The sequence below is a fragment of the Pseudomonas sp. A39 genome (assembly GCF_058145955.1).
Genome location: NZ_JBYVMD010000040.1, coordinates 1 through 57,671, shown reverse-complemented (window position 1 = coordinate 57,671; position 57,671 = coordinate 1). Strand labels below are relative to the sequence as shown.

Below are 57,671 nucleotides of genomic sequence, written 5' to 3'. Positions count from 1 at the left end.
TGCCTGGTGATCGCCGCCCAGACCGTGGCACAGAAAGGCCTGTAACCGGTGACCGAGTATTACCAGCTGTTGCGCCGCGACCTCACCGGCAGCCTGCCCGCCCCCCAGTGGCCGGCCGGTACGCAGTTGGATCATTACCGCGACGACCTGGCCCCGGCGATTCATGCCGTGTTGCGCCTCGCTCAGGACCAGGGCGGCGGTCGTGTGCCCAACCTGGAAACCTGGCAGCAGCGGTTCACCACCGATGCCGAGTTCGACCCCACACTGTGCCTGGTAGCGAGCAACGACGAAGGCGTTCTCGCCGTGGCGCAGTGCTGGACCAGCGCCTTCATCAAGCACCTCTGCGTTCACCCCTGCGCCCAGGGCCAGGGATTGGGCCGCGCGTTGCTGCTGCACAGCTTCCAGGCGTTCAAGCAGCGCGGCGAGCCCTATGTGGACCTTAAGGTGCGGGAGAGCAACCTGCGTGCCCGGCAGTTGTATGAAAGCGCGGGCATGCGATTTGTCCTGCGCGATGCAGTGCCCGAGGGCTGACAGGCACTGGCGTATAACTTGCTTCCAGAGAGCTGAAACGGTGAACAGAGGTAAAAACCCGTCACTGTTCCTGCGTGCCCTCTGACCTAGCCTGGTGACAGATCCGCCATGAATACTCGATTTTCCTGCGTCGGTTGCGGCAAATGCTGCACCGACCATCACGTGCCCCTGACCCTCGACGAGGCCCGCCAGTGGGCGGCGGACGGCGGCAATGTCATCGTTCTGGCGGAGGGTTTCCTGGGCAATGGCCTGGGCCTGCCCGAGCAGCAACGCGAACATGCCGAACGCCGTTCGGTGGTCGTGCCCAGTGGCACTACCGAAGCGTTTGTGGCAATCACCTTTGCCGCCTACAACGCCGGACGCTGCCGGAATCTTGACGAAGACAACCTGTGCCGCATCTATGAGCGTCGGCCGTTGGTGTGCCGCATCTACCCGATGGAGATCAACCCGCATATCCCGCTGAACCCCGCCGCCAAGGATTGCCCGCCGGAATCCTGGGAGCAGGGCCCGGCGCTGATCGTCGGCGGTGAGTTGATGGACCAGGAATTGGCGCAGTTGATCCAACGCTCACGCCAGGCCGACCGCGATGACGTGCAGACCAAAGAGGCGGTGTGCGCCCTGCTGGGCATTCGCACCACGGCGCTCAAGGGTGATGGGTTTACCGCTTACCTGCCGGACATGGGCCTGTTTGCCCAGGCGATTGAGCTGGCGCTGGCTCAACCGTCCGTGGCCAATGAGTGGGTGTTCCATGTATCGGGGATGGACATTGCCGAACAGGTGCTGGATGCCGGGGCGCAGATTGCGACCGAGGTGCCGGCCAACTATGCGTTTATCCCTCTGCGGGCGGCGTAGGGCTGACTGGCCGCTTCGCGAGCACATCGAGCCATCACGGCACCTCCAGACGATAAGGCGCAAGGATCCGCTGGTACTCACCATTGTGTTTAAGCTGTTCGAGGGCGCGGTTAAGTTCGGCACGCAACGCCGTATCGGTGGTGCGCAGCCCGATTGCCACGCCGTGGCCCAGCAACTCGGCGGAAACGGCGGGGCCGAGGAAGTCGAAATCCTGGCCCGCCGGGGTGTCGAGCAACGCGTCGCGGATTTCCACGGTGCCCTGCAGGGTCGCATCGATGTCGCCTGCCACCAGGCTGCGGACCAGTTCGTCGTTGAGCCAGAAGCGCTTGATGATCACGCCCTTGGGCGCCCATTGCGACCGGGCAAAGGCTTCGCGATTACTCCCCAGCAATACGCCGACGCGCTTGCCCTTGAGCGACGCTGGCGTCGGCATCAGCCCGGAGGATCGGCGCGCGACCAGGCGCGTGGTGAAGGGATAGAGGTTATCGGTGAAGCTCACCCAGCGCTGACGCTGAGGCGTGGGGGCAATGCCGATGATTGCATCGAATTGCAGGGCATCAAGGTCTTTGAAGTTTTCGACCAGCACCTGGTCGACCCAGGTACAGCGCACATTCAGTTGCTGGCAAAGGGCGTTGCCCAGCTCGATATTCAGACCGACCAACTGCCCTTGCGGGTTGCGGCTCTGGAAGGGGGGAAAGTGCGCGGCAACGGCAAAGCGGATTTCGCGCCGAGGTTGATCAATGCCAGCAACGGCATCGACCGCGAGCAACAGGACAAGCGCTACACAGAGGTGTATCGGGGCCACAGGAAACGTCCTTTTCCGGAAAGAGCGCCCTTGACTCCGCCCCGGTAAAAAATCGGAGCAGAGCGCAAGCTGTGCAAGCTTTCAAGAAACGATCGCAGGCCCACAAGCAGAAATATCAACGGACGCTGTAGGCAACATCCTGCAAATATTACAGCCGATTATTCTTAACGTTTACCCATGGAACGGCGAGTTCCCGGTGGCGCCATGCCCGGGCTCTTGGTATGGCCGTTCTTGGCGCCGTTCTTGTACCAGGGCTGGGCGGCATTTTTGGCCCCGGCCAGTTCACCCGGCTTGAAGGGAAACTTGAACGCCGGGATCTCGGTTTTTTCAACGCCGTCGGCGCTGGCCGGATCGACGAGGTCGGTCGCTTCAACAGGGGGTTGTGTCGGGGAAGTCATGAAAGCTCCGGAGCGTGCAAAAAATGACGCGGGACCGGCTTGCGGGCCTCGCTGGCGCGCAGTATACCTGCCCGCCTTGGATCTTTAACCACCGCCTGTACGAATGGTCGACCTTTACTGACAGCGCTGTCAGTTAGCAGTCACTTTGCTGACCGGGTTGACGGGCTATAAAGGCTCCACTTTCCTCCAATCCTTTGCCCTGGCGCCTCACCCCATGCAAATTCAACGAAAAACCGCCCTGATCGTGGGTGTCCTCGTGGTGTTGGCGATTGCAGCCTGGGCATTGACCCGCCCGGCCAAGAGCAAACTGGCGGCGCCCACTGCGATTCCGGTGCGGGTGGTGAGCGTGGCGCAGCAGGATGTTCCGCGTTTTGTCAGTGGGATCGGCACCGTGTTGTCCTTGCACAGCGTGGTCATACGCCCGCAAGTGGACGGCATTCTCACCCAATTGCTGGTCAAGGAAGGCCAACGGGTCAAGGCCGGCGACCTGCTGGCGAGCATCGATGACCGTTCGATCCGTGCCAGCCTCGACCAGGCCAAGGCGCAACTGGGCGAGAGCCAGGCCCAGTTGCAGGTGGCGCTGGTCAACCTCAAGCGCTACAAGGCGTTGAGCGTCGACGATGGCGTGTCCAAGCAGACCTATGACCAGCAACAAGCCCTGGTCAACCAGCTCAAGGCCACCGTCCAAGGCAACCAGGCCGCGATCGATTCGGCTCAAGTGCAACTGTCCTACACCCAGATTCGCTCGCCGGTCAGCGGTCGCGTGGGTATTCGCACCGTGGACGAAGGTAACTTCCTGCGCACCAGCGATACCCAGGGCCTGTTCTCGGTCACCCAGATCGACCCGATTGCCGTCGAGTTCTCCCTGCCGCAGCAGATGCTGCCCACCCTGCAAGGCCTGATCGCGGCGCCCACAAAGGCCAGCGTCGATGCCTATATGGGCGCCGACACCGACGGCCAGACCGGCGACCTGCTCGGCGAAGGCCACTTGAGCCTGATCGACAACCAGATCAGTTCCACCACCGGCACCCTGCGTGCCAAGGCTGAATTCAGCAACGCCTCGCAACGCCTGTGGCCGGGGCAATTGGTGACCATCAAGATTCAGACCGCCCTCGACAAAAACGCGCTGGTGGTGCCGTCGACGGTGGTGCAACGCGGCCTGGATTCGCACTTTGTGTACCGGGTCAACGGTGACAAGGTCGACGTGGTGCCGGTGCAGGTCACCTACCAAGACAGCGACGTGAACATCATCAAGGGTGTGCAGGCCGGCGATGTGCTGGTCAGTGACGGCCAGTCGCGGCTCAAGGCCGGGGCCCAGGTGGAGGTGCTCAAGGAGCCGCCGCAGGTGATCCAGACCGTCGACGCCAAGGTGCAGCCATGAGCGGCAGCCGCTCGCCGTCGGCCTGGTGCGTCGACCACCCGGTCGCCACCCTGCTGCTGACCTTCGCCCTGGTGCTGCTCGGGATGATTGCCTTCCCGCGCCTGGCCATCGCCCCACTGCCGGAAGCGGAATTTCCGACGATCCAGGTCAGCGCCACCCTGCCCGGCGCCAGCCCGGACACCATGGCCTCATCCGTGGCCACGCCGTTGGAGGTGCAATTCAGCGCCATCCCCGGCATGACCCAGATGACCTCCAGCAGCGCCTTGGGCTCCAGCCTCCTGACCCTGCAATTTACCCTCAACAAGAGCATCGACACCGCCGCGCAAGAAGTGCAGGCGGCGATCAATACTGCGTCCGGCAAGCTGCCCAGCGATATGCCGAGCCTGCCGACCTGGAAGAAGGTCAACCCGGCGGACAGCCCGGTGCTGATCCTCAGCGTCAGTTCCGACAGCATGCCCAGTACCGAGCTGAGCGACTACGTGGAAACCCTGCTGGCCCGGCAGATCAGCCAGATCGACGGCGTCGGCCAGATCAACATCACCGGCCAACAACGCCCGGCGATCCGCGTACAGGCCTCCCCCGACAAACTGGCTGCCATCGGCTTGACCCTGGCCGATATCCGCCTGGCCATCCAGCAATCGAGCCTCAACCTGGCCAAGGGCGCGATCTACGGCGAAAACAGCGTGTCGACCCTGTCGACCAACGACCAGTTGTTCCTCCCCGAGGATTACGCGCAGTTGATTGTGTCCTACAAGGATGGCGCGCCGGTTCAACTGCGCGATATCGCCAAGGTCATCAACGGTTCGGAAAACGCCTACGTGCAGGCCTGGTCCGGCGACACGCCGGGGGTCAACCTGGTGATCTCGCGCCAGCCCGGCGCGAATATCGTCGAGACCGTGGACCGTATTCAAGCCGAGCTGCCGCGCCTGCAAGGCATGCTGCCGGCCTCGGTGCAGGTCAGCGTGTTGACCGACCGCACCAAGACCATTCGCGCATCGCTGCATGAAGTCGAAGTGACCCTGCTGATCGCGATCCTGCTGGTGGTGGCGGTGATGGCGCTGTTCCTGCGCCAGTTGTCGGCGACGCTGATTGTGTCCAGCGTGCTCGGTGTGTCACTGGCGGCCAGCTTTGCCCTGATGTACCTGATGGGTTTCAGCCTGAACAACCTGACCCTGGTGGCGATCGTGATCTCCGTAGGGTTTGTGGTGGACGATGCGATCGTTGTGGTGGAGAACATTCACCGTCACTTGGAAGCCGGGCTGGGCCAACGCGAAGCGGCGATCAAGGGCGCCGGCGAGATTGGTTTTACCGTGGTGTCCATCAGCTTCTCGCTGGTGGCGGCGTTTATCCCGCTGCTGTTCATGGGGGGTGTGGTCGGGCGCTTGTTCAAGGAATTTGCGCTGACCGCCACCTCGACCATCCTGATTTCGGTGGTGGTCTCGCTGACGCTGGCACCGACATTGGCCGCGCTCTTCATGCGTGCGCCGACCCACACCGCCCACGACAAACCCGGCTTCAGCGAGCGCCTGCTGGCCGGTTACGCGCGCAACCTGCGCCGTGCCCTGGCCCATCAACGCAGCATGGCGGCGATCTTCCTGGTGACCCTGGCCCTGGCCGTGGTTGGCTACGTGTTCATCCCCAAGGGTTTCTTCCCGGTGCAAGACACCGGTTTTGTGCTCGGCACCAGCGAAGCGGCGGCCGATGTGTCGTACCCCGACATGGTCGCCAAGCACAAGGCGCTGGCCGAGATCGTCAAGGACGACCCGGCGGTGCAAGCGTTTTCTCACTCGGTGGGCGTGACCGGCAGCAACCAGACCATCGCCAACGGCCGCTTCTGGATCGCGCTGAAGGATCGCGGTGATCGCGATGTGTCCGCCAGCCAGTTTATCGACCGCATCCGGCCGAAACTGGCCAAGGTGCCGGGCATCGTGCTGTACCTGCGCGCCGGCCAGGACATCAACTTGAGTTCCGGCCCCAGCCGCGCCCAGTACCAATACGTGCTCAAGAGCAACGACGGCCCGACGCTGAACACCTGGACCCAGCGCCTCACCGAAAAACTGCGCGCCAACCCGGCGTTTCGCGACCTGTCCAACGACCTGCAACTGGGCGGCAGCATCACCCACATCAGCATCGACCGTCAGGCCGCCGCACGTTTCGGCCTGACCGCCACCGATGTCGACCAGGCGCTGTACGACGCCTTCGGCCAACGGCAGATCAACGAATTCCAGACCGAGATCAACCAGTACCAGGTGGTGCTGGAACTGGACACTCAACAACGCGGCAAAGCCGAAAGCCTGAATTACTTCTACCTGCGTTCGCCGCTGACCAACGAGATGGTGCCGCTGTCGGCACTGGCCAAGGTCGATCCACCGACGGTAGGGCCCTTGTCCATCAGCCATGACGGCATGTTCCCGGCGGCCAACCTGTCGTTCAACCTGGCGCCCGGCGTGGCGCTGGGCGATGCGGTGATCATGCTCAACCAGGCCAAGAACGAAATCGGCATGCCCACCACCATCATCGGCAACTTCCAGGGCGCGGCCCAGGCGTTCCAGAGTTCGTTGGCCAGCCAGCCGTGGCTGATCTTGGCGGCGCTGGTGGCGGTCTACATCATCCTCGGTGTGCTGTATGAGAGTTTTGTGCACCCGCTGACGATCATTTCCACCTTGCCATCTGCTGGGTTGGGCGCACTGATCATGCTGTCGCTGATGGGCCAGGACTTTTCAATCATGGCGCTGATCGGCCTGGTGCTGCTGATCGGGATCGTCAAGAAGAACGGCATCCTGATGATCGACTTTGCCCTGGACGCCCAGCGCGTCAGGGGCCTGTCGCCGGAGGATGCGATCTATGAAGCCTGCGTCACGCGGTTCCGGCCGATCATCATGACCACCCTCGCCGCCCTGCTCGGCGCCGTGCCGCTGATGCTCGGCGCCGGCCCCGGCGCGGAAATGCGCCAGCCGCTGGGTATCGCGGTCGTCGGCGGACTGCTGGTGAGCCAGGCGCTGACGCTGTTCACTACGCCGGTCATATACTTGTACCTGGAGAAGTTTTTCCACCGGCCCACACCGACGCCTGCGTTGGCAACCACAGATTGAGGCCCGGCCCTGGAGCAAAAAGGCTCATGCGCGTCCTGATTATTGAAGATGAAGAAAAAACCGCAGACTACCTGCATCGCGGCCTGACGGAGCAAGGCTATACGGTCGATGTGGCCCGTGAAGGCGTCGAAGGCCTGCACCTGGCCCTGGAAAACGATTACGCGGTGATCGTGCTCGACGTGATGCTGCCCGGCCTCGATGGCTTTGGCGTACTGCGCGCCTTGCGTGCGCGCAAGCAGACGCCGGTGATCATGCTCACCGCCCGCGAGCGCGTCGAAGACCGTATCCGTGGTTTGCGCGAAGGCGCCGACGATTACCTGGGCAAGCCGTTTTCCTTCCTGGAGCTGGTGGCACGCCTGCAGGCCCTGACCCGCCGCAGCGGCGGTCATGAGCCGGTGCAGGTGACGGTCGCCGATTTGTGGATCGACCTGATCAGCCGCAAGGCCAGCCGTAATGGCGTGCGCCTGGACCTCACCGCCAAGGAGTTCTCGCTGCTCAGCGTGTTGGCGCGGCGCCAGGGCGAGATCCTGTCCAAGACCGCGATTGCGGAAATGGTCTGGGACATCAACTTCGACAGCGACGCCAACGTGGTGGAAGTCGCGATCAAGCGCCTGCGCGCCAAGCTCGACGGGCCATTCGAACAGAAACTGCTGCACACCATCCGTGGCATGGGGTATGTGCTGGAGAGTCGCCTGGTGGAGACTCCAAGTGGTGGCTAACTCAATTGCCCTGCGCCTGAGCGGCATGTTCACCCTGGTGGCGCTGCTGATCTTCCTGTTGATCGGCGGCGTGTTGTATCAGCAGGTGGACCGGGGCCTGGGCTTGTTGCCGGGGGCCGAGTTGGATGCCCGTTACAGCGTGCTCGAATCCTCGGTGAATCGCTTCGGCACACCGGACCATTGGCAGAAGATCAAGGCCAAGCTCAAGCTGTTAGGTGAGGAAGACAAGCGCATTCGTTTCTGGGTGGTGAGCAGCGACCCGACCTACGAATACGGAGAGCCCGATGCGCAGATCCGCGCCTTCGCCGAAGGACAAACCGGCAAGCGCGACTTGCATCTGCCGGGCTACAAACATCCGTTCAAGGCACTGGTGAGCCAGTTCCCGGCCAAGGATCAACGCCCGCCGCTGCGCTTTATGATCGCCATCGACACTGAGAACTTCCGCGCCACCCAGCACCATCTGTTGGTGGCGTTGATCAGCCTGGCACTGGTGGGCGTGGTGCTGGCCTCGCTGCTGGGGTTCTGGGTGGCGCGCATCGGTCTCAAGCCGCTGATCAAGCTGTCGGAGGAAGCCCGCAAACTCGCCCCGCCGAAACTCTCCGGGCGCCTGCAGCTGTCGCCGCTGCCACCGGAGTTGAACCAGTTCGTCAACTCGTTCAACGCCACCCTCGACCGCGTGGAGCAGGCCTATTCGCGCCTGGAATCCTTCAACGCCGACGTGGCCCACGAACTGCGTTCGCCGCTGACCAATCTCATCGGCCAGACCCAGGTCGCGCTGACCCGCGGGCGCTCGGCCGAGCATTACTTCGAGGTGCTGCAATCGAACCTCGAAGAGCTGGAGCGCCTGCGTTCGATCATCAACGATATGCTGTTCCTCGCCAGCGCCGACCAGGGCAGCAAGGCCACCAAACTGATCGAAAGCTCCCTGGCCGACGAAGTGGCGACCACCCTCGACTACCTGGACTTCATCCTCGAAGACGCCCAGGTGCAGGTACAGGTGCATGGCGATGCCCAGGTGCAGATCGAAAAGGCCCACCTGCGCCGTGCGCTGATCAACCTGCTGAGCAACGCGGTGCAGCACACCGAGCCGGGGCAAGTCATCGTGGTGAACATCGAAGTGCAGGAACATCAGGTGGCAGTCGGTGTGACCAACCCCGGCGATGTGATTGCCAGCGAACACCTGCCGCGCCTGTTCGAGCGCTTTTATCGGGTGGACGCGTCGCGCAGCAACAGCGGCGCCAACCATGGCCTGGGGCTGGCCATCGTCAAGGCAATTGCCTTGATGCACGGCGGTGATGTGTTCGTGCGCAGCGACAGTCGTGGCAATACCTTTGGCATCACCCTGCCAACCTAATTCCTGAAACCACCACGACCCACTGTGGGAGGTGGCTTGCTCCCGATAGCGATAGATCAGCCAGAACATCGGTGACTGACACACCGTCATCGGGAGCAAGCCCCCGCCCACACTGGGATCGCAGTGCACCCGTCATCGAGGCCGCCGTCCCAACTGTTGCGGTTTGGGCAACAGTCATTATCTTGTTACACTCTGTACCGTACCGCTCGCCTGCGTTAAGTTGACGCATCGATGAGCGCGACGGCAAAGGCAGCCTCCCGCTTACCCGAATTTCCCTCGACTTATTTCCAGGGCTCTACACTGGGAATCTGTCTTAAAGCCGCTGACTTCAGCGGCTTTTTTTTGCCGTAAAAAAGGCCAGGCATCCCCCCACGACATTGGCCGTTTCCGTTTGACCAAAGGAGCTACACCGGTGAAGAACTCGCTGACGTTCACCCCGTTATTCCTCGCGATTGCAGCAACGATCGTCCCTCTTGCCCACGCGGCAGACACCACCCCCGCCGACGGTTTCGTCGAAGGCGCCCACCTCAAGATCAACACCCGTAACTACTACATGAACCGCGACCGTCGCGACATCCACACCGATGACAGCAAGGAATGGGGCCAGGGTTTCATCGGCCTCTTCGAATCCGGCTACACCCAGGGCACCGTCGGTTTCGGCCTGGACGCCCATGCCATGCTCGGCCTCAAGCTCGATGGCGGTGGCGGCACAGACGGTTCCAGCATCCTTCCGTACGGCAGCGGCAACGGTAAGGCGCCCGGCTCGTTCTCGACGGCGGGCGGCACCTTGAAAATGCGCGCGTTCGATACCGAGTTGAGGGCCGGCGACCTGTTCCTCAATAACCCGGTGATCGCCGGCGGCGCGACCCGCATGTTGCCGCAGACCTTCCGTGGCGTGAGCCTGACCAACCACAGCCTCGACGGCTGGATGTTCGAAGGCGGCCAAGCCAGCTTCACCAAGCTCTACAACCAGAGCGGCCACCGTCGTATCGGCACCAGCTACGGCGCGCTGCCCAACACAGCTGACAGCCAGCATATGAACTGGGCCGGTGTGTCGTTCAGCGGTATCGACGGGTTGACCAGCAACCTCTATGCCTCCGAGCTCAAGGACGTGTGGAACCAGTACTACTACGACCTGGACTACACCTATGTGGTCAACGAGATGATCAGTCTCAACCCCGGTCTGCACTACTACCACACCCAGGACACCGGGCAGTCGCTGCTGGGTGATATCGACAACAACACCTACAGCCTGCACTTCACCGTGGACGTCGGCCACCACAGCGTCACCGCCGCGTACCAGCGGGTCAACGGCAACACGCCGTTCGACTACATCGCGCAAGGTGACAGCGTGTACCTGGACAACTCCCAGCAATATTCGGACTTCAACGGCCCCAATGAGCGTTCGTGGAAACTCAAGTACGCCTATAACTTCGGCGGTTTAGGCCTGCCCGGCCTGACCTCGGCGGTGTCCTATATCAGCGGCAAGACCGACCTGACCAAGGTCGACCCGCAAAGCCGTGGCTACAGCGCCTGGTACAGCGCCGAAGGCAAGGACGCCAAGCATTGGGAGCGGGATATCGACCTGAAATACGTGGTACAGGGGGGCAAGGCCAAAGACCTGGCGGTGCGCCTGCAATGGGCGGTCAACCGCGGCAGCAACGGCTACTCGGCGGTGGATCGGGACGTGGATGAGTACCGGGTGATCGTCGACTATCCGATCAACGTGTTTTAAGGCGTAATCTTTCTTTTTAACCACCCATTTAATTTTCATCGGGTAGAACTAAACTGCCAGCATCCACACCGCTGAAGTCTGCCCGATGAGTCAACGCCGTGTTCGTACCGCACCTGCACACCCCGAGCTCCTGTTGATTCTGGGCAGTGGCCTCACTGTTGTTCTGATTGTGATCATTGTCGCGGCGTTACTGATCCGCGAACACGCCAGCACCCTGCAGGCCGCTACCCGCTCAACCACCAACATTGCCCAACTGATCAATGCCGATGTGCTGCGTAACGTCGAGCTGTACGACTTGGCGCTCAATGGATTGATTGCAGCCACCCAGCGCGAGGACTTATCGCAAGTCGCCGCCAATATCCAGCACTTGGTCCAGTTTGACTTATCCACAGCGGCGCCCTTCAAGGGCGAAGTCCTGTTGCTGGACGCCAATGGCAATGTGATCGCGGACTCCTCCACGCTGCGGCCTTCAGCCCGTAATTTTTCCAATCGCGATTATTTCCAGGCGCATACCCAGGACGCGAACGTCGGCCTGTTTATCAGCCGCCCGTTCAAGATCCATTGCGACTGCGACCAGGTCTGGCGCATGGCATTCAGTCGCCGGGTGTCGGGACCCAATGGCGAATTCGCCGGGGTCGCGGTCGCGACGATGCGCCTGGCGTATTTCGACCAGCTCTTCAACACCCTCACGATCGGCAACGGCAGCAGCGTTAACCTGCTGAACAAAAAAGGCATTCTGCTGGCGCAGCAGCCACTGCTTGAACGCGACATGATCGACAAGGACCTGAGCACGCGGCCCAATTTCAAGAGAATGCTGCATGAGGGCATCGGCAGCTTCCAGGCCATCTCAGCCATCAGCGGCAAGGAGCGCTTGTACACCTTCACGACTGTCGGAGAACTGCCGCTGATCGTGGTAGTGGCACTGTCCAGCGAGGACGTGTTCGCTCCCTGGAAACGCGCCGCACTGCTGACCAGTGGCGCCACCGGTTTTCTGTGTATGGGTTTGTTGTGGTTGACCTGGATGCTGCGCCGGGAACTGCGGCGTCGTTTTCGCGCTGAACGCGTCCTGTCAGAACTGGCAGCCACCGACGCGCTGACCGGCCTGGCCAACCGGCGCGTGCTGGATGAACGCCTACGCCTGGAGTGGGACCGCGCTCAGCGCTCAACTGACCCCCTGACGGTGTTGATGATCGACGTGGACCACTTCAAGGCCTTCAACGACCGCCATGGCCATCAGGGCGGTGATGAGGCGCTGCGTACGGTGGCGCAGGTCATCGGCGCCAACATCCGCCGCCCTGCCGACCTGGCGGCACGCTATGGCGGTGAGGAGTTTGCGGTGGTGCTTCCCTTGACCGATACCCGGGGCGCATGGGTGATTGCCGAACATATCCGCAGCGCTGTCGAACACTTGCCGCGGGTAACGGGGAGCGAGCGGCCGATTACGGTGAGCATCGGCATGAGCACCTGGGATAAACGCAGTCGCCTATCGCTGGAGGCGTTACTGTTGAGTGCGGACCAAGCGTTGTACGAGGCCAAGCACACAGGGCGTAATCGGATTGTGGATGCCAGCACCCTGTAACACCTGCGCCTGCCAGGTAAGTGCATCGCATCACGAACGCCGCGCCCCGCACGCCGTCAACTGTTGGCCTATGTCTTGTCATCCTTTCTGACGGCCGCCTCCATATAGTTGTCCGAGAAAAAATGCCTGGCGACTTTTATCTCTGGACGATAGAAGCCATTAACAAGCTTATTCATTTCCACTTCTCCCGTAGATTCAAGCATACGATGGTTTGATGCCGGTGAAAGCTTCCGAAAATCCTGAACAAGCGATAAGCCAATACCCGCGCTCATGTCCCCCCTTGAAAAAACAGTCTCAAATGGATTAATTTTTCGCTTTGAGATCCGGGCGTATTCGTCACCGCTCAAGCCGTCTATATGTCGATCCAAATTTGGCGTCTGTGCAAAACGCATTTCAACCAAACTTAACCACGCTGAATCCTTGAACGCAGACGCGTCAAATCCGAAACGAAACGTGGTACCACCAAAACGGCTACTTGGCTTCTTGGGTTCGACGCCTGCCTCCAAGGCAAAAAATACAAAGTCATCATTACCCAATAGCTTTATATCTTCCTGAGGTGAATTATCAGTATTAAAAATAATACTTCGATCAATCAGCTTTTGACGCGAAAACAATGCAATGTTGCCATCCTCACGTTTTACCGGAGCGGCCGTACTATGGGTCGCATACAGAGGCACATTAAAAAACTCGGTGAGAAATTTACTTTCCTGTGCGGACAGCACCCCCAGTTCGTTATAAAGTGTTTTGAGGTTATTCCTTGAAAGTTTATCAATGTGGTCTTTCTCAGCGCTGGCCGGCGCGCCCCTCCATAGCGAACCGTTGTGAATCATCCGCTCATGAGACTTTCCACTGATGAATCCCCGAATCGCCTTCACAATCTGTCGAGCAGCAACATCCTTGTCTACCGTGGAACCGCTACCTGATGAACCAGGTAGTGAACCACCCAATCGGCCAGTGGCATCATCAATAGTTACTCGGCGCTTTACACCATTACTTTCCAAAACACCGACTGCCGATGCGTCAGGGAAGGTGGGAAAGGTGTCATGGGAATTGGTCGGGCTGATACTAGGCATAATGACCTCTGCTCAGGCTCTTCGCACACTGATAAGCGGGAGGCGACAGGCCGATAAGCACCTGACGTGATCGGGTGGCAAACCGGTGGGAACACTCCAGCACCCATTCAATCAGCTCATTTAGTTTCGCAATGAGCTGTGAGAGAGACAGATCGTGATCGGCGATATGACTCATCGCGACCATTGCACCTGACAGATAATTTAGCCCGACGACAGCCGTATCCTTATTCAAGTATTCAAATTGGGATTCAAACAGAAACTTATGCCAATCCAGAACCTCCGTGTCACTCATCGAGTGATCCGAGAGTTCACAAAGAATTGTCATGCTCTTTCTGACTCGATTATCATAAATTGCCAGCTTGAGCCCCTCAACTCTCAACTGGCAAGCGCGGGAAGCATCAAACTTCAGCCCGGGCAGACCGAGCTTCAGACCGAACGAGTGCAAGATAGCGTCTTCTTTACTCATGTTCGAACACTCCCGGCATAACCGACGAAGTTCATATCGAACAATCTGCCAAGCTCTAAAATCATAAACATAAACATCACTCCGAAATTCGTGGAAACCACAATTCAGAGCATCCATGCTTCACATCGAAAAACAGTACGACAGCACTACATTACTCAGACAGCTTGAATAAAGAAAACCAGCTAACTATTGCAAAAAAATTCAACACCTGGCGACCGGAACATAAACCCCTACCCGACCACAAATACATTTCCACCTCGACGCTCCATCGCCGCCCGGATAAATACAAGGCACTGAAATTCAAGCAAAAAAAAAGGCCACCCGAAGGTGGCCTTTCAAAACTAAAGAAAGAGAGTTGTTACTTACACCGCCGCAACGGGACGCATGTAAGAGATCGGTGCGGTGCTGGCATCTTCGAAGGTCACGACTTCCCAAGCGTCTGTCTGCTCAATCAACTTGCGCAGCAGCTGGTTGTTAAGGGCGTGGCCCGACTTGAAGCCTTTGAACTCGCCTATCAGGCTATTGCCCAGCAGGTAGAGGTCACCGATTGCATCGAGGATCTTGTGCTTCACGAACTCGTCTTCGTAGCGAAGGCCGTCTTCGTTCAGTACACCATCCGCGTCGACCACAATGGCGTTTTCAACGCTGCCGCCGAGTGCGAGGTTGTGCTTGCGCAGGTACTCGATGTCACTCATGAAACCAAAGGTACGGGCGCGGCTGACTTCTTTTACGAACGAAGTGCTGGAAAAATCCACGCTTGCACTTTGGGTGCGGTCACGGAATACCGGGTGATCGAAATCGATCTCAAAGCTCACTTTAAAGCCTTCGAACGGGACGAAGGTGGCGCGCTTGTCGCCGTCTTCTACTGTCACTTCCCGCAGAATGCGAATGAACTTCTTGGCTGCGTCCTGTTCTTCCAGGCCGGCAGATTGAATCAAGAATACGAAGGGTCCAGCGCTGCCATCCATGATCGGGACTTCGGACGCGGAGAGCTCGACGTAGGCGTTATCGATGCCCAAACCGGCCATGGCCGAGAGCAAGTGCTCCACCGTGTCCACCTTGACGTCACCGTTGACCAATGTGGTCGACATCGTGGTTTCGCCAACGTTTTCCGCGCGAGCAGGTATCTGCACCACAGGGTCCAGGTCGGCACGCACAAACACGATGCCGGTGTCGACAGGTGCAGGCTTGAGGGTCAGGTATACCTTCTCCCCGGAGTGCAGACCTACACCTGTGGCACGAATAATATTCTTCAGAGTGCGTTGTTTAATCATGGCTTGGACCGCTTCAGCGCAAATTGCGAACTGGTATCAACAAAGGCTGGCGATAATAGCAGACCAGACCTTTGCTGAACACCAATCACCTTCATAGCCCTGATACATTCCATTAATCGGCCTGACGACGCAGGAATGCCGGGATGTCCAGGTAGTCCAGATCATCTTGCGGATTCGGGCTACGGGACGCCGCAGCACCGGCCTGAGCCTGGTTGCGCATCACGGTCGGACGGTCCAGGTCACGGTAGTTCACCGACGGCAGTTCCTGGCGCGAAGGCGCTGGAGCGGCAGCCGATTGGCTGGCGTGGCTGGCTTGGCTGTTATGCAGGGTGTTGTCGATAACCTTCACAGGCTTCTCGATTTTGGCACCCAGGCCGGTCGCAACCACAGTCACGTGCAGTTCATCGCGCATGTCCGGATCGATCACGGTACCGACTTTGACCATCGCGTGCTCGGAAGCGAAGGCTTCGATGATGCTACCCACGTCGGAGTACTCACCCAGGGACAGGTCAGGACCGGCGGTGATATTCACCAGGATGCCGCGTGCACCTTGCAGGTTCACGTCTTCCAGCAACGGGTTGCGGATAGCCGCTTCAGTGGCTTCACGTGCACGGTTCGGACCGCTGGCGCAGCCAGTGCCCATCATCGCCATGCCCATTTCGCTCATCACGGTACGTACGTCGGCAAAGTCGACGTTGATCATGCCTGGGCGCTTGATGATGTCGGAGATACCGCGAACGGCACCGGCCAGTACATCGTCAGCCTTGGCGAACGCGGACAGCAGGCTTGCGTCCTTGCCCAGGATAGTCAGCAGCTTCTCGTTAGGAATGGTGATCAACGAGTCGACGCTTTCAGACAGCAGACGGATGCCTTCGTCGGCGATCTGCATGCGCTTGCGACCTTCGAACGGGAACGGACGAGTCACCACAGCGACCGTCAGGATGCCCATTTCCTTGGCCACTTCGGCAATGATCGGCGCCGCACCGGTACCGGTACCGCCGCCCATGCCCGTGGTGATGAACACCATGTTGGTGCCTTGCAGCACTTCCGCAATACGCTCACGGTCTTCCAGGGCGGCTTGACGGCCGACTTCCGGATTGGCGCCAGCGCCGAGGCCCTTGGTCACGGCTGTGCCCAATTGCAGGATGGTCCGCGCGCCGATGCTTTTCAGCGCCTGGGCATCAGTGTTGGCGCAGATGAATTCAACGCCTTCAATGTTGCTCTTGACCATATGGTTGACAGCGTTGCCGCCGCCACCACCAACACCAATCACTTTGATGACCGGGCTGGCGGGGATGTTGTCTACGAGTTCGAACATGTTCCCTCTCCTTTCGTTTTCTCTAGTTTTTTCGCCTACTGCTTACTGCGGTGTTGCGGTAAATCGTTAGAAATTGCCCTTGACCCAAGCCTGCAGCCGCTCGAACAACGGCGCTTTCGCCTCGTCGTCGCTGCGGTAGCTGTCACGGTTGCTCGGGCCCGACAGGGAAATGCCGTCGGTCTGCTTTTGCAGCCCGTACAACAGCAAGCCCACACCGGTGGAATAAATCGGGTTGCGCACCACGTCGCCCAGGCCTTTGACGCCATGGGGTACGCCCAGGCGAACCGGCATGTGGAAGATTTCCTCGGCCAGTTCGACCGCGCCTTCCATCTTCGAGGTACCACCGGTCAGCACGATGCCGGCCGGGATCAAATCTTCGTAGCCGCTGCGGCGCAGTTCAGCCTGGATCAGGGTGAACAGCTCGTCGTAACGCGGCTCGACCACTTCAGCCAGAGCCTGGCGCGACAGTTCGCGCGGTGGACGGTCGCCCACGCTTGGCACCTTGATGGTCTCGCCGGCACCGGCCAGCTTGGCCAGGGCGCAGGCGTAGCGGATCTTGATTTCTTCGGCGTACTGGGTCGGCGTACGCAGCGCCATGGCGATGTCGTTGGTGACCTGGTCGCCGGCAATCGGGATCACGGCGGTGTGACGGATCGCACCCTCGGTGAAGATCGCGATGTCGGTGGTGCCGCCGCCGATGTCGACCAGGCAGACGCCCAGCTCTTTTTCGTCGTCGGTCAGTACCGAGTAAGCCGAGGCCAACTGCTCAAGAATGATGTCGTCGATTTCCAGGCCGCAGCGGCGCACGCATTTTTCAATGTTCTGTGCAGCGTTGACGGCGCAGGTCACCACGTGAACCTTGGCTTCCAGACGTACGCCCGACATGCCCAGGGGCTCGCGAACGCCTTCCTGGTTATCGATCACGTAGTCCTGCGGCAGGGTGTGCAGCACGCGCTGGTCAGCCGGGATCGCCACGGCCTGGGCAGCGTCGAGGACGCGCTCAAGGTCGGCCGAGCTGACTTCGCGGTCGCGGATCGCCACGATGCCGTGGGAGTTCAGGCTACGGATATGATTGCCGGCCACGCCGACGAACGCCGAGTGAATCCGGCAACCCGCCATCAGCTGCGCTTCTTCGATGGCGCGCTGGATCGATTGCACGGTGGACTCGATGTTCACCACCACGCCCTTCTTCAGGCCCCGGGACGGATGCGTGCCAATACCGACGATTTCGATGACGCCGTCTTCCCCGACCTCGCCCACCAGCGCCACCACCTTGGAGGTGCCGATATCGAGACCGACGATCATTTTGCCGCTTTGCACGTTTGCCATGGGTCCTGCCTCTTCTTAATTCTTCGCGACAGCGGGTTGCGCTGCCGTGGGCGCAGCCGGTTCACGCCAGCCGACGGCAAGGCCGTTGGCGTAACGCAGGTCGACGCTCGCAATGTTCGTAATCTGTTCTTTCAAGGTCTTGTCATAGATGGCAATGAAGCGGCGCATCTTTTCCACCAAGCGGTCGCGTCCCAGCAACAACTGGATGCCCGGGCCGGAACTGCCTGCCCCGGTCGTCAAAAACCAGCTGCCCCGTTCACGCAGTTCCAGGCGTGCAATGGAGAAGCCCAGTGGCCGCAGCATCTGGCTCAAGGCCTGGTACTGCTGCATCACTTGCTGCTGCGCCCGCTGCGGCCCGAACAGCTGCGGCAGGTGCTCGTAATTGGCCAGCTCACGCGGGGTGAATGCCTGGCCCTGGTTGTTCAACAACGCCTCGTCACCCCAACGGGCCACGGGCAGTTGTTCTTCCAGGCGGATCGTCACCTGGTCCGGCCACACGCGGCGGACCTCGGCATGGGCGATCCACGGCATCTGTTCCAACTCGGCGCGCATACCCGCCAGGTCGATGGTAAAGAAGCTCGCCGCCAGGTACGGGCCGATGCGCTGCTGTACCGCTTGCTGACTGATGTAACTCAGGTCGCCCTGTACGCTGATCTTGGTGATCGGCCGGTCGGCGTACGGCAATAGACGCTGTGCGCCCTCGTAAGTGCCGAAGCCCAACACCACCAGCAGCACCGGCCAGAACAGCGCCTTGAGGAAACCAAAATTGGCTTTCGGCAGGCGCGCCGACATCGGCTCTTTAGCCACCATTCGGCTGGCACCCCGTGGCACCGGCTTGCGGCTCGGTGCTTGTGGGGGCTGATGACGAAGCGATGCGCCTTTCATGTCTTAGCCTCTGGGCTCAATGCTTGCGGCCAGGATCGCCAGCACCAACTGCTGGAAGTCCAGACCGGCGGCACGGGCGGCCATAGGTACCAGGCTGTGATCGGTCATGCCCGGTGCAGTGTTGACTTCCAGGAACCAGAAATTCCCTTGGCCATCCTGCATCACGTCTGCCCGCGCCCAACCGGCGATACCCAGCGCCTCACAGGCTTTCGCCGTGAGGTCCATCAATTCCTGTTCCTTGGTTGCGTCGAGGCCGCACGGGATCCGGTACTGGGTATCGGAAGCCACGTACTTGGCGTCGTAGTCGTAAAAGGTGTGGGGCGTGCCCAATGCGATAGGCGGCAATACCTGGCCACGCAGGGTGGCGATGGTGTACTCGGGACCTTGGATCCACTGTTCCACCAACACTTGCGAATCGTAGGTACTTGCCGCTTTCCATGCGTCGATCAATTCGGCGGCCGAGTTCACTTTAGCCATGCCGATACTGGAGCCTTCATGGGCTGGTTTGACGATCAAAGGCAGGCCCAGTTCCTTGGCTGCAGAAATACAATCGTCTTCGCTGCACAGCACACTGTGACGCGGTGTTGGAATACCCAGGCTGTGCCACACCTGCTTGGTGCGCAGCTTGTCCATGGCCAGCGCCGAGGCGAGGATGCCGCTGCCGGTATAAGGAATGCCAGCGCACTCCAGCAGGCCTTGCATGCTGCCGTCTTCACCGCCACGGCCGTGCAGGATGATGAAGGCACGGTCGATCTTCTCGGCCTGCAGGCGAGCGAGGAAATCATCGCCCACATCGATGCCGAACGCGTTCACACCGGCGCTTTGCAGGGCTTCGAGCACGGCGTTGCCGGACTTGAGCGACACTTCGCGCTCGGCGCTCTTGCCGCCGAACAACACCGCCACGCGGCCGAAGTCGGCAGGCGTGATGGTCGAGAACAGGGAGCCGTAGTCAGTGGTCATTTCGACTTCCCCTGAGCGGCTGCAAACAGCGGACTGGCGAGCAACTTAGGTGCTAGACCACCGATATCACCAGCGCCCTGGCACAGCAGGATGTCGCCGGCACGCAGCAGCGGCTTGACGATCGGCGCCAGGTCCACACCGCGCTCGATGTAGATCGGGTCCAACTGGCCACGCTGGCGGATGCTGTTGCACAGCTTGCGGCTGTCGGCGCCCGGGATCGGCTCTTCACCGGCCGGGTAGACTTCCATCAGCAGCAGCACGTTGGCATCGGCCAGTACATTGACGAAGTCGTCATACAGGTCGCGGGTACGGCTGTAGCGGTGCGGCTGGTACACCATCACCAGGCGGCGCTCCGGCCAGCCACCCCGCACAGCCTTGATCACGGCGGCGACTTCGGTCGGGTGGTGACCGTAATCGTCCACCAGCATCACATCGCCGCCTTCTACCGGCAGTTGGCCGTAGACCTGGAAGCGACGGCCAACACCGGCAAAGCGCGACAGGCCTTCGACGATGGCTTCATCGCTGACGCCTTCATCGGTGGCGATGCAAATGGTCGCGAGGGAATTCAACACGTTGTGGTTGCCCGGCATGTTCACCGAGACGTCCAGCGGCTCACGGTCGGGACGCAGCACGGTGAAGTAGGTTTGCATGCCTTCCTGGCGCACATTGATCGCGCGCACGTCGGCGTCTTCGCTGAAGCCGTAGGTCACGGTCGGGCGCTTGACCTGCGGCAGGATTTCACGCACCACCGGATCATCCAGGCACACCACGGCCAGACCGTAGAACGGCAGGTTGTGCAGGAACTCGACGAAGGTTTTCTTCAACTTGTTGAAGTCACCGTCGTAGGTCGCCATGTGGTCGGCGTCGATGTTGGTGACCACGGCCACCAGCGGTTGCAGGTGCAGGAAGCTGGCATCACTTTCGTCGGCTTCGGCGATCAGGTAACGGCTGGTGCCGAGCTGGGCATTGGTACCGGCTGCATTCAGGCGGCCACCGATGACAAACGTCGGGTCCAGGCCACCGGCGGCGAACACCGAGGCGATCAGGCTGGTGGTGGTGGTCTTGCCATGGGTACCGGCGACGGCAATGCCGTGGCGGTAGCGCATCAGCTCGGCCAGCATCTCGGCGCGTGGCACCACGGGAATGCGGCGCTCAAGGGCCGTCGCCACTTCCGGGTTGGAGGTGTTCACGGCGCTGGAAACCACCAGCACGTCGGCCTCAGCGGCATTCTCGGCACGGTGGCCGATAAAGATCTGTGCGCCAAAGGATTTCAGGCGATCGGTGACCGGCGACTCTTTCAAGTCAGAGCCGGATACCTGATAACCCAGGTTCAGCAGCACTTCGGCAATGCCGCACATACCCACGCCGCCGATACCAACGAAGTGGATGCGACGGATGCGGCGCATCTCAGGTTGTGGCATGGCTTTCTGATTCTCAACCATGGGCCACCTCCAGGCAGATATCGACCACGGTGCGGGTTGCGTCAGGTTTGGCCAGGCGGCTTGCGGTGCTCGCCATGCTGTTGAGTCGTTCCGGTTGCATCAAAACCTCGGTCAGGCGTGCGGCCAAATCGGCGGCGCCAGTCGTTCTTTGCGGCAGCAGGAAGGCAGCGCCCTCCCCGGCCAAATATTCGGCGTTGCGGGTCTGATGATCGTCAATCGCATGGGGCAAAGGCACCAGCAAGGACGGCAGACCGGCGGCGGCCAGTTCACTGACGGTCAGCGCACCAGCGCGACAGACCACCAGGTCGGCCCAGCCATAGGCATGGGCCATGTCTTTGATGAAAGGCTGTACGTTCGCCTCCACACCGGCTTCGCGGTAACGCGTGGCGGTGACTTCATCGTGGTTCTTGCCGGCCTGGTGGAAGATCTCCGGGCGCAATTCTGCAGGGAGTTGCGCCACCGCTTCCGGCAGCAATTTGTTCAGCGGCTCGGCGCCCAGGCTTCCGCCCAGGATCAGCAGGTGCGCCTTGCGCCCGGCCAACGCCTGGCGGGCGATGTCCATGAACAGTTCGGTGCGCACCGGGTTGCCGGTGGTGCGGCGCTTGTCCGACGCACTGAACGTATTCGGGAACGCTTCACACACCCGTGCGGCCAAGGGCACCAGCAAGCGGTTGGCGGTGCCGGCGACGGCGTTCTGTTCGTGCACAATCACCGGCACGCCGGCGAGCTTCGCCGCCACACCACCAGGACCGGTCACATAACCGCCAAACCCGAGCACACACACCGGCTGCACGTCGCGAATCACTTTGCGCGCCTGCCACACCGCCTTGAGCAACACGAACGGCGCCTTGAGCAGGGACAGTTTGCCCTTGCCGCGCAGGCCGGTGACGTTGATCAGGTGCAGCGGCAAGCCAGCATTGGGCACCAGTTCATTTTCGATGCCGCGCGGTGTACCCAACCAGTGCACGGTGTAGCCACGGTTCTGGAATTCCCGCGCGCAGGCCAGTGCCGGGAACACATGGCCCCCGGTGCCGCCGGCCATGATCAGCACGTTAGCGCCCATGGGTCGGCTCCTCGGCGAAGTCGCTTTCGCTGAACTCCATCTCTTCGCTGCCCAGGTGGGTACGACTCTCCCACTCGATGCGCAGCAACAAGCCAAGACAGGCACAGCAGATCACCAACGAACTGCCGCCGTAGCTGAGGAACGGCAACGTCAGGCCCTTGGTCGGCAGCAGGCCGACGTTCACGCCGATATTGATCAGGAACTGGCCGATCCACAGGAAAGACAAGCCGTACGCCACGTAAGCAGCGAAATACTGTTTGGCCTTCTCGGCCCACATGCCGATGTACATGCCGCGCACACACACGAACACGAACAACGCGACGGTGCACAGCGAACCCACCACGCCCAATTCTTCGGCCAACACCGAGAACACGAAGTCGGTGTGCGCTTCCGGCAGGTAGAACTGTTTTTGCACGCTGTTGCCCAGGCCGACGCCCAGCCACTCGCCACGACCAAAGGCGATCAACGCCTGGGTCAATTGGTAACCGGAGCCGAACTGATCGGACCAGGGGTCGGTAAACGTGATCAGACGCGCCATCCGGTAGGGTTGCGCTTGCACGAGCACCGTCACCGCCGCCACCGCCAGCACCACCATCAAGGTGAAGCGGAACAGGCCCACGCCGCCGAGGAACAACATCGCCGCCGCCGCCCCCATCATCACGACGGTGGCCCCGAAGTCGGGCTCCATCAGCAGCAGGCCAGCCATGGGCAACAGCACGATGAACGGTTTGAAAAAGCCCATCCAGCTTTCGCGCACTTCTTTCTGGCGACGTACCAGGTAACCGGCGAGGTAAATCACCACGAACACCTTGGCGATTTCCGACGGCTGCACGTTGAACGCGCCGAAGCCGATCCAACGCATCGAACCGTTCACCTCCCGGCCGATGCCGGGCAGGATCACCATGATCAGCAAGCCGAACGCCCCGATCAGCATCAGCCAGCCCAGGCGTTGCCAGGTAGCGATGGGAATCATCATGGTAACGATGCAGGCACCGAGGCCGATCACCAGGTAAACCAAGTGCCGGATCATCATGTAGAGCGTGTTGCCCGACTGTACGGCAGCCACTTCAGAGGACGCCGAAGTGATCATCACCAACCCCAGGCCCAGCAACGCCAGGCAACCGGCGAGCATCGGGAAATCCAGGTCGATACCGCGCCCGGTAATGATCGGCGACGGGTACGGCTTGATGATGTTTCTGAAGTCGATACTCATGCCAAGGCCTCCACGGCGCGGGCGAACAGCTGACCGCGCTCTTCGTAGTTCTTGAACATGTCGAAGCTGGCGCACGCCGGTGACAGCAACACCGCATCGCCCGGCTGGGCCAGGGCTTTGCAGTGGGCGATGGCGTCGTCCAGCGACGTGGCGCGGACTTGCGGCACGGCATCGCCCAGGGCGGCGGCGATCAAGTCAGAATCGCGCCCGATCAGCACCACGGCACGGCAATGCGTGGCCACCGGGCCTTTAAGGTCCTTGAAGTCGGCGCCCTTGCCGTCGCCACCGGCGATCAGCACCAGCTTGCCTTCAATATCGGCGCCAAGGCCTTCGATGGCAGCCAGGGCCGCACCGACGTTGGTGGCCTTGGAATCGTTGTAATAGCTGACGCCGTGGAGGTCACGCACCCACTGGCAGCGATGCTCGAGGCCGCCGAAGGTGCGCAGGCTCGAGAGCATGGCGTCGAAGGGCAAGCCCACGGCATGCCCGAGCGCCAAGGCCGCAAGGGCGTTGGACTGGTTATGCGCGCCACGGATTTTCAGCTCGCGCACCGGCATCAGGTTCTGGAATTCGAAGGCCAGGTACTTCTCGCCGTGCTCTTCGCGGATGCCGAAGGCTTTGAAATCGGGTTTGCTCAGGCCGAAGGTCCAGCACGGCAGGCCCTCGCCCATCAGCGGACGGCTCAGCGCATCCTGGCGGTTGACCACCACTTGCTTGGCGCCGCGGAAGATTCGGTGCTTGGCCAGGTGATAGGCCGGCAGGCCGCTGTAGCGGTCCATGTGATCTTCGCTGACGTTCAAGACGGTGGCAACTTCGGCACCAAGGTCGTGAGTCGTTTCCAACTGGAAGCTCGACAGCTCCATCACGTACAACTCGATGTCGTCGCTGAGCAGGTCCAGCGCCGGCGTACCGAGGTTGCCGCCCACGGCGACACGCTTACCGGCCGCCACAGCCATCTCGCCGACCAGGGTGGTGACGGTGCTTTTTGCGTTGGAACCGCTGATCGCCACGATCGGCGCCTTCGCGTGACGCGCGAACAGGTCGATATCGCCGGACAGTTTCACGCCACGCGCCGCTGCGGCTTGCAGGGCCGGTGTCGCCAACGCCAGGCCGGGGCTCACGTAGAGCTCATCGGCGCGGCACAGAAACTCGACATCCAGCTCGCCACAACGCACTTCCACGTGCGGGTAGTCACGGCGCAGCGTGACCAGCTCCGGTGGATTTTCCCGCGTATCGGCCACAGCAAACGGCTTGCCCCGGTTCGCCAGGAAGCGAACCAGGGACATGCCGCTCTTGCCGAGGCCGACAACGATGCGGAAGTGGTCTGAAGCGATCAGGGACACTCGTTTCTACCTCAGTTTCAGGGTGGCAAGGCCGACCAGTACCAGAATCACGGTGATGATCCAGAAACGGACAATCACGCGTGGCTCAGGCCAGCCCTTGAGTTCAAAGTGGTGGTGAATCGGCGCCATGCGGAACACGCGGCGCCCGGTCAACTTGAAGGACGCCACCTGGATGACCACCGACAGGGTTTCCATCACGAACACACCGCCCATGATGAACAGCACGATTTCCTGGCGCACGATCACTGCAATGGTGCCGAGGGCTGCGCCCAGCGCCAGCGCGCCGACGTCGCCCATGAAGACTTGTGCGGGGTAGGTGTTGAACCACAGGAACCCCAGGCCGGCACCGATCAGCGCGCCGCAGAACACGATCAATTCACCTGCGCCCGGTACATAAGGGATCAGCAGGTATTCAGCGAATTTCACGTTACCCGACAGGTAGCAGAAGATGCCGAGCGCGCCGCCCACCATCACCGTCGGCATGATCGCCAGGCCGTCGAGGCCGTCGGTCAGGTTCACCGCGTTGCTGGAGCCGACGATCACGAAGTAGGTCAGCACCACGAAGCCGATGCCCAGTGGAATGCTGGCGTCCTTGAGCATCGGGATGATCAAGGTGGTTTCGACCGCGCTCGGCGCTGTCGTGTAGAGGAAAATCGCGGCGCCGAGGCCAAACACCGACTGCCAGAAATACTTCCAGCGGCTAGGCAGCCCCTTGGAGTTTTTCTCGATCACTTTGCGGTAGTCATCCACCCAACCGATGGCACCGAACAGCAAGGTCACCAACAGCACCACCCACACGTAGCGGTTATGCAGGTCGGCCCACAGCAGGGTGCTGATACCGATGGACGACAGGATCAGTGCGCCGCCCATGGTCGGGGTACCGGATTTGGACAGGTGCGACTGCGGGCCGTCATTACGGACCGATTGACCAATTTGCAGGTTCTGCAGGGTGCGGATCATCCACGGCCCCAGGAACAGCGACAAACACAGCGCAGTCAGCACACCCAGAATCCCGCGCAGGGTCAGGTACTGAAAGACCGCGAAGCCTTTGTGGAACTGTTGCAGATACTCAGCCAGCAGCAGCAGCATTAATGTTTCTCCGTACTTGAGCCACACAAGGCCGCGACGACGTTTTCCATCACCGCGCTGCGCGATCCCTTGATCAAAATGGTTGTGTGCGTGTCGTGTTCAGCCGCCGTCAGCGCCTGGATCAGCTCGGCCTGGGTCGCGAAATGCCGCGCACCGGGCCCGAACGCGTTGACGGCATGCGCCATGTTCGGGCCGACGGCGTAGAGCGCATCGACTTTGCCGCTGGCGTAAGCGCCGACTTCGCGGTGGGACTGCTCGGCCCAGTCGCCCAGTTCGGCGATATCGCCCAGTACCAGCACCTTGCGAGTGTCGAAGCCTTTGAGCAGGTCGATAGCGGCGCAGACCGAGGACTGGTTCGCGTTGTAGGTGTCGTCGATCACGCGCATGCCGTTAGTTGCCAGTTGCGCGACGGTGCGGCCCTTGACCGGCTGCACTGCGCCCAGGCCAGTGGCGATACCAAACAACGACACGCCCAAGGCATAGGCCGCAGCGGCAGCGGCCAAGGCATTGGCGACGTTATGGTTGCCCAGCAGGTTCAACTGCACGTGTTCGTTGCCTTGCGGGGAGTGCAAGGTAAAGGACGGGCAGCCACGGGCATCGACGGTGATAGCGGATGCGTGAAAATCGGCGGCGGCGTTGAGCACGGCAAACGTCAGGACCTTGCGACCGGCGGCGCGTACACGCCAGGTTTCGAAGGCCTTGTCGTCCAGATTCAATACCGCTGTGCCCGAAGCGTCGAGACCTTCGAGGATTTCACCCTTGGCTTCGACGATTTTTTCCGGGCCACCGAACTCACCGACATGGGCGGTACCGGCGTTGTTGATAATCGCGACGTGGGGCTTGGTCAGCGCCACGGTGTAGGCGATTTCGCCGACGCGCGAAGCCCCCAGTTCGATCACCGCCGCCGTGTGTTCCGGGGCCAGTTCGAGCAGGGTCAGGGGTGCGCCGAAATCATTGTTGAGGTTGCCACGGGTAGCGAGCACCGGGCCGCGCGTGCGCAGCACACCGGCGAGCAGTTCCTTGACCGTGGTCTTGCCGCTGGAGCCGGTGATGGCCGCAACGGGATTAGTGAATGCGGCACGGTTCAACGCCCCCAGTTGGCCGAGGGCCAGGCGCGTGTCGGCGACCAGCAGTTGCGGCAATGCAGCGTCCGCCACTTCACGCTGCACCAAGGCACCTACAGCCCCTTTGGCGGCGACGTCGTTCAGGTAGTCGTGACCATCGAAGCGCGGGCCGGCGAGCGCGACAAACAGTTGCCCCGGCTTGATGTTGCGACTGTCGATACTGACGCCGTCGAAGCTGCAATCGCTCGACAGCACTCGGGCCGACAGGGCCTGGGCCAGCTCGTTGAATGTCATCGCTTTAAGCATGGGCGACCTCCCAGGCCGTCAAGGCGTGATCGGCCTCGACCAGATCGGAGAAGGCATGGCGTTCGCCGTTGATTTCCTGATAGTCCTCGTGACCTTTACCGGCCAGTACCACCACGTCGTCAGCGCTGGCGCTGGCGATCAATTGGGCAATGGCCGCACCGCGACCGGCGACGAAAGCAGCCTTGGACACGTCGTTGAAGCCCGCGCGGATGTCGTCGAAAATCTGGCTCGGGTCTTCGCTGCGCGGGTTGTCGTCGGTGACGAGCACGCCATCGGCCAAGCGCTCGACGATCTCGGCCATCAACGGACGCTTGCCGCGATCGCGATCACCGCCACAACCGAACAGGCACAGCAATTTGCCCTTGGCGTGTGGGCGCAGGGCTTCCAGGACTTTTTCCAGGGCGTCGGGGGTGTGGGCGTAATCGACCACCACCAGCGGCTGCTTGCCGCCACCAAGGCGCTGCATGCGACCGGCCGGGCCCTCAAGCTTGGGCAGCACGCGCAGGATTTCATCCAGGGCGTAATCCAGGCCGAGCAGCGCACCGATGGCGGCGAGGACGTTGCTCAGGTTGAAGCGCCCGAGCAACGTGCTGCGCAAATGGTGTTCGCCCTGAGGCGTGACCAACGTGGCGCGCACGCCTTCGTCATTAAATTGCGCTTCGCGGCAGAACAGGTACGCGCTGGAATCTTCCAGGCTGTAGCTGATCAGGCGCGCTTCGCTGTCTTCGGCGGCCAGTTGGCGGCCGAATGCGTCATCCAGGTTGACCACCCGGCACTTCAGGTCATTCCAGGCAAACAGCTTGGCCTTGGCGGCGGCGTAAGCCTCCATGGTGCCGTGGTAGTCCAGGTGATCGCGGGACAAGTTGGTCATCACCGCCACGTCAAAAGCCAGGGCGGTAACGCGGCCCTGATCCAGGCCGTGGGACGAAACTTCCATGGCGACCGCCTTGGCTCCGGCCTTTTTCAGGTCGGCCAGGGTCGCTTGCACGGCGATCGGGTTCGGCGTGGTGTGCAGGCCGCTTTGCAGCGCGCCATAAAAGCCGGTGCCCAAGGTGCCGACGATGCCGCAGTGCTGCCCCAACAGGTCAAGCGCTTGCGCGACCAGCTGGGTCACGCTGGTCTTGCCGTTGGTACCGGTGACGCCCACCAGGTTGAGGTGACGGCTCGGGTCGCCATAGAAGCGACCGGCAATATCCGACAACTGTTTTGCCAACCCTTTAACCGGAATCAACGGCACATCGGTGATCGGCAGCACGGTGGCGCCTTCCACTTCATAAGCCACTGCCGCAGCACCGCGCTGCAACGCATCGGCGATATGCGCACGGCCATCGTACTTACCGCCCGGCACCGCCAGGAACAGGTCACCGGCGCGTACGTTACGGCTGTCCAGCGTCAACTCGCGAATCAACAGATCACGACCGGCGTGGGCAAAAATCTTGTTCAGGCTAAGAGACATCAGCCGCGCCCTCCATTGGCTTTTACAGCAGCGGCCGGTGGTCCGGCGTTCGCTTGTTGGGTCGGCGGCAGGTTGTCCGGCGTGATGTTCATCAGGCGCAGGGTGCCGGACATCACTTTGCTGAACACCGGCGCCGAGACCAGGCCACCGAAGTAACCGGCTTTGCTCGGTTCATCGATCACCACGACGATGGCGTAGCGTGGGTCGCTCATCGGGCCGAAACCGGCGAACAGCGAGCGGTAGGAGTTTTCGGCGTAGCCCTTGGTGCCAACCGATGTCTTACGCGCCGTACCCGACTTGCCGGCCACGTGGTACGCCGGCACCTGGGCACGGAACACGCCACGAGGGGCTTCGATCACTTGTTGCAGCATGCCTTGCATGGTCTTGGCGACGTTTTCAGGGATCACCTGGGTGGCTTTCGGTGCCTCGTCGACGTGGATCAGGCTCAGTGGAACCATGCGGCCATTATTCGCCAATACAGAGAAAGCATGAGCCAATTGGATCGCCGTCACCGACAGGCCGTAACCATAGGAAAGCGTGGCGGTCTCGGCCTTTTTCCAGTCGCGGTAGTTCGGCAGGTTACCCACGCGCTCGCCGGGGAAATCCAGGCCGGTGGGTTGGCCCAAACCGATCTTCTGTGCGAGGTGGTAGATGGTTTCGCCGCCAATATCGAAGGCGACCTTACTCATGCCCACGTTACTGGAGTTGATCAGGATACCTGTCAAATCCAGCACCGGACCTTCGGTGCGCGATACGTCACGAATGGTGTATTTGCCTAACTGCAACGTGCCCGGATACACCTCGACCTTGTCACTGGGTTTCCAGCGCCCGGTTTCGAGGGCGGCACTCATGGAGATGGCTTTCATGGTCGAACCCGGCTCGAACACGTCGATCATGGCGCGGTTGCGCATCATCGCCGGTTGCAGGTTGCGACGGTTATTCGGGTTGTAGGTCGGCTGGTTGACCATGGCGAGGATCTCGCCGGTCTTGACGTCCATGATCACCAGGCTGCCGGCCTTCGCGCCGTTCTCGATGATCGCGTTACGCAGCTCGCGGTTGGCCAGGTATTGCAGGCGCAGGTCAATCGACAACGCCAAGGGCTTACCGGCCTTGGCGTTTTTGGTGACTTGGACATCCTTGATCAGCCTACCGCGCCGATCCTTGATGACTTGTCGTTTGCCGGGAACCCCGGCCAGCCATTCATCGTAGGCCAGTTCCACACCTTCGCGGCCGTGGTCATCGATGTCGGTAAAGCCAACCATATGCGCGGTGGTTTCACCGGCTGGGTAGAAACGACGGAATTCCTCGATGCCGTAGACACCGGGGACTTTAAGGTCGAGCACTTGCTGGCCTTGCTCGGGGGTCAAGCCGCGCACCAGGTAGATGAATTCTTTGTTGGCCTGGGCCTCAAGGCGTTCAGCCAAGGCTTTCGGGTCCTGGCCCAGGGCGGCAGCGAGTTGCGGCCAGCGGTCTTTGGCGACCTGCAATTCTTTGGCGTTGGCCCACAGGGTAGTCACCGGTGTACTGACGGCCAGGGGCTCGCCATTACGGTCGGTGATCAGGCCGCGGTGCGCAGGAATCGGAATATGCCGCAGGCTGCGGGCGTCGCCCTGGCCGATCAGGAAGTCGCGGTCGACCACTTGCAGGTCGATGATCCGCCAGGCGATCGCACCCACCATCAATGCCAGCAAGCCGAGCATCAGGCGGAAACGCCATGGGTAGAGTGCGCCCTCGAGTTTCATCATGGCGCCACCATGCGAACGTCAGCCGCGCCCGGAATGTGCATTTTCAGCTGTTCGGTGGCCAGCACTTCGATGCGGCTATGGGCCGTCCAGGTACTTTGCTCCAGGATCAACCGACCCCATTCCGCTTGCGCCTTGTCACGCACGCTCAATTCCCCGTACAGGGTGTTGAGCAGTTGACGGTTGTAGTGGGCGCTGTAGGACACCGCAATCGCGGAAACCAGCACGCCGACAAACAACAGCAACATAAAGAAGCTGCCGCCCGGGAGGGGCTTGGCGAAAAGCTTGCTCACCGCAACTTCTCCGCAACACGCATGACAGCGCTACGGGAACGTGGGTTGGCCTTGAGTTCGGCTTCGGAAGCGAACTGCGCTTTGCCATGGATTTTGATTTTCGGCACAAAAGCTTCGAAACGCACCGGCAGGTTGCGCGGCAGGTTGTCGGACTCGCCCTTGACCAGGCGGCGCATGAACAATTTGACGATACGGTCTTCCAGGGAGTGGAAGCTGATCACCACCAGGCGCCCCCCCACTTCCAGGGCCTCGAGGGCAGCCTCGAGGCCGGCCTCCAGGTCGCCCAATTCGTTGTTGACGTGAATGCGCAGGCCCTGGAACGCACGGGTGGCCGGGTTCTTGCCCTTTTCCCACGCTGGGTTGGCGACCTTCAGCACTTCGGCCAGGTCAGCGGTGCGTTCAAACGGCTGGATTTCGCGACGCTCGACCACGGCGCGAGCCATGCGACCGGCGAAGCGCTCTTCACCGTATTCCTTGAACACACGGGCGATTTCTTCCACTGGCGCGGTGGCGATGAACTGCGCAGCACTCACGCCACGGGTCGGGTCCATGCGCATGTCGAGCGGACCATCGTTCATGAAACTGAAGCCGCGCTCAGGGTCATCGAGCTGTGGCGAAGACACGCCCAGATCGAGCAAAACCCCGGCCACCTTGCCTGCCATGCCGCGCTCGGCGACTTCGGCACCCAGCTCGGCAAAGCTGCGCTGCACAACGACAAAGCGGCCGTCTTCGGCCGCTAGCGCTTGCCCGGTGGCAATCGCTTGGGGGTCTTTGTCGAACCCGAGGAGCTTACCGTCGGACCCGAGCTGGCTGAGTATCAACCGGCTATGCCCGCCCCTGCCGAACGTGCCATCCAAATAGCAGCCATCCGCGCGTACGGCGAGAGCCTCAACGGCTTCGTCAAGCAGTACGGTGATGTGGTTAAAGCCGCTATCAATAGTCACAGGATCAAATCACGCAGTTCATCAGGCATGGCGCCCGGTTGTTGAATAGCAGCCAGGTCAGCTGCAGAAACAGCATCCCAGGCATCTTCGTCCCACAATTGGAACTTGTTCAGTTGGCCGACCAGCATTGCGCGCTTGTCGAGCTTGGCGTACTCGCGCAAACGCGGGGGCACCAGGAAACGACCGCTGCCATCGAGCTCGAGGTCGACGGCATTACCGATCAGCAAACGCTGCAGGCGGCGGTTTTCTTCACGCAATGAAGGCAGGGCGCGCAACTTGGTTTCAATCAACTCCCACTCATCGAGCGGGTAAACACATAAACAAGGGTCAACGGCATCAATGGTGATGATCAACTGTCCGGAACTTCGCGAAATGAGCTCGTCACGATACCGGCTCGGCATGGCGAGACGGCCTTTTGCATCGAGACTGATAGCGTTAGCTCCGCGAAACACAGATGCGTTTCTCCAAATTTTAGCGTTTTACGTTCAAAAAACCCACTTTGTGCCACTTTCCGCCACTTGCGCACACTATAGGAATGCGCCCACCACACCGTCAAGGCGCGGATTCAAGGAAAAGCCTTACAGAACGGAGATTTAGGAGCGCAAACGGAGGAGAAACCAGAGTTCGACGGTATTTTTGGCCCAACAAGCGCAGATAGCTCAAAGCGCTATAGGCTAAAGTTAAAGTAATTTATTAAGAGTAAGATTTTTTTGGTATTACGAAGATGCATCTGCCAATGATTTGGCAGGGAGGGATTCTTGCGTTACTACCGGGTTTCTGCCCGAGATTCGGACAGAAGGAAAAAGGTGGAGAGTCGATCTATAAGCCGGGTTCTGTCTTGAACAGTCATTCGTCTACGATGGCCATCACTGGACATCTTTAGCAACCTACCCGGTCCCAGCGCGGGCCACGCCTTGGGACCCTATTTGGTCTTGCTCCAAGTGGGGTTTACCTAGCCACGAACTGTTGCCAGTCGCGCGGTGCGCTCTTACCGCACCTTTTCACCCTTACCGGCACCGAAGTGCTTAGGCGGTTATTTTCTGTGGCACTTTCCGTAGGCTCACGCCTCCCAGGCATTACCTGGCACTTCGCCCTATGGAGCCCGGACTTTCCTCCCCCCCCTAATTTTCATAGAAGGCAGCGACTGTCCAATCGACTCTCCGCCGCGCAGGTTAACGGCACGGCGGAGTTAGGACAAGTATTAAAAGTACAGCAATGCCATCACCTTCGGACGAAATACCGGTTTAACCCCGGAACTATTCGGCTTTCTGTTTATCCAGCGCAACTTGATACAGCACATTCTTGCGTGCACCGGTAATTTCAGCGGCCAACGCCGCAGCACGCTTGAGGGGCATTTCCTTCAGCAGCAAGTCCAGCACACGCATCGCCTCGCTACTGACGGCGTCCTCGCTTTCCGGTGCCGTCCAGCCCGCCACCAGCACCACACACTCGCCGCGCTGCTGATTGCTGTCGCCTTCGACAAACCCGCGCAGCGCCTCCAAGGGCAGCCCCTTGAGGGTTTCGAACGTTTTGGTCAGCTCACGGGCCAGCAGCGCCAGGCGCTCGCCGCCAAAGACCAGCTCCATGTCCTGCAGGCATTCAAGGATGCGATGAGGCGCTTCGTAGAAAATTAAGGTGCGCGGCTCTTCCTTTAACGCTTGAAGACGCGCACGCCGCCCTACCGCCTTGGCCGGCAAGAAACCTTCGAAGATAAAGCGGTCGGAAGGCAGGCCGGCCGCCGACAATGCAGCGATCAGCGCGCAGGCTCCCGGAACAGGCACTACATTGATACCAGCGGCCCGCGCTTGGCGCACCAGATGGTAGCCAGGGTCGGAGATCAGCGGGGTACCCGCGTCGGAGATCAGCGCCACGTCGTCGCCCGCCAGCAGGCGCACGATAAAACGGCTGCCTTCTTCGCGCTCATTGTGTTCGTGGCAGGCCGCCAAGGGCGTGCTGATACCAAAATGCTGCATCAACCGCTGGGAGTGCCGTGTGTCTTCGGCCGCGATCAATTTAACCTCGCGCAACACTTTAAGCGCCCGGGCACTGATGTCGTCCAGGTTGCCAATGGGCGTCGCCACGACAAAAAGCGAGCCTGCAGTGGAATTCAAAGGACCTGGAGCAGTCAAAACGCACACCTCGATGGTTGGCAAAAGCCACATTGTAGCGCGTAGGCGCCTTGAAAATATGCCATCACGGCCGATGCCTTTTCAGCCTTCCGTAACCAATATCAACATTTGCACGACCTAAATCGACGGTTTCACGCCAGTAACATCGCGCCTGGGCCAGTGCTTGGGTACAATTCCACGCTAATTTGATCGGTATCAGGAACACTTACATGATCGCTTGCCTGCGGCTGCTCTCCGCCCTCTGCCTCGCTGCCTTATTGGCCGCGTGTGCCAGCTCGCCCTCGTCCAGCCTTGGCGACCTTCCACGGACCCCGGACGCCAGTATCGAGCAACTGCTCGAACAGGCCACTACCGCCAAGACGCCAGAACAGGCGGCTATGCTGCGCCTGAGCGCAGCCGACCTGGCCTACAAACAGAACAATCCTGGCCGTTCGTCGCAGATACTTGCGCAGGTGCCCCTGGATGTTCTCAAGCCAGCCGCGCAAGTATTTGCCAGCACCCTGGCCGCCGAACTGGCCATGACGCGCAACCAGCCCAAGGCCGCGCTGACCGCCTTGAACCACCCGAGCCTGCAAAACCTGAAGGACCTGCCGCCTGAACAGCAGATCCGCACTGGTACTGTGCATGCCCGTGCTTATGAAGCCGATGGCCAGACCCTGGCCGCCGCCCGCGAGCGCGTTGCCATGGCCCCGCTGCTCACAGGCGATGCCGCCAACAGCAACCACGAAGCCATCTGGGCATTGATCGCCGCCCTGCCGGCCGAACAGCTGCAAGCCAGCGGCAACCCGGTGTTGGACGGCTGGATCACCCTGGCCCAGGCGGTCAAGGGCGCCGGTACGCTGGAGCAACAACAAGCCGCCATCGACACCTGGCGCGCGCAGAACCCGGGCCACCCGGCTGCCGTGCAACTGCCGACGCCGCTCACCAAGCTCAAGGAACTGGCCAGCCAGCCCCTGAACAAGATCGCCCTGCTGCTGCCGCAGGATGGCCCGCTGGCCTCCGTCGGCAAGGCGCTGCGTGAAGGTTTCATGGCTGCGCACTACCAGGCCGAACAGGCCGGGCAGAAGCCGCCGGTGATCGAGTTCTATGACAGCTCACGCCTGACCTCCATCGATGAGTTCTACGCCAAGGCCCAGGCCGCCGGCGTACAGTTGGTGGTCGGCCCGCTGGAGAAGCCGCTGGTCAAACAACTCAGCGCGCGCCCGCAATTGCCAATCACCACCTTGGCACTGAACTACAGCGAGACGGATCGCAGCCCTGCGCAGTTGTTCCAGTTCGGCCTGGCCGCGGAAGACGAAGCCCGCGAAGTCTCGCGCCGTGCCCGGGCCGACGGCCTGCATCGTGCTGCGGCCATGGTGCCGCGTGGCGAATGGGGTGAGCGTGTCTACAAGGCCTTCCGTCAGGATTGGGAAGCCAACGGTGGCACGGTCATGGGGGTTGAGTACGTTGATCAGCCAGTGGCCCTGGCCCAGCAGATCGCCGACCTGTTCCAACTGCGCAAAAGCGAAGGCCGTGCCAAGAGCCTGCAAAGCACCGTCGGCACCGACGTAGCCGCGCAGCCGTCGCGTCGCCAGGACATCGAGTTCATCTTCCTGGCTGTGACCCCGCAATTGGCCCAGCAGATCAAGCCAACCCTGAACTTCCAATACGCCGGCGATGTGCCGGTATACGCCACGTCCCACGTATTCAGTGCCAGCGGCGACAAGAACCAGTACCTGGACATGACCAACGTGATGTTCTGCGAAACCCCTTGGCTGCTCAACACCACCGACCCGCTGCGCAACCAGGTTGCCGCACAATGGCCGCAGGCCAACGGCAGCCTTGGCCGTCTGTACGCGATGGGCGTCGATGCCTACCGCCTGGCGCCACGCCTGGGGCAACTCAAAGCGTTGCCGGATACCCGCGTTGACGGCCTGTCGGGCAACCTGGGCATCAGCGCCAACCAACGCGTTGATCGCCAGATGCCTTGGGCGAAATTCGTCGGCGGCGAGATCCAGCGCCTGCCGGACACCCCTCGCTGATGCCTGAGAGGTCCAGCGCACAAAGCGGCAAGGATGCCGAACTTCAAGCGCTGAAATACCTGCAACACCAGGGTCTGCGCCTACTGGCGCAGAACTGGTTATGTAAACGTGGCGAGCTTGATCTGGTCATGCTTGACGGCGATACAGTAGTATTCGTCGAAGTCCGCTACAGAAAACACGCACAATGGGGTGGCGCGCTCGCCAGTATTGACGGGCGCAAGCGTCAGAAGCTGATACTCGCCGCGCAGTTCTTCCTGCAAAAAGAGCATCGCTGGGCCGACGCCCCCTGCCGTTTCGATGTGGTTGCCCTAGAAAGCACACCGTCTGGTCAGGCTGATCTGAACTGGCTCAAAGATGCCTTCGACAGCTGATTCACCGGACATCTTCACCCAACACTTTTGCTCTTTGCTTTGCGGGCTGCACATTCCTGTGCCAAACAGCCGCGCTACTTAAGGTCACACAGATGGACATGCAATCCCGAATTCGCCAGCTTTTCCAGGCCAGCATCGACACCAAGCAACAGGCGATGGACGTACTTGCACCGCACATCGAGCAAGCCAGTCAGGTCATGGTCAATGCGCTGCTCAACGAGGGCAAAATGCTTTCGTGCGGCAACGGCGGTTCGGCCGGCGATGCCCAGCATTTCTCGTCCGAGCTGCTCAACCGCTTCGAGCGTGAGCGTCCGAGCCTGCCGGCCATCGCCTTGACCACCGACTCGTCGACGATCACCTCGATCGCCAACGATTACAGCTACAACGAAATCTTCTCCAAGCAGATCCGCGCCCTGGGCCAACCAGGTGACGTGCTGCTGGCGATTTCCACCAGCGGCAACTCGGCGAATATTATTCAAGCGATCCAGGCCGCACATGATCGCGAAATGATTGTCGTAGCATTGACCGGACGCGATGGTGGAGGCATGGCCTCGCTGCTGTTGCCCGAAGACGTGGAGATTCGCGTTCCGGCCAATGTCACCGCACGTATCCAGGAAGTCCACCTGCTGGCGATCCATTGCCTGTGCGATCTGATCGACAGCCAACTGTTTGGGAGTGAAGAATGACCGTTAACCGCCTCAGCCTTTTGGCCATCACCCTGTGCCTCGCTATCAGCGGCTGCAGCACGGCCATCACTGCAACACGTGACACCCCTATTCAGGATGACAAGGGCACCCGTACCTTCGGCAGCAAGATCGATGACTCGCTGATCGAAACCAAGGTCGAAGTCAACGTCGCCAAAGCCGCTCCAGATCTGGGCAACGGTGCTTCACGCATCGTCGTCACCAGCTTCAACGGCGTGGTACTGCTGGCCGGCCAGACACCGCGCGCCGACCTCAAGTCCCAGGCCGAACAAGCCGCCGCGGCCGTGCAGCGGGTCAAGAAGGTTCATAACGAACTGCAGGTGATGGACCCGATCACCCTGCTGGCCATCAGCAACGATGCCCTGCTGACCACCAAGATCAAGGCGCAGATGCTCACCGATAACGCGATTCCCGGTTCGCGCATCAAAGTCGTGACCGACAACGGTATCGTTTACCTGATGGGCCTGCTGACCCAGGCTGAAGCCACTCGCGCCGCCAACCTGGTGCAGGGCGTGTCGGGCGTACAGAAAATCGTCAAGGTCTTCGAGTACATCGATTGATGTAACCGACAGCCACAAAAAAGGGCGCCTTACACAGGCGCCCTTTTTTATTAACGAATGTTTACTGGTACTGCGAGTACGGGTTGCCCTGGAACTGGTTGTTCTGCTGTGGCGCCTGTTGCTGGGCACCTGGCTGGCCGTACTGCTGGCCTGGGATCGGGCCGAGGTTCACTTCCACGCGACGGTTCTGGGCACGGCCGTTGACATCAGCATTGCTGGCAATCGGGTTATCCGGGCCGGCACCGCGAGCGCTCAAGTTCGCACCGTTGACGCCTTGGGAGGTCAGGTAGTTGGCCACGCTCTGCGCACGGCGCTGGGACAGGTCCATGTTCAGTTGGCGGCTACCGGTGCTGTCGGTGTAGCCCACGATCTGGATGGTGTTCTGGTTGAACTGCTTGAGGGAGTTGGCCAGGTTATTCAGCGGCTGGTAGAAGCTGCTGGAGATCGCGTCGGAGTTGGTGGCGAAGGTGATGTTGCCGGGCATGATCAGCTTGATTTGGTCGCCCTGGCGCTGAACTTCAACACCGGTGTTGGCCATGCTTTCACGCAGTTTCTTTTCTTGCTGGTCGGCATAGTAGCCATAGCCTGCGGCACCGGCACCTGCAACGACCGCGCCGATCAGCGCGCCTTTGCCACGGTTGTTATGGTCGATGGCGGCACCGGCCAATGCACCGGCCAGGGCACCCAGGCCACCGTACTTGGCAGTCTTGCTCATACCGCCGGATTCATTACTCGCCTGTCCCTGGCTGCTGCCGTCATAAGGGTTAGGTGATGCGCAGCCAGACAACAGGGCTACGACCGTAGCAACAACAAGCAGACGACGCGAAGTGAACATGAAGGGAGCTCCTACTTTTGCATTCTGAGGTGCAGAGGACATTGGCAATGGACCTGTGCCGAGTTTTGAACGCGACAAACGGTAAAAATTCCGTGCCTACAGAAACCGTAGCAGACCCACGCTGAACACGACCTGAGTTTTTGCTACAACGCTTGCCAATCCTGGCCAGAGAACAGCGCCGCCCCCGCAATTATTCCTTCACGCCCGCACAAAAGGGTTCTCACGCATTTCATCACCCAAGCGGGTATCCGGCCCATGGCCGGTCACCACCGTCGCGCCTTCATCCAGCGTGTACAACCGTTGTTTGATCGAACGCACAATGGTCGCCTGGTCCCCGCCCCACAAATCTGTACGCCCGATACCGCGACGAAACAGCGTGTCACCCGCAATCAGCAGCTTGGCATCGGCAAACCAGAAACTCATCGACCCCGGCGTATGCCCCGGCGTGTGCAACGCCACGCCGCAACCGCAGGCCAATTCCTCATCATCTTCCAGCCAGCGATCAGGCGAAGGCACCGGGGTGTAGGGAACGCGAAACATCTGGCATTGCATTTCCAGATTGTCCCAGAGAAATTGATCTTCCTTGTGCAAGTGCAATGTAGCGCCGGTCTTCTCTTTCAACTGTCCGGACGCCAGGAAGTGATCCAGGTGGGCATGGGTGTGGATGATGCTGACCACCTTGAGGCCCAAGGCATCGAGCCGCGCCAGGATCAGCTCATGGTTGCCGCCCGGGTCGACTACGATGGCTTTTTTGCTGATCGGGTCGCCGATGATGGTGCAGTTGCACTGCAGCGGGCCGACGGGAAAGGTCTCGCGGATGAGTGCGGCGTGTTCAATATTCATCGGTGCTCCAGCAGGCTCTATGGCATATTCGGCACAGAGTATGGTTGACGATACCCCTGACCCGAAAGGGAGCATGGCGTCCCGAGTACCAAAGGCTAAGCTTTCCAAGCGCCATTGAAGAACAATCCAAGACCGCAACCGCGCCGCGCTGGAGCGAGCCCCATGGCGAATCAGCTGATCATCTGCGAACACTGCGACTGTGTGTACGAAAAAGTCACGCTCGCCAAACATCAAAAAGCCCATTGCGTGCGCTGCGCGGGCGTACTCCAGCGTTACAACGGCCTGTCAGTACAGCAGCGTCTCGCCCTGACCCTGACCGCCGCCGTGTTATGGACTTTCGCCAATTTCTATCCGGTGATGAGCATCAGCCTGCAAGGCCTGAAAAACAGCGCCACCCTATGGGATTCAGTGGTTGCGCTGAGTCTGGGGCCGATTACCTTTATCGCCTTGGTGGCCGCTATTTCCATCATCATCGCACCGGTGTTTCAGCTATTGCTGCTGACCTGGGTGCTGAGTTTTGCCCTCTCGGGCAGACGTTCGCCCGCCTTCAAGCTATGCATGCGCTGGCTGGAAGCGCTCAGACCTTGGAGCATGCTGGAAGTGTGCCTGCTCGGTGCGATGGTGGCCGTGTTCAAGCTGGCCGGTATGCTGGATGTGATCCCCGGCACCGGGCTATTTGCCCTGGCGGCGCTCAGCCTGTTGCTGATCCGTATTGCCGGTCGTGACGTGCGCGACCTGTGGGACGCCGTATGAACCCGCCACCGACTGCCAGCGAGCTTAACCTGTGCCTGTGCCACAGTTGTGGCCTGTCTGCCGACATCAGCACCGGCGCGCCGGAATGCCAGCGCTGTGACGCCCCCCTGCACCGGCGCAAAGTCAACTCACTGACGCGTACCTGGGCCTATATGCTGACGGCGCTGGCGTTTTATGTGCCGGCCAACCTGCTGCCGGTGATGAACACCACCATGCTCGGTTCAGGCGCAGATAGCACCATCATGAGCGGCGTGCTGGAGTTCTGGCAGCATGGTGCGTGGGACATTGCACTGATTATTTTCATCGCCAGCATCGCGGTGCCGGGCATCAAGTTTGTGTCGTTGACGCTGCTGCTGGTCACCGTGCAGCGCAACAGCCGCTGGGCGCGCAAAGAGCGCTCGAAGCTGTTTCGGTTTGTCGAACTGATCGGCTACTGGTCCATGCTCGACGTGATCGTGGTTGCGCTGGTGGCCGCGTTGGTCAAGTTCCAGGCCCTGGGCACTATCGAGCCACGCCTGGGCATTCTGTTTTTCGGCCTGGTGGTGGTGTTTACCATGCTGGCCGCCATGAGCTTCGACCCGAGGCTGATCTGGGAAACCCCACACACCAAGGATACCTCGGATGACGTCACCCACCCCTGACACCCCGCAAACCCCAGGCTCGCCGGCCGTCAAGACTCGGCGTTTCAGCGTTTCGCTGGTTTGGATCGTACCGATCGTTGCGGTGTTGGTGGGGATTTCGCTGGTGGTTCACAGCGTGCTCCAGCAAGGCCCGACCATCATCCTTAACTTCAAGACCGGCAGTGGCCTGACCGCGAATAAAACCGAGGTCAAATACCGCAACGTGGTGATCGGCCAAGTGACCGAAGTGGCCTTGAGTGACGACCAGAAAAGCGTCAACGCCACCGTGAAGCTGGCCAAGCAGGCCGACAGCTTTACCCGCGCCGACTCGCAGTTCTGGGTGGTACGCCCGCGCATCGGCGCCGGCGGCGTGTCCGGCATCGACACCCTGCTCTCTGGCGACTATATCGGCGCCGACATTGGCCAGTCCGAGACCCGCGCCAAACAGTTTACCGGCCTGGAAAACCCGCCGCCCATCACTTACGGCGAACCGGGCAAGCGCTTCACCCTGCACACGCAGAACCTGGGTTCGCTGGATATCGGCTCGCCGGTGTATTACCGCAAAATCGAGGTCGGCCAGGTCGTGGCGTACAAGCTGGATGCCGAAGGCAAGGGCGTCGATATCGAGGTATTCGTGCACGCGCCCAACGATGTCTACGTCACCGAAAACACGCGGTTCTGGAACGCCAGCGGCATCGACCTGAGTGTGGGCGCCAATGGCTTCGCGCTGAAAACCGAATCGCTGTCGTCCATGCTGGTCGGCGGTATCGCTTTCCTGGCACCGCCTTACAGCCCCAACGACAAGCCGGCCAGTGAAGAGCGCACGTTTGAACTGTTCGACGATCAGCTCGCCGCCCTCGCCCCGCCCAATGGCCAGGGGCAATACATGAGCCTGCGCTTCGACCAGGCGCTGCGCGGGCTCAAGGTCGGCGCACCGGTGGAATTCCTCGGCGTCGAGTTTGGCAAGGTGGTGTCAATCAACCTGGATTTCGATGCGAAGAAGCGCAGCTTTCCGCTCAACGTCGGCATCGTGATCTACCCGCAATTGCTCGGTCAGGCCCACACCAAGTTGCTCAAGACGATGAACCATGACCCCAATGATGAAGCCGCTGGTGTACGCCTGATCGGCTCGTTTATCGAAAACGGCCTGAGGGCCCAGGCGCGCAGCGGCAATTTGCTGACCGGCCAGTTGTACATCGCTCTGGACTTCTACCCGAAAGCCGAGAAGGTGGCGTTTGATCCCAAGGCGCGTCCGGTCAGCATTCCCACGATTCCTGGCAACCTGGAACAGTTGCAGGAAAAACTCGAAAACATCGTCAACAAGATCAACCAGCTGCCGATCGAACGTATCGCCAGCAACCTCGACAGCAACCTCGTGGAACTGCGCAAAGGACTGACCCAGTTCAACGCCAAGACCTTGCCAAGCGTCCAGAACACCCTGGCTGACGTGAGCAAGACGCTGCAATCGGCCAGCTCGACCCTGGCCGAAGACTCACCGCAACGCGAGCAACTGACCCAGACCCTGGATGAGCTGGGTCGCATGTCGCGTTCCTTGCGCGAGCTGTCGGACTACCTGGGCCGACACCCGGAATCACTGATTCGCGGCCGCCCCGATAACGCCGCCCCGTTGGACCTGCAAGGACCGCCGCGCAAATGAACCGTGGAGCAAGCGCCATGACGTTAACGTTGAAAGTCACCCTGCTCAGCGCATTGCTCGCGCTGGGGGCATGCAGCAGTACACCGATTACTTTTCATACCCTGACCCCGGCGCAGTGGAGCAACAGCACCGGGACCGACGCGGGTGGGATAAAAATCGAAAGTATCAGTGTGCCGCCACAAGTCGACCGCCCCCAGATTGTGGTTCGCCAAGGCAACAGCGGCGTCGCGATCCTGGATACACAGTGGTGGGCTGCCAGCCTGGTGGATGAGTTGAGGAGCGCGCTGGTGGATCAATTGGCCAACAGCAATCCTCGGCAATCGATGTTGCTACGCCTTGAGGTGCAGCGCTTTGACTCCGTGCCCGGCCAGTACGCACTGCTCGACGTCAAATGGCGTCTGCGGCCGGCCAGCGGCAGTGATCGCGCGCCGCTGACCTGCCGCACCACCTTGCAGTCGCCGGCCGGCGCGAGCATTGACGACTTGGTGCTCGCCCACCAGAACAATCTCAAACGCTTCGCGGCGCAGATTCGCCAGGCAGTCGACAGGTCGTCCAACCAGTGCCCAAGCGCGCCATAGACTTCGGAGGGTCTACGCCAGCAGGCCCATTGCCTTGGCACGGGCCACCGCCTGGGTCCGCCGCTCCACCCCCAACTTGCTGTTGATGTGGCTGGCGTGGGTCTTCACGGTGTGCAGTGAGATGAACAGCTGGTTACTGATTTCCTGGTTCGAGCAGCCTTGGGCAATCAGTTTCAGCACTGCCAACTCACGCGCGCTCAAGGTTTCGTGAGCCGGCGCTACCTCGGGTGTCACCACCGTCGGCAGAAGCACCAGCAAACTCTGGTTCAGCAGACCCTGCGCATCCTTGCCCAATTGCTCGCGCATCCAGCCAGGGTGCCCTTCCAACAAGCGCTGGAAAGGTTGCAGCGCGCCCCCGGCGCCGGCCTCAAGGGCCTGGACCAGAACCGAGCGCGCCTTGGCTTCCTGGCCACTTTCCAAGAGCAACTGGGCCTGCTGCGTCAGCGCCATCAGGGCGATCATCTGGCGCCCGCTGTTGTGGGCCTGTTGTGCCAACTCTTCAAGCCGGAGCAGCGCCGCCACGGGTTGATGGCGAATGGCATCCAGGGCCGCCTGCTGCAACCCGATATGTTGCGGCAGGTGTGGATGAAACTCTGGCGCGGCGGCAGCCTGCTCACCGTTGTAGGTTTGCGCCAGGCGGGTCAGCCAGGCGTCGGCCAGGTCGGTGCGGCCCTGGGCAAGCCACAGCTCGCATTTGATCAGGGTGATCATCGCCAGGTAGTAGATCGGTGGCACGTCCCAGATATGCATCAGCCGCTCCGCCTCGGCGAGCTCGGCAAAGGCACGGGCGAAGTCGCCACGGCGGCCTTCGAAACTGGCGATCACACAATGGCCGATCAACACGCTGATGTCGCGACAAGCGCGGGCTTCGGCGAGGCCGGCGCGCAAGCGGGCGAGCCCGGCTTCGGGCTGGAGCCGCACCAGCAGCAAAAAACCTTCATAGAGCGATAAACGCGCGCGCACCGCGTACAACCGTTGAGGCGCCAGGCCCTGCAGGCGTTGCAGGCCCTGGCGCACTTCATCCAGGGAGCGCAGGATTTCGCCGCGCGCCTGCAACACGCGCGCACGGTCGTAATGGGCCAAGGCCTCGAACAACGGGTTGCCGACGCGCTGCGCCAGCTCCAGGGATTCGCGATTCAAGCCACGGGCACGCCACAGGTCGGCATCGACAATGGCCAGGTTGGAGAGGGTCGACAGGCACATCAGCCGCTGGCCGTAACGCCGTTGCGGCAGGCTTTCCAACGCTTCGCTGCAATAGCGCTGGGTCAGCTCGCGATCGCCCCGGCCCCGCGCGATGATCCCGCTCAGCGCCAGCCATTGAGCCAGCATCGATTTCTGCGCGGTGGCCGACGGTGCCGGCAGGAAGCGGCTGAGGTAGCTGGACAGCTCCTCCGCCGCATCCAACTGACAGGCCAGGCCCAAAGCCCAGCTGTAGAGCACGATTAAGCGCGGCGTGCTGATCAGCAAGCTGTCGGGCAAGTCCATTTTCCAGCGCAGCAGCATGCCCACATTCTGCTCGGCTAACAGTTGCTCTTCGGACAGGTTCTGCACCAGGTTGGCGGCCACATCCAGGTGACCGGCGCGCAACGCCTGCTCCACCGCTTCATCGATCAAGCCCTGGGCATTGAACCATCGGCACGCACGCAGGTGCAGGCTGGCCGCTGGCAGCACGTTGCTGCTGGCGCGTCGGGTGCGCAGCAGGTCGGAAAACAAATGGTGGTAACGGTACCAATGGCCCTGCTCGTCGAGCGGTACCAGGAACACTTGGTGGGCTTGCAGGTAACGCAGGATTTCGGCGCTGTCATGAGCTTCGCGCACGGCGTCGCAGAGCGCGCTGCAAAAACGATCCTGAGGGGCAGTGTCATACAAGAACGCCTGCACGTCGGCCGGCAGGCAGTCGATCACTTCTTCCAGCAGGTAGTCGCGGATCAGCCCTTCCCCCCCGTGCAGGCTCTGGGGCAGGGCACCATCACTGCCGGCTTCAGAGGCGGCCAGCAACCAGAAGCGCAAACCGGCGACCCAGCCTTCACTGCGGCGGATCAGGTTGTCGAGGGCTTCGCCGCGCAAGGAACTACTGTGGCGATCCAGCACGGCCAGGGATTCGCCGTGCGTCAGGCGCAGGTCTTGTTCGTGCAGCTCGAGCAGGTGGCGCGACAACCGCAGCCGCGCCAGATGCCAGTCCGGGCGCTGGCGGCTGGTGACCAGCACCACCAGGCCATCGGGCAAATGGTTGAGGAAAAACTGCAGGCAGCGATCGAGCACCGGCCCTTGGGCCAGGTGATAGTCATCCAGCACCAGCAACAGCGGCGCGCGGGTAGACAGGTGCACCGTCAGCTCATCGAGCAGGCCATCCAGCCATTCTTCGAAAGCAAAGGGTTGGTGACGCTGGCGCATTTTCAGCAGGCCCAGGGATTGGGCGCCGAGTTGCGGGAAGAATTGCTGCAAACCGTCGAGCAGGCGTTCGAGGAAACGGCCGGGGTCGTTGTCACGCGGGCTCAGGCCCAGCCACAAACTCTGCCAATGGGGCGGCAGACTCTGGCAGAACTCCACCGCCAACGAACTCTTGCCGAACCCCGCCGGCGCGCTGACCAGCAACAGCCGCCCTTCCAGCCCGGCACTCAGGCGCTCGCACAGGCGCGGTCGCAGCACGTAGCCGTCAGGCAGGGGTGGCCTGTAGAAACGACCTTCCAGGGTGGGGATTACCGCGCTGGCAGGCCCTTGGATTCGGGACAGATCAGTCATCGCCGGGCTCTTGTAGAAGGCTGTTGTCGGCATTGCAGATGTCCGCAGACTAGCGGTAAAAGCGGCAGGTTTGTAGATCTTTGCAACATTTGCCTGAAAAAGAACTGCGACAAAAAATGTGGGAGGGGGCAAGCCCCCGATGGCGGCGGATCAGTCAATGCACTTTTTGACTGTCACACCGCTATCGGGGGCAAGCCCCCTCCCACATTTGCGAGTTAACTCAGCTTAGCGAACACCATCCTGGCGCAAGGCCGCTGGCGTGAAGTCGCTGGTGGTGGCGGTGAAGCCGAAGTCATACGCCTGTTTCTCTTCGTTCTTCATGCCCAGTGCAAGGTAGCGGCCGGACTGCAGGTCGTAGAGGGTTTCCAGGGCGTACCACGGCACTTGCTTGTCGTAGTAGTTCTCGGCGTGGGCTTCGGCGACGCGCCACAGCTGGCCACGGCCGTCGTAGTGGTCGATGACCGCCGCTTGCCAGGTGTCTTCGTCGATGAAGAAATCACGCTTGGCATAGATATGGCGCTGGCCTTCCTTCAAGGTCGCGACCACGTGCCAGACGCGGCGCAGCTCGTAGCGAGCCAGGTCCTGGTTGATGTGGCCGGCCTTGATGATGTCGGCGTACTTGAGCTTCGGATCATCGATCTTGTAGCTGTTGGAGGCGATGTAGATTTCTTTCTTGCCTTCGAGCTTCCAGTCGTAGCGATCCGGTGCACCGTTGTACATGTCGAGGTTGTCGGACGTGCGCAGACCATCGGCGGCGGTACCTGGGCCGTCATAGGACACTTGCGGCGCCCGGCGAACACGGCGCTGGCCGGCGTTGTAGACCCAGGCCGAACGCGGCTCCTTCACCTGGTCCAGGGTTTCGTGCACCAGCAGCACACCACCGGCCAGACGGGCCGGCGCGGTCACTTGCTGCTTGAAGTAGAACAGCACGTTACCTGGGTTTTTCGGGTCGAAGTCTTTCATCTTGTCGCGGAACACAAACTGGTCGCGGAAGTACACCAGGCTGTAGGAACCGTTAGTTTGTGGCGTAGCCTGGGTTACCAGACGCGTCACGCTGCCGCCGCGATAACGGGTGATGTGGTTCCAGATGACTTCAACGCCGCTTTTGGGAATCGGAAACGGTACGGCAGTTTCGAAGTTTTCCAGGCCGTTGCCGCCGGACACCAGGTTGGTGGTGGTGGCGTTCTTCTTGATCGCGGCGAACACATCAGCCGGCACGGTGGCGCCGCGATGGGTCGGGTAGACCGGCATCTTGAAGGTTTCCGGGTAACGCTTGAACATCGCGTACTGCCCCGGTGCCAGCTTGTCTTTGTATTGCTCGACGTTCGCCGCAGTGATGGTGAATTGCGGTTGCTCACTGGCGTAGGGGTTGGCCAGGAACCCACGGGCGTCGACGGCGCCGGCGTTGGTAGGCAGCGGCGACCATTTAGGAATGGTGCCTGCAGCGTTACCGGCCATCTCGGCGCCCATCGGCGTCAGGCTCGTGCCCAACTTGGCCGCTTCATCCGCCGAGACTGCGGCCATGACGTTGCTCGCCAGGATCGACAGCCCAAGCACACCCACGTGCAACAGACTTTTGGTTATTTTCATGTTCTGGTCTTCCTGAAATGCAGTGTGCTTAGAAGTTGGCGCCGAAGCTCAAAGCGACGAAGTCGCGGTCATCCACCGTACTGAACTTGCCACCAAAGAAGTTGGTGTAGGCCAGGCTGGCGGTATAGGTGTTCTGATACTCGGCATCCAGGCCCAGGCTGACCGCCTTGCGACCTTCTTCGAAGTTAGCGCCAGGACCTGGGGAGTAACCCTTGACGTCATGGGACCACGCCACGTTTGGCTTAAGGTTTACGCCAGCGAAGACGTCCGGATACTCCCATATCGCACGAGCGCGGTAGCCCCAAGAAGTGGCCGTAGTAAAGCCATCGTTATTGCAGTTGGTATTCAGCCCATTGGCATTAGCCAGGCCAGCACCCACGGCGGTGGAATTATTAAGCGTATTGCAGAAACCACCGGGCAAAGTACCTGGACCAAATACCGGGTCGCGGCCATAACGGGCCTCTGATTTGCTCTCCAGGCCGCCCACATGAGTCACCCCAATCTCACCCACCGTGGTCAAGCGGCTGGCGCCCATCACTTGATCAAAGAAGTGCGTGAATGTGGTCTGGAACTGCGTGATTTCCTTGCGGTTGTAACCATGCAGGTCTTGACCAGGCGAGCCTTTGAGCACCGAAGCGTTGCCAAAGCCGATAATAGGCGTGACGCCCGCATAGAGTATGTCGGTGGTGCTCAGTTGCACCGGTGCATTCGGCCGGTAGCTCAACTCCCCGCTCCATGCAGTACCGGTAGGCAGCGTGGTGGAAAAGCTCAAGCCGTAAAGACGGATGTCTTCCGGGTATTCGACGAAGTAGTTGGAGCTACCCGCCACAATCACCGGGCGTAACGCCGCCAGCCCACCCAGTGGACGGTTGTAAGCTGATGCTGGCGCACCCTGGGCACTGAAAATCGGCGCACGGCTGTGATAGTTCATGAAGTAAGCGCCGAACTCGGTGTCCAACGGCTCGAAGTTGTAGTGCATGGCTACGCCAAACTGGCCGCTGTCCCGGGCATCACGGTCGGGGCCACGGCGCACGAGCACACCCTCTTCGTTCACATCAACACCCAAAGCATTGAGCGTGGGATACGCAAGAGGCGAGATGCGAGAGCGCTTGTTCAAGACCCGTAGGTTGTTGTCGCAACCATCAGAGATGACGTCCGGCTGAGAGAAGAATGTCCCGCAGTTGTCCGTAACCGTCTGGTCCCATTCCAACTGATAGAACGCTTCCGCCGACAGGTTATCGGTCAGTGTCTGCGACACATAGAACATGTTGACCGGAATCAAGCCTTCCTTGACCTCAGCCCCCGGACGACGGAACGCGGACACATCGATCGGGTTGATGGAGTTGATGCCGCCGCCGATGAAAGTACTCTCCCCCCAACTTACAACCTGCTTGCCCAACCGCACCGAACCCGGCTGATCGGCGATCGCATAGTTGTGGTAGACGAACGCATCGAGAATTTGCCCGCCCGAGGACTTTGCCCCCTCTTTACGGTTGTTGTCGCTGATGTCCTTGAACAGACGGCTTTCGTCTTTCAACTCAAAGTCATACCAGTACTTGCCACGCACAAACACGCCGGTGTCGCCGTACTTCAGCTCCAGGTCATGAATGCCTTTGAAGATCTTCGAGAAGGTCTCACCCCGCTTGAAGTTCAAATGGCCGTCATCGGAGGTCTGGGACAAGCCCCTGCCCCCGTTGTTGACGCCTATCAGGTCGCGGTTGGCTTTGGCTGTCGACCAGCTCGCCCCCACGGAAAGAGACGAGTCAAAACTCCCTTCGATTTCACCGATATTGAAACTGACGCCGAATGCGGGCCCGGCGAGCGTAGAGGCGAGACTGACGGCCAGGGGCAGTTTTGCCCGGCGCCAGAACTGGTTTACTGAGGTCATCGACGCTACTCCATGTGCATTATTGTTATGGCAGTGAGTTCGTTCTGTGATGCTTGTAACGGCCGGAATACAACGATTCCAATGCCGCTCGGCAGCCGAGCCCCCATGGCCCGAAGCGGAACATCCGTGAAAAACTCTGGAAGGGACTATAGCCAGCAGGGGGTAGTGCTTGATCCCTCTAAAGTGTGATTTGCATCACCAACCCGTCTGCCACGACCCTTTCGCCATGTCGGCGAAGGCCGACGCGGCAAGGATGGCTGAAAATTGGCAAATCACAAGTGAAGGCGCGAGATAGAGCAGTGCCGTGCCCGAATGGGCACGGCGCGGGCATTAGAGCGTCGACAGGAACGTGCTGTTGTTGGCCTGCCACTCAATGATGTCAACTCGGATACGTTTTTTGTCGAGCTTGCCGACGCTGGTCTTGGGAATTTCCGTAACAACGGCGATCTGGCTCGGAATTGCCCACTTGCTCAAGTGGCCCAGTTCGACGAACGGCTTGAGGTGTTCCTTGAGCTCGCGGGCCCCTATCACATGGCCATCACGCACTACCAGCAGGGCAAACGGGCGCTCGCCCCACTGCGGGTCGGCGATGCCCACCACCGCTACTTCGCGTACCGCCGGGTGGCGGCTGACCAGGTCTTCGAGGGCCAGGGACGAGATCCACTCGCCGCCAGTCTTGATCACGTCTTTAATGCGGTCGCGGATGTCTATTACGCCAAAGGCATCCAGCGTGGCCACATCGCCGGTGTGCATCCAGCCGCCGGCCCACAGCTCGGCGCCCTTTTGCGGCTCGTTGAAATAACCTTCGCTGAGCCACGGCGCACGCAACACCAATTCACCCTGGGACTCACCGTCGGCAGGCAGGAAATTGCCATCGCCGTCGATGATCGCCGCCTCCACCAACGGCCCCGGCACGCCAGCCTTGATGCGGTAGGTAATGCGTTCATCTTCGCTGCCGGCCATCAACTCGTCGTTGAGGTGGGCGCAGGACACCAGCGGCCCGGTCTCGGACATGCCGTACGCAGCGGTCAATTGGATGCCACGCGCCTTGGACGCTTCATACAGCGAACGGTTGAGCGCGCTGCCGCCGATGACGATTTTCCAGCCGCCAAAATCCACACCCTGGGCGGCCTTGGCGTTGAGCACCATTTGCAGGATGGTCGGCACGCAATGGGAGAAGGTGACCTTCTCCTTGCGCCACAGCTCCACCAGATATTCCGGATCGTAGCGGCCGGGATAGACCTGTTTCAGGCCAAGCATGGTCGCCACGTACGGCAGGCCCCAGGCGTGCACGTGGAACATCGGTGTAATGGGCATGTACACGTCGTTGGTGCCGAGCAGGCGCACGCTGTCGACGCTGCCCATGATGGTCGCCACGCCGATGGTGTGCAGCACCAATTGGCGATGGGTGAAATACACACCCTTGGGGTTACCGGTGGTGCCGGTGGTGTAGAAGGTGGTGGCGACGGAATGCTCGTCGAAGTCCTGGAAGTCGTATGTCGGGCTCGCGGCGGCCAGCAGGGTTTCGTACTCGCCCACCAAGTTGGGCAACTCGGCGGTCTTGGTCTCGCCGTCGGTGAGCAGCAGGGTCTTGTCGACGGTGGTGAGCTGACCGGCGATGGCCTGGTAAAGGCCCACGAACTCGCTGTTGACCAGCACGAAGCGGTCCTCGGCGTGGTTCATGGTGTACAGGATCTGTTCCGGCGACAGGCGCACGTTGATGGTGTGGATCACCGCGCCGATCATCGGGATGGCGAACATGCATTCCAGGTAGCGATGGCTGTCCCAATCCATCACCGCCACGGTGTCACCGGCCTTGACGCCGGCGTCGGTCAACACATTCGCCAGGCGCGCGACCCGCTCGATCAACGTCGGGTAGGTGTAGCGCAGCTTGTCGCGGTAGACGATTTCCCGGGTCTTCTCGTAACGGGTGCCGGACATCAACAGGCGTTTGATCAACAGCGGGTATTGGTACGCACCTTCGGCGGGCGGGATAACACGGGTCTGCAACATACGAATCCCTTTTATGACTGCACGGTCTTGGCTTGAAGACCTGCACTTTAGAGACCTTATGTTTCAACCAAATCACCCAAAGGAATGATTTGCAGACCCCAATGAATGCTAGCTTTGCGCCAGCATCCAGCCTATTTCATGCTGGTGAAGGCTAGCTTTACCCCGATGGCGATCAACACCGCGCCCATGGTCCGATCAAACCAATGCCCCATCCGCGCAAACCCGGCGCGTACGCGCTGCTGGCTGAACAGCATCGCCACCAGGCAGAACCACAGCGCCGTCGCTACCGCCAGGTACACGCCGTAACCGGCCTGGATCGCCAGCGGTGTGTGCGGGTTGATCACCACGGTAAACAACGACAGGAAGAACAGCGTGGCTTTGGGGTTCAAGCCGTTGGTCACGAAGCCGGCAGTGAACGCCCCACGCGGGGTGCGCTCGCCCGCCTCGCGGTGCAACTCGCCCTCGGCGGCCGGCTTGGCCGGCTGCGCGCGCAGGGCCTTGAAGCCGATGTACAGCAGGTAGGCCGCCGCCGCCCACTTGAGCGCGTTGAACAGCACGATGGACTGGGACACGATCAGGCCGATACCGAGCAGTGAGTACCCCACGTGCAGGAATATCGCCGAGCCCACGCCCAGTGCGGTCCAGGTGCCGGCGCGGCGGCCGTGGGTCACACTTTCACGCACCACCACCGCGAAATCCGGGCCGGGGCTGGCCACCGCCAATAAGTGAATCAGGGCTACGGTCAAGAACTCGGCGGCGTACATGCTCACTCCCATTAAGTAACTGATTATTTCATCTGATAGGCTCGGCAGATTACGCCTTCGAACCCTGTCGCAAAAGGTACAGTTGATGACGAACAATCGCCGCGCCGTCTTCCTTGATCATCCGTCCCTGGACCTGGGGGACCTTGACCTCAGCGAGCTGCGCAACAGCTTCAGCGAGTTGCAGTTGTTTACAGGTACCACGCCGCAGAATGTGGTTGAACGCCTGCAAGGCGTTCAGGTAGCTATCAGCAACAAAATCGCCCTCAACCACGACACCCTGGCGGCCTGCCCGGAACTCAAGCTGATTCTGGTGTCGGCCACCGGCACCAATAACGTCGACCTCGAAGCCGCCCGCGCCCAAGGCATCACCGTGAGCAACTGCCAGGGCTACGGCACGCCGTCGGTGGCGCAGCACACGATCATGCTGCTGCTCAACCTGGCGACGCGCTTGAAGGACTACCAACGGGATGTAAGCGCCGGCAAGTGGCAGCAAGCCAAGCAGTTCTGCCTGCTGGACCACCCCATCGTCGAGCTGGAAGGCAAAACCCTCGGCCTGCTCGGTCACGGTGAATTGGGCAGCGCCGTAGCACGCCTAGCGGAAGCCTTTGGTATGCGCGTGGTGCTCGGTGCGATTCCGGGACGCCCTGCCCGTGCCGACCGCGTGCCGTTGGATGAACTGCTCGCGCAGGTCGACGCCCTCACCCTGCACTGCCCGCTCAATGAACACACCCGCGACTTTATCGGCGCCCGCGAACTGGCGCTGCTCAAGCCGGGTGCGTTTGTGGTCAATACCGCACGCGGTGGTTTGATCAACGAACAGGCCCTGGCTGATGCGTTGCGCAACGGCCACCTGGGTGGCGCGGCGACCGATGTGCTGAGCGTGGAACCGCCGATCAACGGCAACCCGCTGCTGGCCGGCGATATCCCTCGGCTGATCGTGACACCGCACAACGCCTGGGGCAGTCGCGAGGCGCGCCAGCGCATCGTCGGCCAACTGGCGGAAAACGCCCGGAGCTTTTTCAGCGGCGCCCCGCTGCGCGTCGTCAGTTGATAAACTGCGCCCCTTTTCAAGGAGCAGACCATGGATCCGCGCAGTGAAGTACTGCTTCGTCAGGCCGAACTTTTTCAAGGCAACCTGCTATTGGTGGGTTTGCCTGCCGACGACCTGCTGGGTCGCCTGCCCAACGCCCACGGTTGGAGCTGGCATGCCGGCGACCAGGCGGCACTCGACGCACGCTTCGCCGAGCGTAGCCACTTCGGTGTGACCGTGCCGGAGCGCGCCTTTGACGCGGCGGTGATCTTCCTGCCCAAGTCCAAGGACCTCACCGACTACCTGCTCAACGCCGTGGCTGCACGCTTGCCCGGCGCCGAGTTGTTCCTGGTCGGTGAGAAAAAGGCCGGTATCGAAAGCGCCGCCAAGCAGATGATTCCCTTCGGCAAACCGCGCAAGCTCGACAACGCGCGGCATTGCCAGCTGTGGCAGGTCACCGTGGCCAACGCGCCGCAGGCGGTCGAGCTGGAAAGCCTGGCGCAGGTCTTCGAGGTGCCGCTGGCCGAAGGCCCCCTGAAGGTGGTGAGCTTGCCGGGTGTGTTCAGCCACGGTCGCCTGGATCGCGGCACCGAGCTGTTGCTGGCGCATTTGGACAAACTGCCGAGTGGTCATCTGCTTGACTTTGGTTGCGGTGCTGGCGTACTGGGGGCTGCGGTAAAACGTTGCTACCCGCACAACACCGTCACGATGCTGGACGTGGATGCGTTTGCTGCGGCCAGCAGTCGCTTGACCTTGGCCGCCAATGGCCTGGAAGCCGAGGTGCTGACCGGTGATGGCATCGACGCGGCGCCGATGGGGTTGAACGCAATTTTGAGCAACCCACCGTTCCATGTCGGGGTGCATACCGATTATTTCGCCACCGAGAACCTGCTGCGAAAAGCGGCGAAACATCTGGCAAAAGGCGGCGAACTGCGCCTGGTCGCCAATAGCTTCCTGAAGTACCAGCCGCTGATCGAAGAGCATCTGGGCGTGTGTGCGGTGAAGGCCGAAGGCAACGGTTTCCGCATCTACCGTGCCAAGCGCGGCTGACGGGCGTTTGAAAAAGAACACTTGCCGAATGGATTTTGCCTAGGCAGAATCCGCTCCGTCCTAGGGGAGTAGTCTCCCACGAGCGCCACGCTCGTCCGGCATACGTCAACATACTTGGTCAGCAGACCATGGCGTATGCGACCCAGGAGTCCGCACAGACGGACCGGGGTTTGACAAGACCTATGACACGCACACCTTACCCGGGGCGGGAAGGCTGTACGTGTCATAGCCGTGTCGACCCGCCCCTGGAAACCTACCTGATGCTGGATTCATTACTCGTTCCTACCGCAATCGTTGCCTTGGCCGAAATCGGCGACAAGACGCAACTGCTCGCACTCATCCTTGCCGCTCGCTTCCGCAAGCCCTGGCCGATCATCGCCGGCATCGTCGCCGCGACCCTGGCCAACCATGCGGCTGCCGGTGCCGTGGGGGCCTGGTTCGGGAGTTTCTTCTCGGATGCTGTGCTGCACTGGATCCTGGCGGCGAGCTTCTGCGCCACGGCACTCTGGACCCTGGTGCCGGACAAACTCGATGATGACGAAGCCAGTACCAGCCGCAAATTCGGGCCATTCCTGACCACGCTGATTGCGTTCTTCCTCGCGGAAATCGGTGACAAGACGCAGATCGCCACGGTCATGCTGGCGGCGCAGTACCCGGAACTGTGGCTGGTGATTATCGGCACCACCGTGGGCATGCTGATTGCCAACGTGCCGGTGGTATTGGCGGGGAATTTTGCGGCGGAAAAACTGCCATTGACCTTGATTCGTCGACTGGCGGCAACAGCGTTTTTCGTCTTGGCGATTGTGGCGGTGTACAAGGCCATGCAGAGCAGCGGCTGGATCTAGGGCGCTCATGAGCACAGTTCTGTAGTGAGCGGGCTTGCCCCGCGCGAGGCAAGCTCGCTCACTACAAAAATCCAGCCATGTACTTATCGGTGGATCAGGATTTTTTGGCCTGCTGGTACAGCGGCATCACTTTCGGAATCGCCGCCTGCAACGAGGCAATTCGGCTGTCGGACGCCGGGTGAGTGCTCATGAACTCAGGCGGCGAGCCTTCCGAAGCCTTGGCCATCTTATTCCACAGCGTGATCGCCGCATTCGGGTTGTAGCCCGCGCGAGCCGACAGTTCCAGGCCGATCAGGTCTGCTTCGTTTTCATTGCTGCGGCTGTTGGGCAAGGTCATGCCGTAGTTGGCCACGGTATCGGCCAATGCCAGGCTGTCCTGGCCAAGGCCAAAGAGTGCACCGGCCCCCTGCTTGGCCATCTCGATCCCGTAGGCCTTGGACATGGCTTCGCGACCATGCTCACGCAAGGCATGCGCAATTTCATGGCCCATGACCGCGGCCAGTTCGTCATCGGTGAGCTTGAGGTTATCGATCAACGCGCTGTACACGAAGATCTTGCCGCCAGGCCCGCAGTTGGCGTTCATCTCGTCGCTCTTGATCAGGTTCACTTCCCACTTCCACTGCGCCGCATCCGGGCGGAAGGTCGGCGCCTGGGCGATCAGCCGCTTGGCAATGGCCTGCACGCGCTTGGCGTTGGCGCTGGTCTTGTCCAACTGGCCCTTGCTGCTGGCTTCGCCCAGTGTCTGCTGGTAGGACTGGGCATACATCTGGTCGACTTCCTGGCTCGACAGCATGCTGAACATGTACTGCTTGCGCTCGACCCCAACGGCACCGCCGCTGGTGGTGTTGACCGACTGACAACCGGCCAGCAACATCGCTGCAACCAATCCACTTATCGCCATTGATTTCTTCATCAACACACTCTCCCTGAAAAGACGCCTGAAAACATGGCGCGTATCGTAGGCGCTCATGTGTATCGGCGCCAGATACACCAGACGTGTAACCGCTGAATTTCGGATACATCGCACAGTTTGCAAGCGGCAGCGACCATTCCATTTGCGACACACCCCACTATTTTACCGGGCGCCCCCTCATGCCCATTGGGCCCGTGGCCGATACAAAAAGGCAGCCCTCTTCGTTTGCGCCCGGAGCGTTCATGAAATTCAAGTCGATTCAATTTTCTGTCGCGGCACTGGCCGGCGCCATCGTCCTCAGCGTGATCGCGGTGCTGGTGCTGTATGCCTTGTTTGCCGGCGCGCGGACTCAGGAGAGGGTGCAGGCGCGCACCCAGGCTCAATTCGAGCAGATCATCGAGCAGCGCCTTACGACCCTGGCGCAAACCCAGGCCACCATGATCCAGCGCGAATTGGAAGCGCCGCTGGTGAGTGCCAAGGCCCTGGCCACCACCAACGCCTTGCTCGGCATGAAAGACGCCAAGGGCCAACCGGCCCTGCAGATCGGTCGCGAACAACTGATCAACCTGCTGCACGAAACCGTGGTGCGCAACCCGAAAATCCTCGGCGCCTACATTGGCTGGGAACCCAATGCGATCGAACACAACGACGCCGCCTACGTGGACAGCCCGATAGTGGGCATGGGCACCGACGGGCGTTTCCTGCCGTGGTGGTACCGCAACGCGGATGGCAGCCTGGGCCTGGATAAACTCGCGGATGTGGCCGACCAGAAAATCCTCTCCACCGGCGTGCGCGCCAGCGAGTACTACCTGTGCTCCAAGGAAAGCAAAAAAGCCTGCGCCATCGACCCTGCCCCTTACAAGGTCGGCAACGCGATGGTGATGCTGGCCTCGTTTATCGAACCGATCATGATCGATGGCACCTTCCAGGGCATTGTCGGGGCGGACCTCTCGGTGAACTTCATCCAGGACATGCTCACCAGCGCCGATCAAAACCTCTACAACGGGGCCGGTGAATTGGCGCTGATCTCCAGCAACGGCCGCCTGGTGGCCTATACCAAGGACGCCAGCAAGCTTGGCGAAAAATCCAGCGACCTGCTCGACACCAATGAACTGGCCAACCTCGCCCAACTGAAAGCCGGCGAAGTGCGTTACGACATCGACAGGGAACACGGGCATATCGAGCTGTTCCTGCCCTTCAATATTGGCCAGACCGATGCGCGCTGGACCTTGATGATGCAACTGCCGCTGAACGCGGTGATGGCAGACTTGCACACACTGCAAAGCGACTTGGACGCACAACGCAAGGCCGACATCGTCGGTATGGCCATTGCAGGCCTGTTGATTGCCGGCATCGGCCTGTTAGTGATCTGGCTGGTCGGCCACGGCATCGCCCGCCCACTCAAGCAAATGGTGGCCATGCTCAATGACATCGCCCAGGGCGAAGGTGACCTGACGCGGCGCTTGACCAGTGATCGCGCCGATGAGCTGGGCGCTATTGCCAACGGCTTCAACACCTTCCTGATCAAACTACAGGGCATGATCACCCAAGTGGTCAGCTCAGTGCAGAAGGTCAGCGACTCGTCGGAGCACACCGCCGACATCGCGATCCGCACCAATCAGGGCGTGCATAAACAGATGGTGGAAATCGATCAGGTCGCGACTGCGGTGCATGAGATGACCGCCACGGCGCAAGACGTTGCGCGTAACGCCACCCAGGCCGCGCAAGCCGCCAGCCATGCCGACCAGGCCGCGAGCCAGGGCATGCGCATTGTGCGCGACACGTCGACGTCCATCGGCGCACTGGCCGAGGAAATCGGCAAGGCGGTGGGCGTGGTGCAAACCCTGGCCAAGGACAGCGAGAACATCAACGCCATCCTCACAGCCATTCGCGGGATCGCTGAGCAGACCAACCTGTTGGCCCTCAACGCAGCCATCGAGGCGGCGCGTGCCGGCGAGCAAGGGCGTGGCTTTGCCGTGGTCGCCGACGAAGTGCGCAACCTGGCGCAGAAAACCCAGAAGGCCACCGAAGAAATCCAGACCATGATCCAGCAGTTGCA

Annotated in this window: 50 protein-coding genes, 1 other RNA gene and 1 riboswitch (1 of these 52 running past the window's edge); of the genes, 21 read left to right on the top strand and 30 right to left on the bottom strand. The window is 60.9% G+C overall.

Translation table 11 applies throughout. The features are described from left to right. The 3 genes from AC3ZU9_RS24810 to AC3ZU9_RS24800 form a co-directional block, all read left to right on the top strand. On the top strand, nt 1–45 hold the end of the coding sequence (locus AC3ZU9_RS24810; protein ID WP_012722313.1) for a chemotaxis protein CheV. It extends 858 nt beyond the left edge of the window; 45 of the gene's 903 nt are visible here — the last part of the coding sequence; the start codon falls outside the window, past its left edge; its stop codon occupies nt 43–45. Between the two features lie 3 nt (nt 46–48). Then, nucleotides 49–531, top strand: a complete 483-nt coding sequence (locus tag AC3ZU9_RS24805) for a GNAT family N-acetyltransferase (RefSeq protein WP_012722312.1) — start codon at nt 49–51, stop codon at nt 529–531. A gap of 108 nt (nt 532–639) precedes the next feature. Further along, nucleotides 640–1,383 carry a YkgJ family cysteine cluster protein gene (locus AC3ZU9_RS24800; RefSeq protein WP_012722311.1) on the top strand — a complete coding sequence of 248 codons (744 nt, stop codon included), beginning with the start codon at nt 640–642 and terminating at the stop codon, nt 1,381–1,383. A gap of 34 nt (nt 1,384–1,417) precedes the next feature. Here the strand turns inward: AC3ZU9_RS24800 and AC3ZU9_RS24795 are convergent, their stop codons facing one another. Beyond that, nucleotides 1,418–2,188, bottom strand: a complete 771-nt coding sequence (locus AC3ZU9_RS24795; protein ID WP_046034344.1) for an ABC transporter substrate-binding protein — start codon at nt 2,186–2,188, stop codon at nt 1,418–1,420. 164 nt (nt 2,189–2,352) lie between these two features. Further along, nucleotides 2,353–2,586 (bottom strand): hypothetical protein, encoded by a 234-nt coding sequence (locus AC3ZU9_RS24790; protein ID WP_012722309.1) that lies wholly within the window; start codon nt 2,584–2,586, stop codon nt 2,353–2,355. 214 nt (nt 2,587–2,800) lie between these two features. On the opposite strand from AC3ZU9_RS24790, the gene AC3ZU9_RS24785 reads away from it, so the two are divergent. From AC3ZU9_RS24785 to AC3ZU9_RS24760, 6 genes are all read left to right on the top strand, one after another. Continuing rightward, nucleotides 2,801–3,967: an efflux RND transporter periplasmic adaptor subunit gene (locus tag AC3ZU9_RS24785; RefSeq protein WP_046034343.1), complete on the top strand. Its 1,167-nt coding sequence runs from the start codon at nt 2,801–2,803 to the stop codon at nt 3,965–3,967. Further along, nucleotides 3,964–7,059: a multidrug efflux RND transporter permease subunit gene (locus AC3ZU9_RS24780; protein ID WP_490091477.1), complete on the top strand. Its 3,096-nt coding sequence runs from the start codon at nt 3,964–3,966 to the stop codon at nt 7,057–7,059. The genes AC3ZU9_RS24785 and AC3ZU9_RS24780 overlap by 4 nt, the downstream gene beginning before the upstream one ends. 26 nt (nt 7,060–7,085) lie before the next feature. After that, nucleotides 7,086–7,778, top strand: a complete 693-nt coding sequence (locus tag AC3ZU9_RS24775) for a heavy metal response regulator transcription factor (protein WP_012722306.1) — start codon at nt 7,086–7,088, stop codon at nt 7,776–7,778. After that, complete coding sequence (locus AC3ZU9_RS24770; protein WP_490091476.1) at nt 7,768–9,132, top strand: heavy metal sensor histidine kinase; 1,365 nt, start codon at nt 7,768–7,770, stop codon at nt 9,130–9,132. Before AC3ZU9_RS24775 ends, AC3ZU9_RS24770 begins: the two co-directional genes overlap by 11 nt. Before the next feature lie 412 nt (nt 9,133–9,544). After that, nucleotides 9,545–10,867: an OprD family porin gene (locus tag AC3ZU9_RS24765; RefSeq protein WP_490091475.1), complete on the top strand. Its 1,323-nt coding sequence runs from the start codon at nt 9,545–9,547 to the stop codon at nt 10,865–10,867. A gap of 85 nt (nt 10,868–10,952) precedes the next feature. Continuing rightward, entirely contained in the window at nt 10,953–12,446 is a 1,494-nt protein-coding gene (locus AC3ZU9_RS24760; RefSeq protein ID WP_093542144.1) for a sensor domain-containing diguanylate cyclase, read from the top strand. 68 nt (nt 12,447–12,514) lie between these two features. On the opposite strand, the gene AC3ZU9_RS24755 is transcribed toward AC3ZU9_RS24760, so the two are convergent. From AC3ZU9_RS24755 to rsmI, 20 genes are all read right to left on the bottom strand, one after another. After that, nucleotides 12,515–13,519 carry a hypothetical protein gene (locus AC3ZU9_RS24755; RefSeq protein ID WP_490091474.1) on the bottom strand — a complete coding sequence of 335 codons (1,005 nt, stop codon included), beginning with the start codon at nt 13,517–13,519 and terminating at the stop codon, nt 12,515–12,517. Beyond that, nucleotides 13,512–13,985 carry a CesT family type III secretion system chaperone gene (locus tag AC3ZU9_RS24750; protein WP_320400245.1) on the bottom strand — a complete coding sequence of 158 codons (474 nt, stop codon included), beginning with the start codon at nt 13,983–13,985 and terminating at the stop codon, nt 13,512–13,514. Before AC3ZU9_RS24750 ends, AC3ZU9_RS24755 begins: the two co-directional genes overlap by 8 nt. 362 nt (nt 13,986–14,347) lie before the next feature. Continuing rightward, a complete protein-coding gene (gene lpxC / locus AC3ZU9_RS24745; protein ID WP_003171886.1) occupies nt 14,348–15,259 on the bottom strand; it encodes a UDP-3-O-acyl-N-acetylglucosamine deacetylase in 912 nt (303 codons plus the stop codon). A gap of 112 nt (nt 15,260–15,371) precedes the next feature. Next, the gene (gene ftsZ / locus AC3ZU9_RS24740) at nt 15,372–16,577 is read right to left on the bottom strand and encodes a cell division protein FtsZ (protein ID WP_012722300.1); all 1,206 of its coding nucleotides are present in this window, start codon (nt 16,575–16,577) and stop codon (nt 15,372–15,374) included. Nucleotides 16,578–16,643: 66 nt separating this feature from the next. Next, complete coding sequence (gene ftsA, locus AC3ZU9_RS24735) at nt 16,644–17,906, bottom strand: cell division protein FtsA (RefSeq protein ID WP_010213031.1); 1,263 nt, start codon at nt 17,904–17,906, stop codon at nt 16,644–16,646. Between the two features lie 15 nt (nt 17,907–17,921). After that, nucleotides 17,922–18,791: a cell division protein FtsQ/DivIB gene (locus AC3ZU9_RS24730; protein WP_046034338.1), complete on the bottom strand. Its 870-nt coding sequence runs from the start codon at nt 18,789–18,791 to the stop codon at nt 17,922–17,924. 3 nt (nt 18,792–18,794) lie between these two features. Further along, nucleotides 18,795–19,751, bottom strand: coding sequence for a D-alanine--D-alanine ligase (locus AC3ZU9_RS24725; RefSeq protein ID WP_490091473.1), 957 nt, complete (start codon nt 19,749–19,751; stop codon nt 18,795–18,797). Continuing rightward, complete coding sequence (gene murC / locus AC3ZU9_RS24720; protein ID WP_012722297.1) at nt 19,748–21,193, bottom strand: UDP-N-acetylmuramate--L-alanine ligase; 1,446 nt, start codon at nt 21,191–21,193, stop codon at nt 19,748–19,750. Before murC ends, AC3ZU9_RS24725 begins: the two co-directional genes overlap by 4 nt. Further along, nucleotides 21,186–22,256: an undecaprenyldiphospho-muramoylpentapeptide beta-N-acetylglucosaminyltransferase gene (gene murG, locus AC3ZU9_RS24715; RefSeq protein WP_012722296.1), complete on the bottom strand. Its 1,071-nt coding sequence runs from the start codon at nt 22,254–22,256 to the stop codon at nt 21,186–21,188. The genes murC and murG overlap by 8 nt, the downstream gene beginning before the upstream one ends. Beyond that, a complete protein-coding gene (ftsW, locus tag AC3ZU9_RS24710) occupies nt 22,246–23,469 on the bottom strand; it encodes a putative lipid II flippase FtsW (protein ID WP_012722295.1) in 1,224 nt (407 codons plus the stop codon). The genes murG and ftsW overlap by 11 nt, the downstream gene beginning before the upstream one ends. After that, nucleotides 23,466–24,812 (bottom strand): UDP-N-acetylmuramoyl-L-alanine--D-glutamate ligase, encoded by a 1,347-nt coding sequence (murD, locus tag AC3ZU9_RS24705; RefSeq protein ID WP_102061598.1) that lies wholly within the window; start codon nt 24,810–24,812, stop codon nt 23,466–23,468. The genes ftsW and murD overlap by 4 nt, the downstream gene beginning before the upstream one ends. 6 nt (nt 24,813–24,818) lie before the next feature. Then, on the bottom strand, nt 24,819–25,901 hold the full coding sequence (mraY, locus tag AC3ZU9_RS24700; RefSeq protein WP_064054787.1) for a phospho-N-acetylmuramoyl-pentapeptide-transferase: 1,083 nt from the start codon (nt 25,899–25,901) through the stop codon (nt 24,819–24,821). Then, a complete protein-coding gene (locus AC3ZU9_RS24695) occupies nt 25,901–27,271 on the bottom strand; it encodes a UDP-N-acetylmuramoyl-tripeptide--D-alanyl-D-alanine ligase (protein WP_490091472.1) in 1,371 nt (456 codons plus the stop codon). The genes mraY and AC3ZU9_RS24695 overlap by 1 nt, the downstream gene beginning before the upstream one ends. Continuing rightward, nucleotides 27,264–28,727 carry a UDP-N-acetylmuramoyl-L-alanyl-D-glutamate--2,6-diaminopimelate ligase gene (locus tag AC3ZU9_RS24690; protein WP_093542154.1) on the bottom strand — a complete coding sequence of 488 codons (1,464 nt, stop codon included), beginning with the start codon at nt 28,725–28,727 and terminating at the stop codon, nt 27,264–27,266. The genes AC3ZU9_RS24695 and AC3ZU9_RS24690 overlap by 8 nt, the downstream gene beginning before the upstream one ends. Beyond that, the gene (locus AC3ZU9_RS24685; RefSeq protein ID WP_163825657.1) at nt 28,727–30,469 is read right to left on the bottom strand and encodes a peptidoglycan D,D-transpeptidase FtsI family protein; all 1,743 of its coding nucleotides are present in this window, start codon (nt 30,467–30,469) and stop codon (nt 28,727–28,729) included. Before AC3ZU9_RS24685 ends, AC3ZU9_RS24690 begins: the two co-directional genes overlap by 1 nt. Beyond that, a complete protein-coding gene (ftsL, locus tag AC3ZU9_RS24680) occupies nt 30,469–30,762 on the bottom strand; it encodes a cell division protein FtsL (protein WP_004371991.1) in 294 nt (97 codons plus the stop codon). The genes AC3ZU9_RS24685 and ftsL overlap by 1 nt, the downstream gene beginning before the upstream one ends. Further along, on the bottom strand, nt 30,759–31,706 hold the full coding sequence (gene rsmH, locus AC3ZU9_RS24675) for a 16S rRNA (cytosine(1402)-N(4))-methyltransferase RsmH (RefSeq protein WP_012722289.1): 948 nt from the start codon (nt 31,704–31,706) through the stop codon (nt 30,759–30,761). Before rsmH ends, ftsL begins: the two co-directional genes overlap by 4 nt. Continuing rightward, complete coding sequence (gene mraZ / locus AC3ZU9_RS24670; RefSeq protein ID WP_003171868.1) at nt 31,703–32,158, bottom strand: division/cell wall cluster transcriptional repressor MraZ; 456 nt, start codon at nt 32,156–32,158, stop codon at nt 31,703–31,705. Before mraZ ends, rsmH begins: the two co-directional genes overlap by 4 nt. A 354-nt stretch (nt 32,159–32,512) precedes the next feature. After that, an RNA gene (gene rnpB / locus AC3ZU9_RS24665) (RNase P RNA component class A) lies at nt 32,513–32,866 on the bottom strand. 96 nt (nt 32,867–32,962) lie between these two features. Next, nucleotides 32,963–33,868 carry a 16S rRNA (cytidine(1402)-2'-O)-methyltransferase gene (gene rsmI / locus AC3ZU9_RS24660; protein ID WP_162471070.1) on the bottom strand — a complete coding sequence of 302 codons (906 nt, stop codon included), beginning with the start codon at nt 33,866–33,868 and terminating at the stop codon, nt 32,963–32,965. A gap of 176 nt (nt 33,869–34,044) precedes the next feature. Between rsmI and AC3ZU9_RS24655 the strand changes: the two genes are divergently transcribed. The 4 genes from AC3ZU9_RS24655 (at nt 34,045) to AC3ZU9_RS24640 (ending at nt 37,491) form a co-directional block, all read left to right on the top strand. Beyond that, on the top strand, nt 34,045–35,856 hold the full coding sequence (locus tag AC3ZU9_RS24655; protein ID WP_012722287.1) for a penicillin-binding protein activator: 1,812 nt from the start codon (nt 34,045–34,047) through the stop codon (nt 35,854–35,856). Continuing rightward, the gene (locus AC3ZU9_RS24650) at nt 35,856–36,227 is read left to right on the top strand and encodes a YraN family protein (protein WP_043204808.1); all 372 of its coding nucleotides are present in this window, start codon (nt 35,856–35,858) and stop codon (nt 36,225–36,227) included. Before AC3ZU9_RS24655 ends, AC3ZU9_RS24650 begins: the two co-directional genes overlap by 1 nt. 92 nt (nt 36,228–36,319) lie before the next feature. Then, nucleotides 36,320–36,913 (top strand): phosphoheptose isomerase, encoded by a 594-nt coding sequence (locus tag AC3ZU9_RS24645; protein ID WP_007904374.1) that lies wholly within the window; start codon nt 36,320–36,322, stop codon nt 36,911–36,913. Further along, nucleotides 36,910–37,491 (top strand): BON domain-containing protein, encoded by a 582-nt coding sequence (locus AC3ZU9_RS24640; protein ID WP_102061596.1) that lies wholly within the window; start codon nt 36,910–36,912, stop codon nt 37,489–37,491. Before AC3ZU9_RS24645 ends, AC3ZU9_RS24640 begins: the two co-directional genes overlap by 4 nt. Nucleotides 37,492–37,552: 61 nt before the next feature. Here the strand turns inward: AC3ZU9_RS24640 and AC3ZU9_RS24635 are convergent, their stop codons facing one another. Beyond that, nucleotides 37,553–38,326, bottom strand: a complete 774-nt coding sequence (locus tag AC3ZU9_RS24635; protein ID WP_012722283.1) for a YiaD family glycine zipper/OmpA-like lipoprotein — start codon at nt 38,324–38,326, stop codon at nt 37,553–37,555. Between the two features lie 198 nt (nt 38,327–38,524). Next, the gene (locus AC3ZU9_RS24630) at nt 38,525–39,169 is read right to left on the bottom strand and encodes an MBL fold metallo-hydrolase (RefSeq protein WP_012722282.1); all 645 of its coding nucleotides are present in this window, start codon (nt 39,167–39,169) and stop codon (nt 38,525–38,527) included. Nucleotides 39,170–39,331: 162 nt separating this feature from the next. Here AC3ZU9_RS24630 and AC3ZU9_RS24625 point away from each other — a divergent pair, with 162 nt between their 5' ends. From AC3ZU9_RS24625 to AC3ZU9_RS24610, 4 genes are read left to right on the top strand one after another with little or no spacing between them, the layout of a single operon-like run. Continuing rightward, nucleotides 39,332–39,922 (top strand): paraquat-inducible protein A, encoded by a 591-nt coding sequence (locus tag AC3ZU9_RS24625; protein WP_012722281.1) that lies wholly within the window; start codon nt 39,332–39,334, stop codon nt 39,920–39,922. After that, entirely contained in the window at nt 39,919–40,563 is a 645-nt protein-coding gene (locus AC3ZU9_RS24620; RefSeq protein WP_046034335.1) for a paraquat-inducible protein A, read from the top strand. The genes AC3ZU9_RS24625 and AC3ZU9_RS24620 overlap by 4 nt, the downstream gene beginning before the upstream one ends. After that, nucleotides 40,544–42,199 carry a PqiB family protein gene (locus AC3ZU9_RS24615; protein WP_122810010.1) on the top strand — a complete coding sequence of 552 codons (1,656 nt, stop codon included), beginning with the start codon at nt 40,544–40,546 and terminating at the stop codon, nt 42,197–42,199. The genes AC3ZU9_RS24620 and AC3ZU9_RS24615 overlap by 20 nt, the downstream gene beginning before the upstream one ends. Before the next feature lie 17 nt (nt 42,200–42,216). Next, entirely contained in the window at nt 42,217–42,777 is a 561-nt protein-coding gene (locus AC3ZU9_RS24610) for a PqiC family protein (RefSeq protein ID WP_043204805.1), read from the top strand. Nucleotides 42,778–42,789: 12 nt separating this feature from the next. Here AC3ZU9_RS24610 and AC3ZU9_RS24605 read toward each other — a convergent pair whose 3' ends face one another. The 5 genes from AC3ZU9_RS24605 to AC3ZU9_RS24585 all read right to left on the bottom strand — a co-directional run bounded on the left by AC3ZU9_RS24605 (nt 42,790) and on the right by AC3ZU9_RS24585 (nt 51,774). Next, a complete protein-coding gene (locus AC3ZU9_RS24605) occupies nt 42,790–45,519 on the bottom strand; it encodes a winged helix-turn-helix domain-containing protein (protein WP_490091471.1) in 2,730 nt (909 codons plus the stop codon). Between the two features lie 225 nt (nt 45,520–45,744). Further along, a complete protein-coding gene (locus AC3ZU9_RS24600; RefSeq protein ID WP_012722276.1) occupies nt 45,745–47,109 on the bottom strand; it encodes a DUF1329 domain-containing protein in 1,365 nt (454 codons plus the stop codon). Between the two features lie 28 nt (nt 47,110–47,137). Next, on the bottom strand, nt 47,138–48,997 hold the full coding sequence (locus AC3ZU9_RS24595; protein ID WP_012722275.1) for a DUF1302 domain-containing protein: 1,860 nt from the start codon (nt 48,995–48,997) through the stop codon (nt 47,138–47,140). Between the two features lie 330 nt (nt 48,998–49,327). Next, on the bottom strand, nt 49,328–51,010 hold the full coding sequence (locus tag AC3ZU9_RS24590; protein ID WP_012722274.1) for a fatty acid--CoA ligase: 1,683 nt from the start codon (nt 51,008–51,010) through the stop codon (nt 49,328–49,330). A gap of 131 nt (nt 51,011–51,141) precedes the next feature. After that, entirely contained in the window at nt 51,142–51,774 is a 633-nt protein-coding gene (locus tag AC3ZU9_RS24585) for a LysE family translocator (protein ID WP_010213066.1), read from the bottom strand. An 85-nt stretch (nt 51,775–51,859) separates the two neighbouring features. Between AC3ZU9_RS24585 and AC3ZU9_RS24580 the strand changes: the two genes are divergently transcribed. The 3 genes from AC3ZU9_RS24580 to AC3ZU9_RS24570 all read left to right on the top strand — a co-directional run bounded on the left by AC3ZU9_RS24580 (nt 51,860) and on the right by AC3ZU9_RS24570 (nt 54,699). Continuing rightward, nucleotides 51,860–52,825, top strand: a complete 966-nt coding sequence (locus tag AC3ZU9_RS24580) for a 2-hydroxyacid dehydrogenase (protein ID WP_012722272.1) — start codon at nt 51,860–51,862, stop codon at nt 52,823–52,825. 30 nt (nt 52,826–52,855) lie between these two features. Further along, nucleotides 52,856–53,854, top strand: coding sequence for a methyltransferase (locus AC3ZU9_RS24575; protein ID WP_490091470.1), 999 nt, complete (start codon nt 52,856–52,858; stop codon nt 53,852–53,854). 50 nt (nt 53,855–53,904) lie between these two features. Beyond that, nucleotides 53,905–54,026: riboswitch (yybP-ykoY riboswitch) on the top strand. An 88-nt stretch (nt 54,027–54,114) separates the two neighbouring features. Next, nucleotides 54,115–54,699: a TMEM165/GDT1 family protein gene (locus AC3ZU9_RS24570; RefSeq protein WP_012722270.1), complete on the top strand. Its 585-nt coding sequence runs from the start codon at nt 54,115–54,117 to the stop codon at nt 54,697–54,699. A 94-nt stretch (nt 54,700–54,793) separates the two neighbouring features. Here AC3ZU9_RS24570 and AC3ZU9_RS24565 read toward each other — a convergent pair whose 3' ends face one another. Continuing rightward, nucleotides 54,794–55,612, bottom strand: a complete 819-nt coding sequence (locus tag AC3ZU9_RS24565; protein WP_043204803.1) for a M48 family metallopeptidase — start codon at nt 55,610–55,612, stop codon at nt 54,794–54,796. Nucleotides 55,613–55,854: 242 nt separating this feature from the next. Here AC3ZU9_RS24565 and AC3ZU9_RS24560 point away from each other — a divergent pair. Beyond that, a partial coding sequence (locus AC3ZU9_RS24560) for a methyl-accepting chemotaxis protein (protein WP_490091469.1) occupies nt 55,855–57,671 on the top strand: 1,817 nt, incomplete at its 3' end.

Bases quoted from the DNA above. Each gene is read 5' to 3' on its own strand.
- AC3ZU9_RS24650 (WP_043204808.1), top strand. From the start codon at position 35,856: ATGCCTGAGAGGTCCAGCGCACAAAGCGGCAAGGATGCCGAACTTCAA.
- AC3ZU9_RS24695 (WP_490091472.1), bottom strand. From the start codon at position 27,271: ATGCTTAAAGCGATGACATTCAACGAGCTGGCCCAGGCCCTGTCGGCC.
- AC3ZU9_RS24755 (WP_490091474.1), bottom strand. From the start codon at position 13,519: ATGCCTAGTATCAGCCCGACCAATTCCCATGACACCTTTCCCACCTTC.
- AC3ZU9_RS24585 (WP_010213066.1), bottom strand. From the start codon at position 51,774: ATGTACGCCGCCGAGTTCTTGACCGTAGCCCTGATTCACTTATTGGCG.
- AC3ZU9_RS24625 (WP_012722281.1), top strand. From the start codon at position 39,332: ATGGCGAATCAGCTGATCATCTGCGAACACTGCGACTGTGTGTACGAA.
- AC3ZU9_RS24620 (WP_046034335.1), top strand. From the start codon at position 39,919: ATGAACCCGCCACCGACTGCCAGCGAGCTTAACCTGTGCCTGTGCCAC.
- AC3ZU9_RS24575 (WP_490091470.1), top strand. From the start codon at position 52,856: ATGGATCCGCGCAGTGAAGTACTGCTTCGTCAGGCCGAACTTTTTCAA.
- AC3ZU9_RS24780 (WP_490091477.1), top strand. From the start codon at position 3,964: ATGAGCGGCAGCCGCTCGCCGTCGGCCTGGTGCGTCGACCACCCGGTC.
- AC3ZU9_RS24630 (WP_012722282.1), bottom strand. From the start codon at position 39,169: ATGAATATTGAACACGCCGCACTCATCCGCGAGACCTTTCCCGTCGGC.
- AC3ZU9_RS24600 (WP_012722276.1), bottom strand. From the start codon at position 47,109: ATGAAAATAACCAAAAGTCTGTTGCACGTGGGTGTGCTTGGGCTGTCG.
- lpxC (WP_003171886.1), bottom strand. From the start codon at position 15,259: ATGATTAAACAACGCACTCTGAAGAATATTATTCGTGCCACAGGTGTA.
- AC3ZU9_RS24785 (WP_046034343.1), top strand. From the start codon at position 2,801: ATGCAAATTCAACGAAAAACCGCCCTGATCGTGGGTGTCCTCGTGGTG.
- AC3ZU9_RS24570 (WP_012722270.1), top strand. From the start codon at position 54,115: ATGCTGGATTCATTACTCGTTCCTACCGCAATCGTTGCCTTGGCCGAA.
- mraY (WP_064054787.1), bottom strand. From the start codon at position 25,901: ATGCTGCTGCTGCTGGCTGAGTATCTGCAACAGTTCCACAAAGGCTTC.
- AC3ZU9_RS24590 (WP_012722274.1), bottom strand. From the start codon at position 51,010: ATGTTGCAGACCCGTGTTATCCCGCCCGCCGAAGGTGCGTACCAATAC.
- AC3ZU9_RS24595 (WP_012722275.1), bottom strand. From the start codon at position 48,997: ATGACCTCAGTAAACCAGTTCTGGCGCCGGGCAAAACTGCCCCTGGCC.
- ftsA (WP_010213031.1), bottom strand. From the start codon at position 17,906: ATGGCAAACGTGCAAAGCGGCAAAATGATCGTCGGTCTCGATATCGGC.
- AC3ZU9_RS24790 (WP_012722309.1), bottom strand. From the start codon at position 2,586: ATGACTTCCCCGACACAACCCCCTGTTGAAGCGACCGACCTCGTCGAT.
- rsmI (WP_162471070.1), bottom strand. From the start codon at position 33,868: ATGTGGCTTTTGCCAACCATCGAGGTGTGCGTTTTGACTGCTCCAGGT.
- AC3ZU9_RS24580 (WP_012722272.1), top strand. From the start codon at position 51,860: ATGACGAACAATCGCCGCGCCGTCTTCCTTGATCATCCGTCCCTGGAC.
- murG (WP_012722296.1), bottom strand. From the start codon at position 22,256: ATGGGCGCTAACGTGCTGATCATGGCCGGCGGCACCGGGGGCCATGTG.
- AC3ZU9_RS24800 (WP_012722311.1), top strand. From the start codon at position 640: ATGAATACTCGATTTTCCTGCGTCGGTTGCGGCAAATGCTGCACCGAC.
- AC3ZU9_RS24640 (WP_102061596.1), top strand. From the start codon at position 36,910: ATGACCGTTAACCGCCTCAGCCTTTTGGCCATCACCCTGTGCCTCGCT.
- AC3ZU9_RS24690 (WP_093542154.1), bottom strand. From the start codon at position 28,727: ATGTCTCTTAGCCTGAACAAGATTTTTGCCCACGCCGGTCGTGATCTG.
- AC3ZU9_RS24750 (WP_320400245.1), bottom strand. From the start codon at position 13,985: ATGAGTAAAGAAGACGCTATCTTGCACTCGTTCGGTCTGAAGCTCGGT.
- AC3ZU9_RS24605 (WP_490091471.1), bottom strand. From the start codon at position 45,519: ATGACTGATCTGTCCCGAATCCAAGGGCCTGCCAGCGCGGTAATCCCC.
- ftsZ (WP_012722300.1), bottom strand. From the start codon at position 16,577: ATGTTCGAACTCGTAGACAACATCCCCGCCAGCCCGGTCATCAAAGTG.
- AC3ZU9_RS24730 (WP_046034338.1), bottom strand. From the start codon at position 18,791: ATGAAAGGCGCATCGCTTCGTCATCAGCCCCCACAAGCACCGAGCCGC.
- AC3ZU9_RS24610 (WP_043204805.1), top strand. From the start codon at position 42,217: ATGACGTTAACGTTGAAAGTCACCCTGCTCAGCGCATTGCTCGCGCTG.
- ftsW (WP_012722295.1), bottom strand. From the start codon at position 23,469: ATGAGTATCGACTTCAGAAACATCATCAAGCCGTACCCGTCGCCGATC.
- AC3ZU9_RS24645 (WP_007904374.1), top strand. From the start codon at position 36,320: ATGGACATGCAATCCCGAATTCGCCAGCTTTTCCAGGCCAGCATCGAC.
- AC3ZU9_RS24775 (WP_012722306.1), top strand. From the start codon at position 7,086: ATGCGCGTCCTGATTATTGAAGATGAAGAAAAAACCGCAGACTACCTG.
- AC3ZU9_RS24760 (WP_093542144.1), top strand. From the start codon at position 10,953: ATGAGTCAACGCCGTGTTCGTACCGCACCTGCACACCCCGAGCTCCTG.
- AC3ZU9_RS24615 (WP_122810010.1), top strand. From the start codon at position 40,544: ATGACGTCACCCACCCCTGACACCCCGCAAACCCCAGGCTCGCCGGCC.
- AC3ZU9_RS24635 (WP_012722283.1), bottom strand. From the start codon at position 38,326: ATGTTCACTTCGCGTCGTCTGCTTGTTGTTGCTACGGTCGTAGCCCTG.
- AC3ZU9_RS24685 (WP_163825657.1), bottom strand. From the start codon at position 30,469: ATGAAACTCGAGGGCGCACTCTACCCATGGCGTTTCCGCCTGATGCTC.
- AC3ZU9_RS24725 (WP_490091473.1), bottom strand. From the start codon at position 19,751: ATGACCACTGACTACGGCTCCCTGTTCTCGACCATCACGCCTGCCGAC.
- murC (WP_012722297.1), bottom strand. From the start codon at position 21,193: ATGGTTGAGAATCAGAAAGCCATGCCACAACCTGAGATGCGCCGCATC.
- AC3ZU9_RS24565 (WP_043204803.1), bottom strand. From the start codon at position 55,612: ATGAAGAAATCAATGGCGATAAGTGGATTGGTTGCAGCGATGTTGCTG.
- AC3ZU9_RS24655 (WP_012722287.1), top strand. From the start codon at position 34,045: ATGATCGCTTGCCTGCGGCTGCTCTCCGCCCTCTGCCTCGCTGCCTTA.